Source organism: Fodinicola feengrottensis (assembly GCF_010993775.1).
In the GTDB taxonomy this organism is placed as follows: domain Bacteria; phylum Actinomycetota; class Actinomycetes; order Mycobacteriales; family HKI-0501; genus Fodinicola; species Fodinicola feengrottensis.
This window is the reverse complement of sequence record NZ_WOTO01000030.1, coordinates 53,949-107,896: the sequence shown is the minus strand read 5'-3', so window position 1 is coordinate 107,896 and position 53,948 is coordinate 53,949. Positions and strand designations below refer to the sequence as shown.

The window sequence follows — 53,948 nt, the reverse complement described above, 5'->3', positions numbered from 1 at the left end:
GACGCCCAGGTCGTGCTCGGGTTCGTCGACGTGTCCGATCCGGATCCGGAGCTCGCGGACGACGTGACCGCGCTCGCGGCCAGCCTTTTCACCTTGTACGAAGGACGATATCTGCTCGTCACGACCCGTGGAATTCTGGAGGAAACGACGTCGGGTTTCCAGCAGCTGCCGTTGTTGACCTCGCTCAGCCAGCGACACATGTGGGCGCATGTGGGCCTCGGCGTCGGCCGTTCGGCCGCCGAAGCCGAGGCGCTGGCCCGGCGCGCTCTCGCGCGTTGTCGCACCGCCGGGCCGTTTTCGGCCTTCGTGTCGCTGGGAAACGGCGGCGACCTGATGCTCGCCGGTGCCGGTCATTCCGAAGCGACGCCCGACGAACCGATTTCGGTCGCGGTCGCGGCGCGGCGATCGGCTGTCGCGCGGAAATCTCGACCGACTCAAAGCGATGCTCGACCAGCACGGCGACGACGGTGTGACCGCCGGCGACATCGCCGAAGCGCTGGACGTGGAGCCACGTTCGGCCCGCCGCACGCTCAAGCGACTGGAACGCGCCGGCGTCGCACAGCCGGTTGGCCGGGTCCTCGCCGGCACGTCCGGCCGGCCACCGGTCATCTATCGCGTACGCCTTAAGTAGCAGGTCCTGTTGGGTTTCGGCGCTGCCGTAATTGAGCCCATGCGAACCTCGAGTAGACGCTGATAAAGCTTGAACTTAATTACGGTCGTGCCATAATCGAAGAATGACGCTGGCGATCGATGGGGGCACGCCCGTACGGGAGGCGCCTTTCCCGTCTGTGATGGACGCTTCCGGACGGACCTTCGGCGCGGACGAGGCGGCCGCCGCCGCCCGAGCGGTCGCCTCCGGCGTGCTGTGGCGCGTGACCGGGACGGAGGTCGCCGCGCTGGAGCGCGCGATTCGCGGACTATGTCGGCGCCGCGCACGCCGTCGCGAGCACCTCAGGAACGGCGGCGCTGCATCTGGCCGTCGCCGCGGTCGACCCGGCCCCCGGCGACGAGGTCATCGTGCCGCCGATCACCGACTTCGGCACGGTCATCGCGGTCCTCGCGTGCAACGCGGTGCCGGTCTTCGCCGACGTGGATCCGCTGACCGGCTGCCTGACCGCCGAGTCGGTCGCGAAATGCCTTTCCGAGCGTACGCGTGCGGTCATCGCGGTCCATCTTTTTGGCGGAGCCGCGCCGATCGACGAGATCGTGGCGCTGTGCCGGTCGCGCGGCGTCGCGGTCATCGAGGACTGCGCGCAGGCCTATTTGACCGTCCCGGCGGGCGGCGACACGATCGCCGGCCGCCGCGGCGCCATCGGTTGTTTCAGCCTCCAGCAGTCCAAACACATCAGCGCCGGCGACGGCGGATTGACCGTCACGGACGATCCCGACCTCGCCCGGCGGATGCGGTTTGTTCGCCGACAAGGGCTGGCCGCGCGACACCGGGGAGCGTACGCACCTGTTCTTTGGCTTCAACTATCGGATGAACGAAATGGTCGGCGCGGTCGCCCGGGTCCAGCTCGGCCGGCTCGCCGAGGTGGTCGCGGCCCGGCGTTCGGTGGCCCGGCGGCTCGTCGCGGAGCTGGGTGAGCTCGCCGGGCTGCGGCTGCCAGCCGAGGTCGACCAGCACAGTTTCTGGTTGTTCCCGATGATTGTCGACCCGGATGTGCTCGGCGCGAGCAACGCGGGCTTCGGCAAGGCGCTCGCGGCCGAAGGAATTCCTGTGACGGCCGGCTATCTCGACCGTCCCGTCTACCTGACACCGGCGATGACCGAGCGGCGGACGTACGGCGGCTCGGCCTTCCCGCTGACCTGTCCCCCGGCCAGTCGCGAATTCACCTACCAGGCCGGCGACTGCCCAGTCGCCGAGGATCTGATCGGCCGCACTTTGCTTGTGCTGCAATGCAACGAGCGCTTCACCGACCAGGATGTCACCGACATCATCACGGCAGTGCGTAAGGTCCACGGGCATTATGCGAAATGACCCGATCGCGATCGACTGCGATGTCCTTTGCGGCACCTGGCCGGCTCGCGCCGAGCTGGATTTCGGCTGGCCTGCCGTGCGAGCCAGACTTGACACGGCCGGCATTGGCGAGGCGATGGTCTGCTCGGGCCGCGGCGCCTGGTTCGACGATGTCGAAGGCAACACCGAAACCCTCGCGCTGACCGGCGCTATCCCGGTCGGCACGATCAACCTGCGCAACGCATTGCGAGCCGCGGCGATCGTCCACCGACTCGCGAACGCTGGCGTACGGGCCGTCCGGCTTTTCGGGCCGTTGCAAGGTGGTGAACCGCATTTCCCGGGCTATCGGCACGTCGTCGACCAGATCCTCGACGCCGGAATGGTGCCGCTGGTCGAAGGCGATGTCCGGCACTGCTGGCAGGCCTTCGCCGACCGCGGCGCACGAGTCGTTTTCCTGGACGTCCATGCTTATCACGTCGCCGACTTCATCCTGCTCGCCACCCGCGAACCGGGATTCGTCGCCTCCACGCGACTGCTGAACGCGCCGGACTCGATCGAGATCGTCAACGACGAGGTCGGCGCGAGCCATCTCGTTTTCGGCTCCCGTACGCCCCTGCACGACACGTCGCCCGCGGTCCTGCGGATGCGCCGAGCCCGTCTGGGCGATGCGGACTGGGCCGCTGTCACCGGAGGCACGATGCGCTCGCTGCTGGAGAAATCGTGAAGAACCATCCGGTCATTGACGTTCACGCCCATTGGGGCCCATGGTTCTTCGCCATGGACATTGGCTCGGACTCGGAAAACCTGCGGGTCATGGACGAATGGGGCATCACACTGCAGGTCGTGTCGGCGTCCGAAGCCGTGACGTACGACGCGCCCGGCGGCAACGCGAAACTGGCCCGAGTCCTGGAAAAGCAGCCGCGGCTGCGTGGATATGTGGTCTGCAACCCCAACGACCTGGCCACCTGCGAAGCCGACCTGCGGCGTTTTCTCCCGCTCGCTCGACTCGTTCGTCGGGGTGAAGATCCACACCGGCTATCCACGCCGGGAGATCACCTCCCCACAGATGCGGGATCTTTTCGCCCTGATGAACAACTTCGACGCGGTCGTCCTGATCCACAGCTGGGGTCCGGACGTGCTGGATCTGGCGCGGTTGGTGGACACCAACCCGCGGCTGCGGGTCATCGCCGCCCACATGGGCGCCGACCGTTGGGATCTCGCCGCCCAGGCGGCGCGCGACCGCGACCGGCTCTACCTGGAGCCGTCCGGTTCGGTCACCGATGCCGGCCAGGTTGCATATGTGGCCGCGCGCGTACGTCCGGAGCAGCTGCTTTTCGGTACGGACGCGACGCTGATCGATCCCGCCGTGTCGTTTGGCCTGGTGCAGGACGCCGGCCTGACGCCGGCAGTTGCCGAGGCGATGTACTGGCGCAACGCGGCGGAGCTTTTCGGGCTGGGCGGCGCGGTTCAGGCCGTCTCGTCGTAGGCGGCATGGACCTTCGCCCGCTCTTGCGCGGCGAGGCGCCCACCATGCGGATCGTAGGCGGACCTCGACGGGAGGATGCCTTCGCGCTCGGCGACCCACAGCATCCGCTGCACGTATCCGTCCATTGGCGCCCGAAAAGTCGCGTCGGCGAGCCGTTCCAGCCGTTCAGAGGCGGCCAGAAACCCAGCCGCGTCTTTGGCGAACCACGTTCGCATCAGCTGCCTGGAGACGTGCGTCGCCGCGGCGGCGATGCCGACGAGCGCGGCGTCAGCGCCCCACATCAATGACGGGCCGAACATCCGGTCCTCACCGGTGATGGCGAGTCCACCGCCGGCATGGATCGCGGCGATCGCGTCCTGGCAGGCCATCGCGTCGTAAAGCGTGGCCAGCTTGACACCGGCGACCTCGGGCCTTGCCACCAGCTCGATCAGCAGTCCGGGATCGTACGGGACACCGCGCCGGCCTCTGGATAAAGCAGGAATCCAATGACGGGAAGACCCACGCTGGCCGAAACCTCGACGTGCATGCGGATCGTACGCGCGGATCTGGTCCGCACGGCCCGCAAACTCGGCGCCGGAAAGACCATCAGCGCATCGGCGCCGCCGGCGGCCGCGTCCTCGGCGAGCCGCTGGACGCTCACAAGCTCATCGGCGAAATCGCCGACAGCATCGGGCCGTGGACCGACGGCGGCGAGCAGCGGGCCGTCCGTACTGGCGCGAAAAGCTGCCAACACCGCCTTTCGCTCCACATCGGACAGTTCCAACCCACGTGCCGTGTGTGCCCATACACAAACGCCATCGACGCCAGCCCCGATTGCTGCCGCATAGTTTTCCAAATCCTGCTGGACAATCCGGCCGTCTTGGTCACGCGGCGTCGCGGGCGCGGCGATCAGCCGGCCGCGCAGGGCCGACGCAAACGCTGCCGAATCCACGCGCACCTCCAGCCATCGAAAACTCCTGCGCATCTTCGCATGCGCTGCCGTACGGGCGAAACGTCCAGGCTGGGGACGGACCGACGCGCCGTCCCCAGCCTGCCGGTCAGGATGGCCAGTTGTCCTGGTGGACCTGGTGGTCACTGGCGAGCCAATACCAGTGGTGCATTTTCCCGGCCGGGTCAGTGCCGAAAACGTGCTGTTCAGCGCCCTGGAAATTGAAGCCCGCCGGATCGCCGACCACCGTGTCGGGTGTTCCGATGGCGGCGGTCGTCCAGTCGTCGGAGCCGATCGTGCCGTCCTGGTGCACGATGAGGTGTGCGAGGTGATTGTTTGCGAGGTTGCGGTAGAAAATGTCCCGCTCGGTGCCGTAGACGAACTCGAGCGGATTGCCAGCTGCCGAGACGCCGGTCAGCGCCGTGAGGTCACGCCAGCCGGACGCGCCGGCGACCTGGTCGTACGACCACATTTGCAGGTGGTCGTTCTTGTCACGGATGACGACGTCCTGGACATTCTCCCCGAAATCCGCGCCGTACGGCCGCGCGTCAGCGGTGAACTGGCCACCAAGATCGCGATATTGCAGGTGCGCCGCGCCAACCGGCCCCGGATCGCTCGGCTGCCACCACCACTGATGCAGCGCCCCATCCGTACCGACGGCGAAGACGTTCTGCGTCTTGCCCCACGCGTACGCGATCGGGCTGCCGGCGATGTCGCCTTTCCAGTTGTCGGTGGAAACCGCGTTGGTGCTGCCATCGAAAAAGAAGTGATGCAGCTGGTGGTCGGTGCCCATGGCGAAGACGTGTTGTGGCTGGTTGCCGTACGCGAATCCGGCCAGGTTTGCGGTGATCGCGGCGGTCGCGCCGCTTTTGGCCGTCCAGTCGTCATGTGACCAGACATTGGTTGTCGGGTCGTACGAGACGTGCTGGACGTGCCCGTCGGTGCCGATCGCGAAGACGTGGATCTGGTTGCTGGCCACAAAAGCGACCGGTGTGCCGGTGACAGGCGCGTTGGTCGCCAGGGCCGCTTCCTGGACCGCAGTGTAGCCGGCTTTCCAGTAACGGCGCCGAAGTTGACCGTCAACGACGAAGAAAACCTGCTGCGAGCCCAGGTAGACCAGCGCTGGCGCCCCGGTCATCGAGCTCGCACCGAGGTCGCCGGCGGTCGGCGTCTGGACCACCCCCGGCGAGCGACCGATCGCGGCGAACAGCGCCCGCGCGGTCGCGATGGTCGTCGTCGGCTTCGCCGTCGCCCAGCCACGCTCGGCCAGCGGACGGTCCAGAGTCAGCAAGTCCTGCTCCAGTGCGGCTGGCGCTTCGTGCATCGCGCCGTGCCAGGTCTCCAGCTTGATCCCGTCCAGGTTCGGGCTGTCCGCCGCAATCGTTAGGTTGCCGTTGAAAACCCGTGGATCGAAGGTGGTCCAGAGGTCGGCATCGGTCGCGTTCAACGCGCCAGGCTGGTGCTCGTTGAAGTAGAGATGGTTCTGGTTGGCGTTGATGAGATGGTGGCCCTGGTTGATGAGCTGCTGGGGGGTCAGGCCGTAGTTGATCCAGTGGTCGATGACGACGTCCGGGTTGACCTGCACCGCCTGGGTGGGCACCAGGTCGTCGTTCCACATCCACATCTGCTTGCCGTGACTTTTCGCCATTGCGTCGATCTGGTTGAACAGGTCGTCGTAGAACGCGCCGGCCGGGTTGGTCTCGTTCGGATATTTCGCTTTCGCCGCCGCGTAAAGATCCGGCGCGTTCGCCGCGCTCACCTTGTCGTTGCGCAAGTAGTATTCGGGATATTCGTCACCACCGGCATGCCAGTAAGGCGCCGTTTGCAGGCTCATGTAGTGCTCGATCTGGTCGGTCGCCCATTTCACCGCGTCCGGCTTGGTGATGTCCAAGGTGGTCGGCGACGAGATGAGCTTGCCGGTGGTGTCGGCGACCCGCAGCTGGAACTGCGCCGGCACGGTCGGCGTCTTCGGCGGCGCGTTGTAATGCGTGGTGTTGAACCAGCCGACGAAGCTCACGTGATACTGGTTCGCGACCTGCTGGATCTGAAGGATCTGCGCGTCGGTAAGCCCGGACAACGCCGAGCCGGTGGTGAGGGTGTTCAGCTTCACGTACGACATGTCCCGCACCAGGTTCACGAACCAGCCGGCCGGAAAGCTGTCCAGGCTCAACGAAATCCCGCGCACCTGGTAGCGCGGCCAGTCCGCGATCGTGGTCGCCGGCAACGTACGTTTCTGCCGCAGCATCTGCAGAACCGTACGGGTGCCCCAGAAAGCGCCGGTCGGGGTCGGCGCGCTGATCGCCAGCGCCGGTCCGATCGAGATGCCATAGCCTTCGGTCCCGAGCCGGCTGTCGGTGTTTCCCAGCGTGATCGAGATGTCGCCCGGTTGAGCGGTCGACGGTGCGCCAGTGACCACGGCCGGTGTGCTGCCGTCCAGCAGTCCGCCGAGGTCGGCGGCGAAAGTACGCGCGTCGGCCGCCAGTGAGCTGGTGGCGGTGTCGTTCACGACCACGCGGCCCGTTTCCGGTCCAGGCAAAGCCATTGCCGGTGGCCGCGGTCGCGGACTGCAGGCTTGGCACCGTCTGCGGCAGGCTCGTATCGGCGGCCTGGGCCGCGCTCAGGCCCGAACCAACCATTGCGACGACGACACCGACCAACAACACTTTCCCCATCCAGCTGGCGAGTCTTCGTGCTGACATGCCTTTCCTCCCAAGCTCAACGATGGTGGATGCCGGCGATATCAAAGCGCGGCGAATGCGGCGTCGACAGCCCCTAAGGTCTCGTCGACCTGCGCGGGTGAGTGCGCTGTCGACAGGAACCACAGCCCACGTGGCACGGTGTTGACACCTCGTTCCAGCAGCAGCTCGTGCAACCGCGCCATCCGCGGCCGGTCGCAGGCGGCGAAGTCACGGTAGTCACGTACGTCCGACTTTTCGGTGAGGTAGACCTGAAAGACCGACCCGGGACCGGACACGAGCACTGGTACGCCATGTCGTTCGCCGGCCGCTCGAATGCCGGCCATCAACGCCTGGCCGGCCTGATGCATAGCCGGATAAACAGCCTCTCGCCGTTCGTCCAATATGGACAGTACGGCGGCGGCCGCGGCCATCGCGACCGGCTGCGAGTTGAAAGTGCCGGCATGCGCGACCCGGCCGTCGGCGATCGCGGCCATCACCTCTTCGCGGCCGGCGATCGCGGACACCGGCATGCCGCCGGCAATCGCCTTGCCGAAGGTGGCGAGGTCAGGCGTCACCCCGAAAAACTCCTGCGCGCCGCCGGCGGCCAGCCGGAAACCGGTGATGATCTCGTCGAAAACCAGCAGCGCGCCCTGCGCCGTACACAACTCCCGCAGCCCTTCCAGGAATCCGGGCACCGGCATGATCGCGCCGGTGTTGCACAGCAGCGGCTCACAGATCACCGCCGCTATCTGCCCGGAAAACCGCTCGAAGCAGTCGCGTACGAGCCCCAGGTCGTTGTACGGCAACACAATGAGATCGGCCGCGGAATGCGGGGTGAGGGAGGCCGCCGAGCCAGGCACCGCGTTGGGCTGAGAGGCCTGCCCCGCCAATGCCAGATCGGGATGCACGCTGTACAGCACCGGGTCGAGCCAACCGTGATAGTTTCCTTCGAATTTCACGATTTTCGGCCGGCCGGTCAGGCCGCGCGCCAACCGCAGCGCACCATGCACGGCCTCGGACCCGACCGTGTTGAAGCGGACCAGCTCCGCACCGGGCACCATCGCGCAGATCCGCTCGGCGACCTCGGCCTCCCACTCGTGCTGGGCCGCGTACGCGACACCGCGAGCGACCTGCTCGCTGACGGCTTTGACCACCGCGGGAGCCGCGTGGCCGAGAATGTTCGGGCCCTGCCCAAGGACGTAGTCGATCAGCCGGTTGCCGTCCACATCCCAGAGCTCGGCGCCGGACGCGTGGTCCACGAACATCGGCGTGCCGGCCGCGCGCCGGGCGTCGCTGGAGACGCCGCCGGCGACGCTGCGGCGGGCGCGCGCGTACATCTGCTCGGGACGGGTACGGGTCGGCATGTGCTTGGCTCCTTCGCGAAAAACTCAGCCGGACAGGGTTTCCGGCGGGATCTGTCCGGCAGCAGCCGGAACTGCAGCCTCGGCCGGCCGCCGGCGGGGGACGGCTGGGCCGGCAGCGGCCAGGCCAGGCCCGCTTCCACCAGCTGCCGCAGCATCCGGCGGCCGGTCCGGTCGGTGACCCGCAACGCCGCGCTCACGTCCTCCACGTCGACGACCAGCGGCTGGTCGGCCCCGGGATGGACGGCGATGATCCGTTCCAAGACGTGCGCCGCACGCGACTGGTCGCCCGCTGGCGCGGCGTTCATGTGCGGAGCAGACGCGGAGAGCACGACCTGTGTCTCGCCACCGTCCACGTAAATAGCCACCTCACCACGCCGTTCCAAGGCCGCGTCCAGTCCCGCGTACGCATTGGCCTCGGCGTCGCGCGCGGTGTGCCCGACGCCGATGCCGACGACCGCGAGCGGGAGGCCGAGCTGTTGCCGCGCGGACGTGACGAACGGCGCGTGTTGCAGATGCGAGGTCAGCGCGTCGAGCCCGCCATAGGTCGTGATGAGCCCGAACTGCCCATCGCCGCGGCAGGTCACGGTCGCGCCGACCTTGCGTGCCTCCTCCAGCAGCATCCGATGCACGGACAGCGACGCCTCCTGCTGCCAGTAGCCGCTGTTGCTGGCCCGCGAGCCCTCGCTGATCATCTGCACCGCCAGCATGGCGATCTGCTGGCCTTCGAGCCGGGTCCCGCGGCCAAGCAGCACCGCGGTCTCCAACGCCTCGCGTACGGTCGCGGGCGTCGGCCGGATCCGCATCACCGGGAAACCTTCGGCGCGCAACTGCTGCTCGACGGACAGGATCGTGGTCAGTGCCATCGTGACCGTGCCGGACTTCAGCAGTGGCCGGTGGAAGTCGCCGAACTCCTGCGCGGAGGCCGGATCGGAGTACGGCAGGCAGTGCACGCCCGTCGACGGGACCTCGATCTCCGCGTACGCCGCCTCCCAGACCGACTCGCGGCTGAGCGAGTCAATGCTGATCCGGGTCAGGTCGAGCCCGTCGTGGACCCGCCCACGCAACAACGTCGAATAGAGCGCAGCGCCACTGAGCCGCACATAAGACGCTGGTACGGACACATAGCCAGCCTCTCGGGCCAGGTCGTAGTGCATTGGCCCGGGAAAGACCGCCGCGTCGATCCGGTCGGCCAGCCGTTCATAGCGATCGCGGGCTTCGGCCAGGTCGTTGTGTCCGCCCGGCAGGAAACGTACGGCGCGGCGCGGGTTGCGCGCGAGGATCGCCTTGCCAGCCACGACCATCGCGCGTACGGACGAACGCGGTCCAAAAAGGCCTACCGCCATGTCCGGCGTCCGTTCGCCGGCCACCCGCTGCTCTCGGTCCTCAGTCACGAGCCTCTCCCGTCGCCACCAACGTCTGGTTCCGGCTCGCCGGCCAGCCGAACAGGCGTGCCGCGTTGCCGCCGAGCACCGCGGTGGCCGCCGCCGCGCGGCCGTCAGCCCGGCACCCACCACCCGCCCAAGCGACATTCGCTGGTCGATGAACGGAAAGTCGGAGCCGAACAGCACCCGGCTGGCGCCCCCACCTGCTCGACCAGCCAGCGTACGAGCGGACCGGTCATCGACGAACCGCAGACCTCCAGGTAGGCCGCCGGATGGCGGCGGACGACCGGGACGGACGCGGCCATGCCCGCGGGGCTCACGCCGCTGTGCCCGAGGATCAGCCGGACACCGGGGTGGCGCACCAGCACCGCGTCGACCACCTCCGGGTCGTCGTACGGCGACGTGTGCCAGGTGTGGGTCAGGACCGGCAGTCCACGGTCGGCGGCGTATTCCCCCACAGCGGCTCGTACGCGGCACCGGTCAACGGGTATTCATGCAGGTCAGGATGCACTTTGACGCCGACGAACCGAGGCTCGCCGGCCAGCCTCCGCAGCTCGCGCTCAGGCCGCTGCCACGGGTTGACCACCGCATAGCCGGCGATCCGGTCGGGAAAAACCGGTCGGCGGCCCGCAACGTCTCGGAGTTGCCGCTGTGCGCGTCGTACTGGATCGCACGATGCGACGACAGGACCGCCACGCGTACGCCCGTACGGCGCATAACGTCGACCATCGCGCTGGCGTCGGAGTCGGGAACGAAGAACAGGGCTGTACGGCCCGAGATGCGCGATGGACGCATGGACGTCGATGACGTCGACTCCGGTCAGCGGTTGGCCGGCTCGCATCGCGGCCAGCAGCGGATCGGTCATGTCAACCCCTGGAACAGCCGTACGGCGTTGCCGTGTCCAACCAGCTGGCGGTCCGCGTCGCTCAGCCCGGACCAGCTCAACCGGGCCACCGCCTCGGCCGGATCGCGGACGGGCGTACCGGTCCCGAACAGCAGCCGCTCGGCGCCCCACTGCCGGACGAACCACTCCACGCCCTGGTGGCTGGCGAAGTTGACCATGTCGGCGTGCAGGTTGGGCCGGCGGCCGAAGACCGCCGCGAGCCGGCGCAGGGTCCGGTAACCGAGCGCGGACACGATCACCGCAAGCCCTGGCCAGCGCCCGGCCAGCGCGTCCAGTGCCGGCCAGCCGATCTCCGGAAGACCGACTGTCAGCGGCAGCCGCTGCGCGACCAGCCGCTCATAGAGCGGATCCATCGCGGCATCAAGAGGGTCGAAGTCGTGGGTCGCCGGATACATCCGAACCGCGATCGCGCCTTCGAGGTCGACGGTCTCGCCCGGCGTCGGCGGCAGCGCGGTCATGCACGGATGCAGCCCGGACGTGCCGGCGACCGCCAGCGCTTCGGCGTTGCCGTGGGCGGGGGTCGTGCCAGACCGACGCGGTCGAACCGACGACTGCCTGCCCGATGCCGAGCCGGCGCATCTGCTCGGCGAGTTCGTCGACGTTCTGGCCACGCACGTACGCGCGCGGATAAGCGCCGACGGACGCGTGCACATCGATCAGCTCAGTCATGAGACGTCTCCGCGGGGCGGCGGACGACTCCGGACGGCGTGACGGTGTCCGTCCCCGTACGGATGCACGACCCGGACCTCGTCGCCAGCCGCGCTGAACGCCCAGGTCCCGGCCGCGGCGGGCACGATCACAGTCAGAAATTCCCCGCGAGGACGGCTGACGGTCAGCGTGTGCAGCGGCCCGAAGTCCGCCGTCCTGGTCAGCGGGTCAGGAATGCGGGATCGGCCTTCGGAAAAGGTGACAGTCGCGTCCTCGGCATCGGCGACCCACACTCGTACGTCCCCGGCGCGCCAGTCGTGCCACGGCCGCGGCGCGTGCAGCAGCAGGTCGTACTGGCCGCCGCCCTCTATCTCGTCGCGTACGACGAGATAGGCCGGATCGGTTCGTACGAGCACAAACCGCCGCCGATGCACGACGCCGTTTCCGCCTCGCCGGCCGGCGGCGAGGACCGTGGCCTCGGGCGACTCAACAAAGGTCTCGACCACCGCATCCCGGTCCGCGCCCACGTCCTGGCCGTCGACGACGACCGTGTTGTGACCGCGCGCGGACTGGAACCACGACTGGTAGTCGGGCACGTCGTAGTCGGGCGGCCCGCCTGCCTCCCACAACAACGGGCGGCCCCAGCCGTCCATCACGAAGTCGAGAACGGCGCGATGGGAATGCGACTCCAGCTCATGCTGGACGTACGGACCGCAGTTGACAACGACACGTACGTCGTCGTGCGCGCGCAGAACCGCATAGCCACTTTCCGCTAACAGCACGGAATCCTCGCCTCGATGCGGCTCGTTCCAGACCACGCCGGAGTCCTGCGGCGCCGGAACCCACCCCGCGGAGGTGGTGAGTTCGCGCAGCCACTCCTGCATCGCCACGACCTTCGGATGGTCGCCGAGACCCGTGTGCAGGTAGCGCTGGTCGACGGCGACCGCGAGTGTGGTGGCTGTCAGGCACATGTGGTGATATCCGGGCGATCGCTCAAAATGACCGCCATCGGCAGAGAAGTCCTGCTCGAGATGTTCGACCAACCGTGCACGGCCGCGCTCGACCCACTGGTTTGCCTCGGCGAGCCGCGGATAAACCGCGCCGACGTGCATCAGCTGGGTGGCCGACACGAGCTGCCAGTTGCCGTGCCGGAAGGCGTCGTGTTCGTCGTACGCCCACCTGGCGCCACCGACGATCGTTGCGAGGACCTGGCCCCAACATTCGTCGGAGAGCGGCATCAGGCTGTCCAGGGCGGGCAGCAACATCGCTGCCCGTGACCAGGTGCCCAGCGAATACCAGATCAGGTCCAGCCCCGGCCACTCCCCGACCAAGCCGTCGCGTCTTTCGTACCAGCTGGTGAAAAGGTCCTCGAACGACCGGGCGTAGGACTCGTCGCCAGTCCTCGCCCACGCCCGTACGGCAGGCTCCAGCCAGCGCAGGTAATGGAATCCGTAGCGGACGGACCGGCCAAGCCCGGCGCCGGTGACGTCCGGCGGAGCCGTACGCAGCAGGTCGGCCGCGGCCAAGGCCACGTCGTCCGCCGGCGCGGCCGGCCAGAGCGCCTCGTTTTTTTTCGTCTTGGCGACCCATAAACGCAGCGAGGCCAGATCGGTTGTTCCGGCGGGCTCGCCAAAAGCGCGTCGATCAGCTCGGCCGGCCCGATCCCGGTGATGCGGTCGTCGATGTGCCGCGGCTTTTCGGGAGCCGTCATCGCACGTCCATCGGCTGGCGGGTCCGGATCGACTCGACTCGTGCGCGGCCTCCAGGACCGCGGTCACGTCCCGCGAACTCTCGACCGTGATCAGTGGTTGCGCGCCGGTCAGGCAACAGTCGACGAAATGCCGGATCGCGTCGCGATACGCACCGGCCGGAATGCCGTGCATGACGCGCTGCAACAGGTTTCGCGGATAAGCGTACGCCTTTTCGGTGGCAAGGACGACGTTTTCCTTCTGCCGGTCGATCTGTACGACGCCTTGTTCGCAGGCCAGCGTGACGTACGAGTCGACCATCGTCGGGAAGGTTTCCGGATAAATCCAGGCGGATTCGAAGGTCGCGGTCGCGCCACCGGAATATTCGGCCTATCTGGATCGCATCCGGCGTGTCCACACCGAGGTCGCACAGACGACCGTACCGTGCGGTCGCGTACACGCGGACGACCCGGTCGTCGATGAGCCAGTTCATCAGATCGATGTCATGGCTGGAAAGAAACCACGCGCAGGTCGTCTTGTCGGCCCAGCTCAACATCTTCGTGGGGGACATATATCGTGTCGTCCTTGCGCGCATAGCCGACCACGGCCGCGCCGAGGTCCGCGACCAACTCCTTCGCCTGCGCGTACGCCGGCACCCAGCGGTGGTTGAAAAGGCACATCGCGACCACCCCCGCGGACCGAATCGCGGCGACCGCGCGGTCGGCCTCCTCGACCGAGGTGGTGAACGGTTTTTCCACCAGGATGTGCTTTCCAGCCTCGGCCGCTCGCACCATCATGTCGCCGTGCAAGTGGTCTGGCGTGGTCAGGACGACCGCGTCGACGTCGTCCGCGGCCAGCAGGTCGTCCAGGTTCTCGGCCACTCGCGCCGGCGGCGTTTTCTGGGCCGCGGCGAGAGACTGCGCGGCATCTCGCGTTCGGCTGGTGACGGCCGTGACGACCACGTCCCGCTCGCCGGACAGCGCGAGCGCGTTGCCACGGCCCATGATTCCGGCGCCGACGATCCCCATCCGCAGTTGGTCGCTCATCAGGTGGTCTTGGCCAGTGCGGAGTTCCATTGCGCCGCCGCGTCCGTCAGCGCCTGCGTCGCCGTCTTCGAACCGGTCATGTAGGCGCGTACCTGCTCGTCGAAAAGGTCGCGCAGATTCTCGTCGTTGCTCGATCCGAGCGAGGCGTCGACAATCTTCGGGAACGTCTGGACCAACACCTTTCGCGCCTGGTCGGCCGGTGTGTTGCCGGTGATGTTCGTGAAATACGGGTCTTGGAGCGTCGCCAGCGCGGACGGGTAAATCGACGTGATCTTGCAGAAGGTGAGCTCGTTGGTCGCCGAGGTGACGAACTTCAGCCACTGCGCGGCGGCGGCTTTGTGCTGCGAGGCGGCCGGAATGCCGAAAACCTGCTGGCCCGTCAGCAGCTGCGCGTGCCGGCCGGCCCGGTCACCGCCGGCCCGATCACGCTGTCGGCGTACACGTCCGGCGAGTTCTTCTGCAGCCCGATCAGATCGGTGGAGGTGGCGGACGGCAGGAAGGCGATCAGCTTGTTCGACAGGTTCTGCGCGTACGAGCGGGGGTCCTTGCCGAGCACGCCCGGCGCGATCGCACCGCTGGTCAGAAACTTCTTGTACTTGGCCAAAATCGCCGCGGCCTGAGGTGTGTTGAACGCGGCCTTCTTGCGATCGGGCGAGATCAGCTGGACCCCCTCACTTTGCATGGTGAAGCTGTAAGCCATCACGTTCGTGCCGTAGCCACCGGTGGTGTCCTTGACCTTCTGCGCGAGCGCCAGCGCGGCGTCCCAGCTGGTCGGCGGCTTCGCTGGGTCGAAGCCGGCCTTGGTCAGCACCGACCGGCGGTAAATGCCAAGGCCCGCGCCGCCGTTTGTACCACGGAATCGCGATCTGCCGGCCGCTCTGGTCTTTCAGCGGGGACGCCAGCGCTGGAGCGTAAGCGCTGAGGTCCTGCGGGCTGAAGAACTGGCTCAGGTCGGTCATGTTGCTGGCGAACAGTCCGGTCGTGAAGGACGTGAAGTTGACCGCGTCGGGCACCTTGTTGCCGGCGATCGCGGCGAGCAACTTGGTCGTGATGTCCTGCCCGGGCACGTCGACCCACTTGATCTTCACGCCCGGATGCGCCGACTGATAAGTGCTGATCAGGCGGTTGACGTACGCCGAGTAGTTCTTCTGCACGTTGATCGTCCACCACTCGACCTGGCCGGAGTACTGCGCACCGGCGGCACCGGCACCGCCCGCACCGGCCTGCTGGCCGCTGATGCATCCGGACAGCAGCAAGACCGCCGCCAGCAGGGCGGCGCCGAGGGCCGCGAGCCTGCGCAAGCGCGTACACACCATCAGAACTCCTCGATCTGCGATGTCCGAAACCACTACTTCGGACACAAGTGAATGTGGCCTTTCTTGGCCCGTACGTCAACCCTGTTCGGTGGATTGTTTTGCCTTTGAGCATGGATAGGCCTTGACAGGCCGTCGGACGACGGCCACCCTTGCGACATCTGATCCGGAAACAAGGTTTTAGGACATCTGATGGCAGCGGCTGGACTTATCCCGCGCGTACGCCGGCGCTCGCTCGGCCCGCGGCACGTCGTGGGCCAGCGGCGCTGGACGCCCTATTTGTTCATGCTGCCCGGCTTGGTGCTGTTCGCGCTGATGTTCGGCTGGCCGGCCTTCATCTCGCTGCAGATGTCGGTTTCGTCGTACCGGATCGTGACGCCGGTCAGTTTTGTCGGACTGCAGAACTTCGTCGGGTTGGCCGGCGACCCACAGTTCCATCACGCCATCGCCAACACCTTCCTGTTCATGGCGATGTTCCTGCCGTTCGCGGTCGTCCTGCCGCTTTTCCTCGCGATGCTGGTCAACCGGCCGCTGCGCGGCATCCACGCCTTTCGCGCTGCCTATTACCTGCCAGTCGTCACCAGCATGGTCGCGGTCGCCGTCGCGTGGCGCTATCTGCTCAGCCAGGAAGGGGTTCTGAACTGGCTGCTCTCGTTGGTAGGCCTCGGCCCGATCGATTTCCTGCTCGACACGCACTGGGCGCTGCCGGCGCTCGCGATCGTGGAAGGCTGGAAGAACATGGGCCTGTTCATGGTCATCTACCTGGCCGCTTTGCAAGGCGTGCCGCGCGAGCAACTGGAGGCGGCGACCGTGGACGGCGCCGGCGCGGCGCGGCGACTGTGGCACATCGTGCTGCCCGCGATCCTGCCGTACGTCACGGTGACTCTCACGCTCGGCATGCTGGAGTCGACTCGGTCGTTCGAGTCGATCTACGTGCTGACCAGAGGCGGACCGCAGGACAGTACGCTGACGCTCGGCTATTACATCTGGCACATCGCCTTCGAAAAATATGATGTCGGCTATGCGAGCGCGGCCGGTCTGGTGCTGTGGTTGATCATGATCGCGCTGGCGCTGGCCAACCAGCGCCTCACTCGGCGGCGAGACGCCTGATGGCTGTCACGACACCCGTACGCGCGCCGGAAAAGCCCCAGCCAGCGGCGAAAACTCCGGTCCGCCGGCGTCGCCGGCAGCTGGGAACGTACGTCGTGCTGGTCCTGGTCGCCTGCGTTTTTGTTGGACCGTTCCTGCTTTTGCTTGCCACCGCACTGAAACCCAGCAGCCAACCAGTCTTCTCGTTCCCGCCGGACCTCATCCCGCGACCACCGGTGGTCGACTGGTTCGTCGAAGCGTGGACGACGATTCCGTACAGCCGCTTCCTGCTCAACTCCGTGCTCTACGTCGGCGTGACCGTGCCGCTCTATCTCATCGTCTCGGCAATGACCGCCTACCCGTTGGCCCGGATCAGTTTTCGCGGCCGCCAGTTCTTTTTCGTGCTTTTCCTTTCCACCATGTTCCTGCCTGGCGAGCTGATGCTGATCCCGCGTTTCCTGGTGATGCGCGAACTCGGCCTACTCGACAGCTATGCGGCGGTGATCCTGCCGGCAATCCTGTCCTCGCTCGGCGTTTTCCTGCTTCGTCAGACCTTCGCGGCGATCCCGGACGAAGTCATCGAAGCCGCTCGCATGGACGGCGCGAGCGAATGGCGAATTTTCCTTTCCGTCGCGTGTCCGATCGCCCGGCCGACCATCGCCGTGCTGGCGATCCTGGGTTTCATCTCGGTCTGGAACAGCTTCCTCTGGCCGTTGGTCGCGCTGGACGACCAGTCGAAGTTTCCGATCGCGCTGGGCATCGCCTATCTCTCCGGCGTCAGCGGCGCCGACGTACGAGGGCTCGCCGCCGGGACCGTGCTGTCCCTGATCCCGGTGATCGCGGTCTTCGTTTTCCTGCAACGCCACATCCTGTCCAGCATGGCCGGCGCGGTCAAAGGGTGACGGCCTCCCAGAAAGCCGACTGTTACCAAGGAGGGGAACCACAGATGGATCAGAGTTTCGGGATCTCCCGGCGTGGCTTGCTCGCCGGCGCGGCCGGGCTCGGCGTCGGGGGCTGGGGGTTGGCCTCGGCAGCGCTTCGCCGGCGGCCGCCGCCACGTACGACTACACCTCCCGCACGAGTTTCGACACCTTTCTCGCGGATTTTGAAAGCTCCGGAGCTAAAGGTCAGGCCACCGACAACAACGAGTTCGGCTACCTGGCCTGGGGGCAGGCATACGTCCTGCTAGGTCTCGTGCGAATGTACGAGGCCACCAAGGGACACCGGCTATTTGGACCACCTGATCCGCAACATCGATCAGGTCCTTGACCAACGTGACCAGGTGCGCGGGGTGACCGACCACCGCGGGATCTCCGGACCGGTGTGGCGGGCGGCGACTCAGTACAACGCCGCCCGCGCCACGCTGATGGACAAGAACGGCAATCCGCTGCTCGACGTACGCACGGCCCAGCGTGCGGTGAACAATCTGGCGAGCATCGAGGTGGTGCACAACGGCGAGACCGACACCTCGCCCTTCACCTTGATCTTTCGGGACAAGACAAACGCGGCGACCACGTTCAGCAACGTCAATTTCGACACCGGCAGCGCCAACTACGTCTTCAAGGTGATTTACAACCAGTACAACGACAACACCCGGATAAGCGTCCGAGACGTACGCCCGAGCCACGCTACCGCGGTCGGCCTGCCGGTTGCCGCAAAGACCACCCTCCAACCCGCCAACTACGTTTATCCCGTCCACACCGGACAGATCTGCCACCCGATCGCCAGTTTCGTCAGGATTGTCAACGCCGACCCGACACTCAAAGCCAATACCCAGTACAAAGCCAAGGCCGACAGCTATCTGGCGGCGGTCCAGGCAGCGGTCGCATTCCATGACTACGAATACTGGGTCAACGCCGACGGTTTCGGCGCTTACCAGTGGCTGAAGGAAACCCCGGTGCCGGCGGACGGCAGCAACATGCCCCTCAACCAGTGCAACACCTTGGGCTCAACTTACGCGGAGCTCTATCGGATCACCGGATCGAGCGCTTATGCACTGCGCATGAAACAACTCAAGCTCTGCTTCCGCTCGGCCATGACCCAGGTCGGCACCGGAAGCAGTATCCGGTATTACTGGCCGTACTGGGGTCCGCGTGCGGCCGCGTACAACGGCTGGACCGCGACTGGTTTCACCGCCAAGGACATCTCCAGCTTCACCCAGACCAAGCCAGCGGAAAAACAAATCGAGGACATCAGCCACGCCGCGCTGAACCTCGAATTCGCGATTGACACCTTCCGTACCGGCCTGCCCGCACCCGACTCCGCCTTCTCGCTCGCCGACATGCAGCGACTGGCCAACACCTACCTGCTCTATATCAAGTCCGGCGCCACCACCGCCCACCTGAACATCAACGGCACCGGCACGGCCGGCGCCGGCTTCATCGACCAGATTCCCCGGTGGATCGGTATCGCCGAATGGAATCCGGCCGTCTACACGCATGCGCTCGCGGTCACCCAGGCGCAGGCGTTCCAGCCCGACCAGGGCTCACACGTCCTCGGTTTCGCCTACTGTGTTTACGGCACCATCAAATTCGGGAAGAGTTCATGAGATTCGTACGACTGGGTGAGCCCGGACGAGAACGCGACGCCGTACTGATCGACGATCAGTACGCGGCGTGGCTTTCGCCTGGGGACGGCGATCTGCGATCGCGCGCGGCGGCCGCGTCGGGTCGAGTCGCGCTCGCCGACCATCGGATCGGCGCACCGCTGCGGCCGGGGAAGATCGTCTGTGTGGGACTGAACTACGCGGATCATGCCGCTGAGGGCGGCCAGCAGGCACCGGAAGAACCGATCTTGTTCATGAAAGCGCCGGACACCGTGGTCGGGCCGTACGACGACGTGGTTATTCCCATGGGCGGTGAAAAAAACCGACTGGGAGGTCGAGCTCGGGATTGTCATCGGCAGTCAGGCGACCAACGTGTCCAGTGCGGCCGCGGCTGCGGCACACATCGCCGGCTATGTGCTCTGCAACGACGTGTCCGAGCGCCATTTCCAGGCTGAGCGCGGTGGTCAGTGGGACAAAGGCAAAAACTGTGCCACCTTCTGCCCGCTCGGGCCATGGTTTGTCACGGCCGACGAGATCGCCGACCCGCAGGACATCGCGCTGGGCCTGGAGGTCAACGCGAAGCCGTACCAGAAGTCCACCACCGCACAGATGATCTTCTCGGCCACCTATCTGGTCTGGTATGTCTCGCGGTTCATGACGCTCTACCCCGGCGACGTGATCAGCAGTGGCACACCCGCCGGCGTCGGCGCCGGGCAGAGTCCACCGGTCTTCCTCCGGCCTGGCGATGTCATGCGTGCCTGGGCCAGCGGCCTCGGCGAACAACGTTCTCGGCTGGTTTCCGTGTCTTCGTAACGTATGAAGGCGAAAGCCGCCGCACCGGCTCGACGCGCGAGTCCCGCCAACCGAAAAGGAAATCGTCACCACATGACCCCGCATGACCGCATCGCCAGCGCGGCGGCCGAGGACCTGCGCCACCTGAACTCCCAGGTCCTGCCGTGGTGGTTTCGACAACGGCAGCGACGACACCCGCGGCGGCGTTTTCACCTGCTTCAGCAACGACGGCGAGCTGGTCTCCACCGACAAGTACACGTGGAGCCAGGGTCGCTGGGCCTCGGTGACCGGTGCCATCGCGGTTTCCGCCAAGGCCGGCATGCCTTTGTACGGCGGCGAAAAGGCGGCGGAGCGATCGGCCCGTACGGCCGATTTCCTCCAGGCCAACGCGATCCTGCCGGACGGCAGCACCAGCTATCAGCTGACCGCGGACGGCGCGCCAGTGAAGCAGCCGGACGGCTCGCTGCACAGCAGCGTCTACGCCGACCTGTTCGTCGTCCTCGGCCTCGCCGGTGCCGCGCTCGGCAACGCCGGCGACTCCCGCTGTCCACAGTGGACCGCGACGGCCAGCCGCGTGCTGGACTCGGCCGCCAGCGCGTACGGGCCGGTGCCATTCGTACCGAGCCCTATCCGGTGCCCGAAGGTATGACCAGCCTCGCCGTCGGCATGATGATGCTGAGCGCCGCGACGGCGCTTTTCCGCGCTACCCAAGACGCTACCGCCAAAGACGTGATGCTTTTCTGGGCGGACGAACTGGTTCGCGGCGCGGCCGACGATATTCCAGCGGAATTCGAACCTGTCACCGCGGCCCGCCCGGTCGACACCCTGATGACTCGACACCGGACGCCGGGGCATGTGCTGGAAATGCTGTGGTTTCTCGTCGACGCCGCCGACGCGCTGCCCGAACTTCACGACCGGCTCGGCGACTGGGTCGTCGACCGCGCCCTCAGCTCGCTCCGGCTGGGGGGGGGACGAGATCGACGGTGGGCTTTTCCGGTTCGTCGACCGCGACGGCGGGCCCCCGACCGGCGACCGGATGGGCGTCGCGTACGAGGACCTGGTGGATCGTACGTGGTCGACGAAACTTTGGTGGCCCCACGCCGAATCGCTCTATGCGACCGCGTTGCTCGTGGACCGGTACGCGTCCGACGAGCTGCTGGCCTGGCATGACCGGATCCGCGACTACACGTATGCGACTTTCCCAGCACCGCAGGGCCGGGAATGGATCCAGGTCCGGGACCGCCGCGGCGCGCCACTCAATCAGGTCGTCGGCCTGCCAGTCAAGGACCCGTTCCACGTCCCGCGTGCGTTGTTGTTGACCGCACGGCTGGGAAAACAGGGTTCGTGATCTCAGCCAGCACTGTTGGATAAAGCGGCGGCGAAGGGCGGCCGACTAGATCTCGCCAAGGTGGATGCGTACGAGGTTGTTCCCGCGGATCGTGTAGAGCGAATCCGAGGCCTCGTCGTACGCCGGTGCCGGCTCGTTGAACCAGACTCCCGCGAGCCCACTGACCAGCGTCTTCGGGCCGTTGACAGCGAGCCGGAAGACGGTGTCCCGGGTCGCGCCGTAAAGCTGTCCGCCGCGCTCGAAGAACATTCCGCCGCTCTGGTCGGCGGTGGCGTACGTTCTGAGGACCTTTCGCCGAACGGGGTCGGCGACGAATATCGTTCCGCTGTTCGTAAGACCATAGAGCAGCGGGCCTCCCATGATGAGGTCGTCATAGCCCAGAGCGCCGGGAATGGCATTCCAGAGCCAAAGTACGGTCCGCGTCCGCAGGTCGAAAGCGGCCAGCGACGCCTCCGTCGCGACTGGGTCGATGCCGTCCGTGTACGTGTTGCCGCCGAGATAGACGACCGGTCCAGCGACGCCGATCGCGCTGACGGCCTGGTGCGGAATTACCTCGTTATAGCGCTCAACGGCGTTGGTGCGCAGATCGAACAGCGAGAACGCGCCGCCCGACTTCCCGTAGTCGATCAGCGTGCCAATCCCAAGCTCGCGCCCGCCGGGCATCAGCCGCATCGCCATTGGCCGGTTCTGTTCGCCGCCGATGGCGGCTTTGCGGTCGACCGTGCCGCTCGTCGTCGGGTCGTACGTGTCGACGAACGCGCCTGGATAGATCGCCATGTAGAGCCTGCCGTCGACGGGCAGCGCCTTCTTGGCTTCGCCGCCATCGCGGACACGGGTCAGCTTGCCCGTACGCAGGTCGTGCACGCCAAGGCTGAAATTGCCGGCGACACATGCCTGCGCGACCTTCTCGTCGTGCAGCACGGCGACGGATTGAACAGGTTCCGGTCCTGCCGGAATACCAGCGGTGACCAGATCGGTGATCGTGTGCGTGCCGGTCGCCGGGTCGATGGACCACATCTCCCCGCTGCCCGCGACGCCGACCACGCGCCCGCCGACGGAGAAGACACCGCGCGTCTCGTCGTTGGCGATCGGGTCGCCGAGCTCGGTGAGCGTGCCCGCGGCGATGTCGTAGTCGTAGACCGATCCGGACGCACGGGTCGTCAGCAGCACGTGGCCACCGTTGATCGCGACCGAGTCGACGACGCCCTGGCCGGTGTCGACGACCTTGTACTGGCTCTCGTCGCGCCGGTTGATGATCAGCAGGCGGCCGGTCGGTTGCGTCCCGGCGACGAGGTGGTCAGCGTTCGCCGCGAGGTCGTAGACGAAGGTCTCCTCGCGGACCTCCGGTGGGCTGATGTCGGTTTTCTGGCCAGTGCTCGGGTCATACGCGACGATGTGCGCCGACGCCCCGCCCGTGCCGGCGTAAATGGTTCCGTCGGGGGCCGCCGCAACCGCCCCCGACATACAGCTGACCAGCGACGACGGCGCCGAGATTGCGCGCCTGTCCGGTGTCCGGACTGACCGCGAAAAGCTCGCCGCCCGGATACGTCCCGGCGTACAAGGTGCCGTCCGGAGCAGTGGCCAGATCCCAGATGTACTGCTCGCCCGGCAACTGGACGACGCGGCTCGCGGTGTTGGTCGCGGGGTCGTACCGGTCAATGTCGGCGGTCGGATACATCCCCGTATAGACCTTTCCGCCGGACATCGCCGCCGCCCAGCCACCAGTCCCGGCCGGAAGCGGAGCCGACGCCACCACGCGACCGGTCGCCACGTCATAGCGCGCCACGACGGCCGGCGTCACGCCCCGCGTGACCAGGTAAATACTGCCGCCATCCTGCGTCGCGCCAGTGATCGGCGACGACAGGACGCCGGTGCCGAGGTCGTCGATCCGAGGTCTGGACGACTTCCCCGGCAGTGGCCCTGAAGCAGGCGCGGCGCCAGCTGCGATCGCCGACGCCGACGCCGTGAACCCGACAACGAGCATCAGGAACATCCGCGCACCTTCTTTTTCGGTCAGGACCGTAATGGAGTCGAACGTTAGTAAACGCACCCGTACGACTCGAGTCAACAGCCGAAGCAGCTGCACCCAACACGCGCTCGCGAAAACAGCTGGCAGGCGATCAAGTTCCCGCAGAACCGTGGAGGACTTCCTACGCGGCGATGTCACCGCCGAAGAGATCGCCGCCGCTCTCATTGGCATCTTCACCGGCGGAGTCAGCTGCGCGGTGCATTGCATTGCAAAATCCACGAGAATCTCTTCGTCGTGTTGCGTGGTTCAGCACATCCGTCGCGTACGTCCGCCCAAGCATTCCATCGTGCTCGAAAGGCTTGTGAGGATCCGATCCGCAATGTCACCGTCTACAGCCATGAGTGAACGTTGGGTACTGGCGTTCGACGCCACATGTGGCACATGCACCAAAATCTCGACGGCGGTTAGCCAGGCGTGCGGCGGCAGGCTGAAAATCCTGCCGCTGTCGCGCGACGACGTCCGCGGATGGCGGCAGGAGGCACTCGGCGAGAATCCGCCCTGGGCACCGACGCTCATCCAGCTGACGGACGGACGGCCGCGTGCGTGGACCGGCACGAGGATGACAGCGCGGCTCGCGCGTTTGCTCGGACCACGCTCGTCGATGCGCGTCGTGCGGGCGCTTGGGCAGCTCCGCCATGAAACGCTGACTCCGCGTCCGTCAACCGCGGTGGGGCGCCGACAGCTGCTGAAGTTCGGCGCCGCCGGGATCGCGGTGGCGGTGGAATGATCCTCACCGGCCGTACGCCGGCGTTTGCCGAACAGGCCAACACCTCCGCGCAGGCCTGGGTCGCGGCGCATCGCCACAACCTGCCGGCCGAGTACGACGAGGTCATTTCGTACTCGATGGCCTACCGCAAGGCGATTTACCAGGCATTGCCCGCAAGCGCACGCAGCCGGCTGTGGGTCACTCAAATCGACCGTTATCGCGCCTCCCACCCGAGTCTGACCGCCGAGCAGTCCGGCGTACTCGATCGTGTTCGCACCATCGCCGCGACAGAGAAATACTTCTCGAACGACCGAACCTCCGCGACGCCCGACACGGTGGTCAAGAATGTTGAAGCGGATGCCGAACGCGTCCTTGGCCGGGACCAGACGCGCACGCTGCTCGCGACCCTTGGTCCTGCGCCCGCTTACGCACGGGTGCAACCGCACAGCCCATCCGAACCCGATTGCAACTGCAGCGTTGACAGTCCTTACTGCGGCCCTTCACCCAACTACTGCTCCCCAGCCGGTGACGTGTACGACTGCCACGTGCATGCAGCGGACTGCGGGTTCCTTTTGCTCTACTACTGCGACGGCACGTGCATAGATCCAGTCTGAGAGCCGCCGGTTCCCAGCAGGATGCGCGCCTGGCTGGAAACCTCCGTCCATAGCAGAATCCTTTGCGCGGGTGGGAAGCGCAGGTGGCCGGACGCAGTCGACCAGCTCGTTGACGTCGTACTAGCCGCCGCCATCGGTATAACGAATTGACCTGAATTAGTGTCAAAGTCCGGGTGGCGCGGAAGTTTGTCGAATCAGTAAAAGATCGATAAAGCTGCGCACCTGGACCCTAGGATCGCCGCATGGGGCTAAAAACACTGTTGCGAACGACCATGGTGCTCACGCTTGCTTTCACAGGTGTGGCAGCGGCCGGCGCGAGTACGGCGCAGGCAGCGCAGAACAACGGCCAGCAGTTGCTGTACTTCAACCACACGTACGGGGTGCTGGACCGCACCACCGCCGACGCCATTGAGCATTCGACCTACCTGCGTGATTTCGCCAGCTTTGAGGTGCGTACGACGACCGGCAGTCAGGGATCGTGGACTGGCCGTTACGTGTACGGCAAGAACACCTACCTCGAGCTGTTCGGTACCGGTGACCTACCGGCGCCGGACAACCAGTTCGGCTCGGCCGGAATGGGTGTCTCGGTCGAACGGACCGGGCAGCTGGCCACGGTCGTCGACCGGCTGCGTGCGGACGGCATCGCGAACCCGCTGACCTTTACCCAAACCCGCGACTTCGGCGACGGCACTGCGCCGGTGCCGTGGTTTGACGCGGTGTTCACCACTGACCAGTACGACAAGTTCGGCGCCTGGGGAATGGAATACAGACCGGAGTATTTCGCCGACCCGCGCGCCAACAAGACCGAGCCCGCCGAATTTCCCGGCGACATCAGCCGCGAGCGTTACCTGTCTGACGACTACAAGAACCACCTGATGCGCGACGTCACCCGCGTCCATCTGGCCGTCACCGCGCGCGATCTGGCCAATACGACGCCGCTGCTGAAAGCCGGCGGATTCACCATTCGTACGGTTGCCGGTGGTGTGATCGCCTACTGCGGCGGAACCACGCTGCAGTTCGACTCCGTCCCGGTTGGCCAGGCGGGCCTGCGCGGCGTCGAGTTCTCTCGCTCAACCGCTCGGTGGCCTCCGCACACCGGGAGCAGCTCGGCCGGTCCACCCTCGTCGTCGGCCCGGGCAGCCAGGCTTTCTGGACGTTCCCCAGCTCCGCGAGCTGACGCCGGCCCAGCTCGGCGAGCTGCGCGACGCCGCGCTCGGCGCCTCGCTCGGCGCCGAGCCGAACTCCTGAGTTGCGATCGGCTAGACGAGGCTGCGCAGTGCCGTGTCGTCTTTGCTCTCAGGTTGGGGAAAGTACACGTACAGCACGTGCCCCTGGGGTCCGGCGAGCGCGAAGGTTTCGAAGCTGAGGAGCAGGACGCCGATGCCGTCGACGCAGCAGCCGTTTGTCGCCTATCACGCGCTCGTACACGTCATGGGAGTCCCACAGCTCGCGGAAAGTCTCGCTGCGCTCGCGCATAGCCGCGACAAAAGGGTCGAGCTCCGCGCGGCGCGCGGCCGCGGTGGTACGCAGGCCAGCGACGGCCTGCCGGGTGATGTCCTCCCAGTCCGGGTAGACCTCCGGCGCGCGCGGATCGAGGAAGGTGAACTCGATCAGGTTGTGTCCCGGGCTCCACGCGGGGTTGACCCGAGCGGCCAGCGCGGTGCCGGGCAAGTACGTCGCGGTTGGGGGCGACGACGAAGGCCGGCAGGTCGGCCCAACGCTCCAGCAGGCGCAGCATCCCCGGTCGCACGGTGTGCTCGGGGACGGCGTGGGCGTCAGCTGGGGCCAGCGCTGGCGTCGCGAGGGACCACAGATACGCCCGTTCGGTGTCATCCAGGCGCAGCGCTCGGGCCACCGCTTCGAGGATCTCACGGGAGGGATGCCGGTCGCGGCCCTGCTCGATCCGGGTGTAGTAGGACGGGCTGACCCCTGCCAGCAACGCCAGCTCCTCGCGGCGCAGCCCGGTGACCCGCCGTCGCGTGGTGTCCACGACGCCGGCGGAAGCGGCGTCGATCTTCTCCCGGCGGGTACGCAGGAAGGAGCCGAGCTGGTTGTCCTCGCGTGTCATCCAGTACGACTTTACCGCTGCTCGCGGGCTTGATCCTGGTACGACGCCGCGGAAGCTGACCCTGCGAGAGCCACCCTCAACAGGGTGTGGCACGTCCGCGGAGCCGCTGGTGTCATGGAGGCATGGCAACCGAAACAGATAAATCGCCGGTGTGGTTGATCACCGGATGCTCCAGCGGCCTCGGCCGCTCGCTGGCCGAGTACGCGCTCGACCGGGGTGACCGGGTCGCGGTCACCGCACGCGATCGCGCGACCGTGACCGATCTCGCTGCCAGGTATGGAGACCGGGCACTGGCGCTGTCCCTCGACGTCACCGATCCCCCGTCGGTGACCGCGGCCGTCCAGGCGTGCGAGCAGACGTACGGATGCATCGACGTCCTGGTGAACAACGCCGGATACGGCTACCTGGCCGCCATTGAAGAGGGCGAGGACACCGCCGTTCGTGCCTTGTACGAGACCAATGTGCACGGCGTGGTGACGGTCCTCAAAGCGGTGCTGCCCGGCATGCGGGCCCGCCGCTCGGGGCGAATCGTCAACGTCTCCTCCTTCGGCGGCTTGGCGGCCTTCGCCGCGACCGGCTACTACCACGCCACGAAGTTCGCGCTGGAAGGTCTGTCGGAGTCGCTGGCCGCGGAGGTCGCGCCGCTGGGCATCGCGGTCACGATCGTGGAGCCGGGCGGTCTGCGTACGCAGTGGGCAGGGAAGTCGATGCAGCAGTCCCCCACCCGTCTGGACGACTATGAGCAGACCGCGGGCAAGCGCCGCGACTCCACGCTGGCTGTGTCCGGCCATCAGCCCGGTGACCCCGTGCGGGCCGCCGCGGCGATCGCCACCGTCGTGGACGCCGACGTACCGCCTCTGCGGTTGCTGCTCGGTTCCGACGCTCTCGCCGGCGCCCGCGCCCGCCTGGACCGGACGCGACGCGAGACCGACGCGAACGAGGCGTTGACCCGCAGCGCGGACGCTGAGCCGCTGGCGGCGGCCGGCTAGGCGGAACGGGTTACCGATCCACGGACAGATCGGTGAGCAGCTCGTCGAGTCGCCGCCAACTGGGCGAGCTGGCCGGCTCGGACGTGCGGAGCATCCGGACGATGATCGGGTCGACCTGTACTGGGTGGTCCGGACCGGGCGGCTGGTTGAGCAGCCAGCGACTCGTACGGTCGGCCAGCGCCGGCAGCCGCGGGTCGTCGGCCGGCCAGTCGTACGCCGCGTCGTACGCACGGTAGATCTCGCGGAACTCGGGATCGGCCATCGCGGTCAGCTTCTCGGCGACCCAGCTGGCGGCGTCGTCCGGCGAGACGGTGTGCATCAGAATCCAGAGATCGCGTTCGGTCCGTACGCCACGCTCGCTGAGGCCGAGTTCCTCCAGCTGTCGCAGGTAGTCGGCGATTTCGGCCGACACGAACAGCTCGTCGCCGGCCCGCAGGCGCAGCACCCGTTGCCTGCTGAGTTCCATCCGCCGGATCTGTGCACGCAACGCGCTCTCGATGTCGGCGATGGCCGCGGCGAACTGCTCCTCGTCCGCGGCCAGCAGCTCCTTCACCCGGGACAGCGGCACCCCAGCCTCAGCGAGCGTGCGGATCTTGATCAGCGCGATCGCGTGCTCGGCGCGGTACCGCCGATAGCCCGAGGCGTCCCGCTCGGGCTCCGGCAGCAGGCCGCGCTCGTGGTAGTGGCGGACGGCCTTGACCGTACAGCCGGCGGATGCCGCGAGCTGGCCGATGGTGATCATGCGCCTCGCAGTCCCTCTCCCTCGTGTCGCCGCCCTACCATGCCACCGGCAGGCGCAGCACACCGTAAATGTCGGTTCCTTGGCGCAGCGGCACCGCGTCGGCCGGTACGGCCAGGTGCAGGTCCGGGAACCTGGTGAACAGCGCAGGCAACGCCACCTGCAGCTCGGTACGCGCCAGCTGCTGGCCCAGGCATTGGTGGATGCCGTGGCCGAACGCCAGCTGGCCGGTCGCCTGCCGGCGTACGTCCAGCCGGTCCGGATCCGCGTACTTGTCCGGGTCGCGGTTGGCGGCGGCAAGCGAGATCGCGACTGTCTCACCGGCTCGGATGAGCTCGCCGTCCAGCTCGACGTCGGCGATCGCGTACCGGGCGCCCGTGTGCGCGATGGTCAGGTAGCGCAGCAGCTCCTCGACCGTGCTCGCGGCCAGCTCGGGCTCCGCTCGCAGCGCCGCCGCCTGGTCGGGATGGCGCAGCAGCGCGTACGTGCCGAGCGAGAGCATGTTCATCGTCGTGTCGAAACCCGCGCCCAGCAGGAACGTCGCCACCCCGGCCAGCTCGGTGTCGGTCAGGTCGCTCGCCGTCAGCTCGCTCGCTCAGCATGTCGTCGGTCGGGACGGCCCGCTTGGCCACCACCAGCCCGGCCAGGTAGTCGATCAGGGTCTGGTACGCCGCGTATTGTTCCTCCATCGTCGTATCGACCCCGGACAGGACGCCGATGTGGCTCTGGAACGACGCCCGGTCGGCGTACGGGACGCCGAGCAGCTCACAGATCATCAGCGCCGGCACCGGCTGCGCGTACGCCGCCACCAGATCCGTCGGTGAACCGTGCTGCTCCATCGCGTCGAGGTGGTCTGTGCAGATCTCGACGAGCCGGTCGGTGAGCTGGCGCATCCGCCGTACGGTGAACCGCCCGACCAGCAGCCGGCGGAACCGCGTGTGCTCAGGCGCGTCCATCGCGGTCAGTGTCCCGGGCGGCGCCGGCGGCGGCGTCCCGATGTCGGCGAGTGGATAGTGGCCAAGCTCGTGGCGGGAACTGAACCGTGGGTCCGCCAGCACCGCGCGCACCTGCGCGTGTCCGGTCACCAGCCAGCCCAGATGGGCCGTCGGGGAACAGCATCCGGCGTACCGGCCGCTCCCGCAGCTCGGCCAGTCCGGCGGGTGGGTCGAACGGGCATCGGGGCGACCGTTCGGTCGGCAGTTTCACCGCGTCCATCGGAAATCCTGTCTGTGTCAGCTGTCGGAAGTACGGCGTCGGCCGTACTCCCGACATGCTCGAACCCTGCCCCAGGGGCAAGGTCAAGCCAACACAGAACAACCGCCTCAGGTCCAGGTTCCCACGCCGCTGCAGACCTCTTGTCCGGACACACCATTGTCTGACGGCGGCGTGGCCTGCCCGCATATCTCAAGCGTATTCTGAGGCGTTCCGCCACCGCTTGCATCCGGAGTCCATTGTACGTTCTTGGACGCACCAGTTCCCGCGATGAGGTTATAGTTGCGGTCATACAGGCCGACCCAACCAGCCGGGAAGCCTGTCACCTGCCCGTGGAACCAACCGTTCTGGTTGTCCTGCCACATATTGATCGTCAAATAATAACCGACATTCGCGATCTTCACCGCCGATACGCCAGTCCACACCCGCGTATAAGTGTCAGCGGGTCGGAGCTGTGCCGCGGCAGCACCATTTGGTCCGACGGCCACCAGTCCCACTGCCAGCGCCAGTGAGATAAAACCAACCATAAGCTTTCTCATCAAGACACCTTCCATCCAGGATTGGACTAAGCAACCTGCTCGGCGTACAGCGCCCACGGCGCGTTATTGGGATTGGTGTCCTGCACACAGAACCAACTATTGTTATAGCCGTTGTAGTGAGCGACCCCGTACTGATTGCACAAATCCAAGGTCGAGAACCCGCGAACGTATGCGAAGTTGTCGGGCGAAAAAGCGGATACCGGCATTACCGCAGCAGCAGCGGCCTCCGTCGCACCGAAAACCGAAGCGCCCGCCAGGACTCCTACACAGATGCATTTCATCAGCGTCGTCTTCACGTACTCATCCATTCCCTAGTCTCTTGGCCAGGCATATACCTCATACTTGACCGGCCTGGTGGTAGCGATTACTCGCTATATCAATCCGTGCCTGGCTTACCGCGCATCGAATTGTTCGAGGTCCGTCGGTCATTACGGCTGTGCGATCAGTTACGCCAGCAGGTGACCCCGCCGACCGGAGTGACGCCACCGGGAACCTGCTGCCAAAACTGCTCACACACCAGGTCGTTGGTGTACGTCTGACCCGGTCCCGGGTAAAGCGGCGTCCAGGCGCCTGCCGGCCAGAGCTGGGTCGGCGAGTCGTAGTGGTATCCACGCGGTCCGGTGAAGTGGAAGTGGCCCTTGAATCCGTCGTTGAGCAGCTTTGCCTTTAACCGAGGGGACGTAGTCCGTGCAGGCGTTGATGTCCACGTAAATCTCGGTCGAATCGCCCGTCTGGGTGCCGGCCAGGCACCAGTTCGGACTCGCGACCCCAGCGTTGGCGGGGGCGACGAACCCGAACCCGACCGACGTCACGGCGACTCCCACCGCAACAGCAACAAAAGAAAGAAACGCTTGAACTTCACGTTTGCGAACCTTTCGGAGGTGGTTGGGCCGACGCTTTGTCTACCGCACTCTGGTTGTTCGGAATCGGGGCGTGAGCGTCGAACGACAAACCCCGAACAACCGATCCGCGCGGGGCCCGGGGCGGGCACGGCAGACGGCCCAGGCAGGTCCGATGAGGAATTGTCATGTTCCGGGGGGCGAGCAGTGCCCGGCAATCTGCCAGTGGAGCTTGGCCGTGGCCTCGTCGTTGTCCAGTTCGGCAGCTTCGTGACTGGTCACTTCAGCAACATCACTGACCTGCTTCAACCAGGTACGCAGCGACTGCTGCACGGTGTGACAAGTCGTGGATAGAGCGTATATATGGCGCCTAGTTACGGCCTGCAGACTCAAAAAGCTGGGCACTACTAAGCCGGCGGTGTCGTACTGGACAAACGTCGTGGAGTGGGCGAGGGGCGTGACGGATGTGAGTCCGGTGGCGCCCTGCAGGATGTACCGGCAGGGAGCTGGGTTCGGCTTTGTTTCGCCTGGCTTTTTCGTCGAGAGTGGGGTTTTGTCCCACTCTCGACGTCGAGAGTGGGGTTTTGTTCGGCACTCGACAGGTGCGGCGCCGTGGAGCGGTCAGTCGATAGCGCGCGAAGGCCTCGGCGGCTCGGTGCCGTTGGCGCTGGTCACCGGCCTGATGCTGCAGTGGCTGGTGGATCCGGCCACGGCCCCCGTCCAGCGAACAGGTAGCCGCCGAGCTCACCGCCCTGCGCGGCCGTACGTGACCCTGCCGGCTCCGTCAGGCAATGATGACGGTCTTGCCGATCAGCCGGCCCTGCTCGACGGCTTCGTGTGCGGTGGCGATGTCGTCCAGGGCGTACCGGGCGGCGATCGGATGGGTGAGGACGTCCCGCTCCAGCAGCCGCGTGACGTCGTCGACGGCCGCGCTCAGCTCCGCCTCCGGCATGACGAAAACCAGCACCAGCCGGATGGTCACCCCCCGGCGCATCAGCGAATAGAACGGCAGGCCCGGTTCGGGCGTGGCATCGGAGGCATAGCTCGCGATCACCCCGTTGGTGGCGATCACGGCCGAGGTGAGGGGCAGGTTCGCGCCGAAGGCGACGTCGACGACCCGGTCGACGCCGCCGCTGGCCAGGTCGAGGATCGCGGTGGCGGCGTCGGGCTCGCGGTAGTCCACAACGTGGTGGGCGCCGGCTTCGCGCGCGGCGGCTTGCTTGCGCGGCGTACTCGCCGTCGCGATGACCGTGGCGCCGCCGTGCCTGGCCAGCTCGATCGCGTAGTGCGCGACGCTGCCGGCTCCCCCCGTGACCAGAACAGTGCGACCGTCCACGGGCCCGTCCGCGAACACGCACCGGTGCGCCGTCAGGGCCGGTACGCCCAGGCACGCGCCGGCTTCGAAGGACGTGTTGGCCGGCAGGCCGATCGCCTGAGCCGCTGGTACGACCACGAGTTCGGCGGACGTGCCGTACGACTGCCGATGGTTGGCCGAGTGGATCCACACCCGCTCGCCGATCCGCCCGGCCGGTACGCCCGGACCGACCCGGTCGACCACCCCGGCGCCGTCGTCACCGGGCACGACCCTGGGCGTACGCATCGCCCGATTGCCGGCGCCGGAGCGCCGTTTCACGTCGGCGGGGTTGATCCCGGCCGCCGCGACGCGTACGCACAGTTGCCCGGAACCCGGCTCCGGGTCGGGAAGTTCGCCGACGACGAGCACGTCACCGGCCGGCCCGTTCCGCTCATACCAGGCCGCTTTCACGACTGTGGCAGGAAATCAGACAGCGCGGCGGCGACCCGCTCGGGCTGTTCGAGCGTCTGCATGTGCGGGGTGCCGGGCAGTTCCTGGTACGTCGCGCCTGGGATGCGGCGGGCGATGCCGCTCATGATCTCCGGTGTGGTGGAGACGTCCCGTTCGCCGGCCAACACCAGGGTCGGCCCGCCGAAGTCGGCCAGTTTTCCTTGTACGTCAAGGCTGATGAACGACCGCCAAGCCGCTGCCCAGTCCCGCGGGTTCCCGCGCAGCACCCGCTCGCGGGCGTACCGGACGCCCCAGCCGCCGACCGCCAGCGCCTCGGGGGTGAACCAGCGGGTCAGCGACGGTACGACCTGCGCGCGCATGCCGTCGGTCTCGCCGGACCGGGCGCGACTTTCGAAGGCGTCGAAGGGATAGTCGGTGGTGGAGAGCAACGCGAGCGACGCCACCCCGGTCCGGCCGCCGGACCGCGGCGGCCTGGACGATGCCACCACCGTAGGACAGACCGACCAGGTGTGCGCGCTCGATCTTCAGCGCGTCGAGCACCCCGAACAGGTCGTTGGCGGTGTCGGCCATGGTGAACGGGGTCGGCGAGCCGGCGGCCCAACCGTGACCGCGCACGTCGTACGCGTACACCCGGCGGCCGTCGGCGAGCTGGTCCAGGACCGGCTCCCACATCCGCCAGTCCAGGCCGAGCGCGTGCACCAGGACGACGGCCGGTCCACTGTCGCCGCGCTCGGCGACCACCGTCTCGTGGTCGCGCAGCTGTACGCGACGCAGTTCGGCCGGTCGCGCTATGCCGGCCTCGGCCAGCACCTCGTCGACGACCCGCAGCGCGTTGAGCGCACGGGGAAATCCGGCGTAGACCGACACGTGTTCGCACAACGCGCGGAGCTCAGAAGCCACGATGCCGTGGTCCAGCGCGGCCCGTGTGTGTACGGCGAGCTGCGGCTCGGCTCCGCCCAGCGCGGCCAGCACCGCGACGGTCGCGAGTTCGCGTCCGGCCCGGTCGAACTCGGCCTGGGACAGGGTGCCGCCAAACGCTCCCTCGACCACCGCGTCGTACAGCTGGGGTGAGCGGCGCCGCACCTCGGCCAGCGTCTGCCCAGGTGAGCTGCCCATCAGGCCTTTGAATTCCGACTCACCACGTGCGTATCGATTCACTATCCGCTCCCAAGTCCGGTCTGTTGACTCCAGCCTGAGCAGCACGCAGTGAGATGTCCAAGAGCTTATAGAGCTGATGGTGAGTCGGAATGCTTATCAAGATGCTGGATGGCGAAATCGAGGAACGCGGTCAAAGCCGGCGCCGGCCGGCGTTCCGCGGACCAGGCCAGGGCCGGCGACCAGGTCGGCGCCGGCCGCAGCTGGATGACTTCGACCGGCGGGCCGGCCTCCTCCGCGACCGTTCGGGGCATGATCGCGACCGCCAGGCCGGCGTTGGCGACCATCCGGGCGGTGCCGTACTCGCGGGCCTCGAAGCGGATCTGTGGCCTGGCGCCGGCCGCCGCGAGGGCCGCCACGATCGACTCCCGTACGGCCGAGCCGGGGCTGTAAAGCAGCAGGTCCACGCCGTCGAGGTCGGCGATGCGTACCTGCTGCCGGCCAGCCAGCGGACCATTCGCGCCGGTGACCAGGACGAGTGGCTCGCGGCCGAGCGGGTGATAGGCCAACCGGATGTCGTCCGGGCTCGGCGGCGCACCCAGTGTCGCCGCGTCGAGCTGGCCGGCGTGCAGGTCGCAGACCATGGCGCTGGTGCTCTCCTCCCGCAGCTCGACCACGATCAGCGGATACTGCTCACCGAACCTGGCGAGCATCCGGGTCAGTGCCGCGGCCAAGCCGCGGGCGGTGCCCAGGCGCACCCGGCCGCGGGTGCCGCCGGCCCAGCCGGACATCTCCTCGTCCACGGCGGTCAGGTCGGACAGGATCCGCTCAGCGTGCGTCAGCAGCGCCCGGCCGGCGGCGGTGATCTCGACCCGATGGTTGTCCCGCTCGAACAGCGTGACCCCCAGCTGCCGCTCCAGCTTGCGGATCTGCTGCGACAGCGCCGGCTGCGCGATCCGCAGCTGCGCGGCGGCGCGAGTGAAGTGCAATTCTCGCGCCACCGCACGGAAATACTCCAGCTGCTGCGAACTGATCATTGCTGGATGATCTCACCACCAGCTCCATCATGTCTTAGACATATCGCAGCCCGTCGGGAAAGCTCACCGTCGAGGAACGCATCCGCGAAACCCAGCCGGCCCAGCAAGCGTGAAGCTCTCGGCAAGTCCGCCCATAGCGTCCCAAGCAATCGAACGACAACCCCTCGCTCAAGGAGAGCATCATGGCCGCGACCTACACCTTCGACATCTTCTCCAGCCTCGACGGCTTCGGCTCATTCAACGGCGGCAACTGGGGCGGCTACTGGGGCAAACAAGGCCCGGAGTTCCTCGAACACCGTCTCGCCTTGTACGGCCAGAAGCAGCGGATGGTGTTCGGGGCCAACACCTATCGGCAGTTCATGAGACTCCTTGGCCCCAGCACCAAAATGCTCGACCCAGTGAACACCCGAATGAGAAACCTACCGACAACGGTAATCTCAACCACCCTCACAGGACCCCTCGACTGGCCAGACGCCACCCTCGTGAACGGCGACGCCGTCGACATCGTCGCCAAACTCAAAGAACAGTCCGAGGTGCCGTTGCGCTCAAACGGCAGCCTGTCGATGAACTGGGCACTGATGGCCGCCGGGCTAGTCGACCGCATCCAGTTGACCGTTTCCCCGTGATCACCGGGCAAACCGGAACCGAACCAATTCCACGGCGCAGCCGACTTCGACCTCGAATTACTCGAAAGCCGCACACTCGACGGCCACACCCAAGAGCTCACCTACCGGCCAACCGTGCACATCTGAGTTCACATAGCCACCTTCATCTTCCGGAAACGTGACCGTTGGTGCGGTGCTCGGGTACGAAATCACCGAGCACCCAACTGGTTCACCGCGTACGAGGCGATGGCCTACGGCTTGGCCGACGAGGTGATCGGCGTTCCGGTCGGGGCCTCGGAGTCCGGCACCCCTGCGTAGTCGGGCAGTTCGACGCCGTTGATCGCACGCTCGATCAGCTCCATGTCCCACTCGGGCTCCGTACCCGGCTCAGTGGCCGGACCGGGGAGGAGGCTGCGCACGTGCAACCGACCGATCTCCTGGTTGGCCTCGACGAACGAGCGCATCCGCCGCTCATAGCCGGCGAACCCGGCCGCCGGGTCCCACTCGGCGCAGGCCAGCTCTCCGGCCAGCAGGTACGCGCCGACCAGGGCCAGTCCGGTGCCTCCCCCCGACATCGGCGACGAGCTGAACGCCGCGTCTCCGAGCAACCCCACCCGTCCGCTCGACCAGCGGTCCATCACCACCTGCGCGACCTGGTCAAGATAGAAGTCCGGAGTGTCGTCCAGATGCGCGAGGATGCGCGGAGTCAACCAGCCAAAATCGGCCATCTGCTCGCGCAACAGGCCCTTCTGCGCCTCAACGTCACGGTAGTCAACATCGAAATCGGCCGCGGGGAAAGAAAGCATCGCCATCGCACGGCTGGCGTCCGGAAGCGGCCGCAGGCCGGCGGAGCGCCCGGACTCCTGGTAGTCGAGCAGCCAGCGACCCAGCTCGAACTCGTTGGGCACACTGTAGAAAGCCAACACCAGCCCGAGATGGCGGATAAACCGCTCACGCGGCCCGAAAACCATCGCTCGCAGCGACGAGTGCAGCCCATCCGCGCCGACCACCAGATCAAAGCGCCGCCGGTCACCGCCCGCGAAGACCACGTCGACCCCGTCGGCGTCCTGGCTAAGCTCGGCGATCCGGTCGTCGAAGACGTACTCGACACCATCCCGAGTGTCGTCGTAGATCACCCGGGACAGGTCCCCGCGCAAGATCTCGACCTCCGAGATATATCCGTCGCCGCCGTCGTCCTCCGCGCGGAAGGTCTCCAGCACGTTCCCGTCCACGTCCACTGTGTACGCGCCAGCGGTGTCGGTGCGCGCCGCGCGTACCGCCGCGTCCAGCCCCATCCGCCGAATGACCTCCTTGGCCACCCCGCGCGCGTCCACCGCCTGCCCACCCGGACGCAGTCCAGGGGCCCGCTCGACCACGGTCACCTCGGCTCCGCGCCGACGCAGCCAATGGGCCAGCGCTGGCCCCGCGATACTCGCTCCCGCCACCAACACCTTGGTACCGCTCACTGCCGCGCCTCCTTTTCTCGTGCACCCTCGACACCCTGGCCAGAGGTTGGCGTCAGATCGCCCTGCTTGCGGACTTTACTTGTCCGCTGGTACGTAACAGAGTTCGAGGATTCCGGACGACGAGAAGGTCGTGCATTTCACCAGGCGCAGCCGTACGGCCGCGGCCAACTCGGGGAACAGGGGCGCGCCTTTGCCGGTGACGGCGGGGAGCACCCACAGTCGGTATTCGTCGACCACGCCGAGCTTGATCAGCGAGTGCTGGAACTGGGTGCCGCCGGCGGCGACGAGATCCTTGCCGGGCTCGGCCTTGAGCTTGGCGATCTCCTCGGCCGTGTCACCGCCCGCGATCCGGGTCTCGGGCCAGTCATCAGCGGTTTTGAGGGTCCGGGAGAACACCACCTTGGGGATCTCGTTCATCGCCTTGGCGGACGGGTGAACAGAGGCGGGCCAGTAACCAGCCATAGCCTCGTACGTGTTCCGGCCCATCAAGAAGGCCCCAGCCTCCCACAGTCGGGCAACGAAATACTCCTCCTGCTCGAGGTCGTCAATTCCCATCATGACGTCCCGGATCCCATTGTCCCCGTCAGCACTTTTACCATCAAGCGAAACATAAAATCCCAGAATCAACTTACGCATCCAGTCCTCCAACTGATTGTTCCCGCGCTGGGACGATCCAGTGCGGGCCGGCGCCCCTTTTGTGAGCGCTCAGGTGATTCCAAGGGGCTTTGATCACGTACATCTGGTCGTCGCGCCGCTTGTACGACCCCTTCACGACAACGTCCGACCTATTCCTGCGGAATGCCATCGGTACGCCCGCGGAAATCCGTCTGTACCGATAAACGCGAATCGCGGCGTAATGTGCGAGTTGATCACCTCCTGGGAAATCGGCTTAGGGAGCTCGTCGAGGACTTTCGGGCGCTCCATCACGTTGATCCCTTCGGCAATGAATACGCTGGGGCAAGTCTGCATCGCCGACCGGCCAGCGTCGTCACCAGATCTGATGAAAACCGAGGAAGTCGAGCAATGATCAGCTCTGTGCTGATCGGTCGCGGCAGCGAGCGAGCCAGCATCGACGCCGCGTACCAGCGGGCGCGGCGGGGGGGGGCGGTCACCGTGCTGGTGTCCGGCGAAGCCGGCATCGGCAAGTCACGGCTGGTGACCACCGCGACCGCCGACCTGCCCGGCGAGCCGCTCCTGCTGGCCGGCGGTTGCCTGGAGGTCGGCGCGAACGCCGCGCCCTACGTCCCGTTCGTGGCAATCCTGCGCGACCTGGTACGTCAGCTCGGCCGGGCCGGCGTCGACGCGTTGCTGCCGCTCGACGGGTCCGCGCTGGCCGCCTGGCTGCCCGGCCTGACGCCCGCGCCAGCCGGCCGTACGCGCCTGCTCGAGGAGCTGTTGACGCTGGTCAGCAGGGCTGCCGCCCGCCGCCCAGTGGTGTTGGTGGTCGAGGACCTGCACTGGGCGGACGCGTCCAGCCGAGAGGTCTTCGTCTATCTGGCCCGCAACCTGACCGACCGGCCGGTCCTGCTGCTGGCCACCGTGCCCGGCGAACTGGCCTCCGGCCACCCCGGCCGCCAGGTGCTGGCCGAGCTCGGTCGGCGCGGCGACGTCGTACGAGTGGATCTGCCACCACTGGGCCGGCCGCACGTCGCCGAGTTGCTGGCGGCGATCGGCGGGCGTACGCCGGATCCCGTACGCAGCAGCCTCATCCATCGGCGCAGCGGCGGCAATCCGCTGTTCGTCGAGGCGCTCCATGCCACCGAGGACTTCGAAGGCAACCTGAGAACACTGCTGCTCGACCGCGTCGCCGCCCTGCCTGCGCAGGCACAATCCCTGCTGCCGGTCATCGCGGTCGCCGGCACGACCGTGTCCGAAGAGCAACTGCTGACCGTCGGCGAGCTGCCGGAAGTCGATCTGCACAGCGCGTTGCGAACGCTGGTCGACCACGAGCAGCTCGTCGTACGGGACGACGGCTACGCCATTCGGCACGACCTGATCCGCGAGGCGGTCTATAAGGCGCTGCTGCCGCACGACGACCGGCGGCGGCTGCACCGGCGGTACGCGCGGACTGTCGCCGATCCGGCGGCGCTGGCCGAGCACTGGACCGCGGCCGGCGAGCCGGCGCTGGCGCTGCCCGCCGCTTTGCTGGCAGCGGACCTGGCGCGCCAGCAGTACGCGTACGACGAAGAGCTCAACCTGCTCGAACGCGCGCTCGACCTGTGGCCGCGAGTTCCCGGCGCCGAGCAGCTGACCAGGACCGACCAGGTATCGGTCCACGAACGCGCCACCGCCGCGAGTTTTTCGGCCGGCAACTCGGCCGCCGGCATGGCGCACGGCACCGCGGCCATCGCGGGCCTGGACCCCACGGCCGAACCGGTCCGGGTGGCGCGGCTGCTGGAGCTGCGCGGGCGGCTACGCAACCGGATCGACTCGGGTGGCCGGGCGGACGTGGAGGCCGCCGTCGCATTGGTGCCGCGGGGTGTGGCCGATGACGTACGCGGTGAGTTGCTCGCCGCGTTGGCGTTCGTCGCGGCCATCGACGCTATTTCGGCACCTGCCGGCGCGCCGCGACCGAGGCACTGCGGCTGGGGAGCGGTCGGGGACCCGCCTTGCTGGCACTTGGATACGCCGAAAACGCGGATGGCAACGTCCAGCGCGCGTCCGAGCTTTACGTGCAAAGCCGCCAAGAGGCCGAAGCCGCGGGTGACCACCACACGTACCTCACCAGCATGCAATGGCAGACGACCTCGATGGGTGTGGCCGGCGACTTCGAGGCGGTGGCCGAGCTGGCGCGGGCCGGTCAGCGGGCCGCGGAGCGGTTCGGCCAGGGTCGCTCACGAGGAAGCATGCTGGCCGCATGCCGGACCTGGGCCTTGGCACAGCTTGGTCGGTGGGACGAGGCCATCGAGGTGGCGGAAGAGGCGCTCGCCGATGATCCGCCACCTCTGTACGCCGCCGCACTGAGGTCTGAGCCGCGATGATCGCACTCCGGCGCGGCGACCAGGACCGCTTCGCGGACCTTGCCGGCCGGCTGGAGGACTTCGCGAACCGCCATCCCGGCTCCCCGGAGATCGCCAGAACAGTCGGCTATGTCGCCATTTCCGGTCCGCTGGAGCGAGGCGATCTGGACCTGGCAGACCAGCTCGTCGGGAATTTCCTCGCCGCGCCACCAGATGACTGGCCGCTGTCCCCCGACCGCCTGTGGGTCGTACTGGCCGCGGCGCGCACGCAGCGAGCACGGCTGGCCACCCAACCGCGGAACCGGCAGGTGGTCGCCGAGGTCGCGGCACGGCTTCAGGCTCTTCGGTCACTGCTTGCCGGGGCTTTCGGGATCTCAGTGCTACCCGCGCTCCCAGCCGCGCAGCTGGTGACTTTCCAAGCATTGGCGGGAAAAGGGTCACTCAAAGAGTGGGATGCGGCGGCTGCGGCCTGGCGTGACCTCGGCCATCGGTACGAGCTGGCGTCGGCACTGACCGCCGGAGCCGCGGTCGCTCTGGCGGTCAGCAGTCGATCCAGTGCCCGGCTGCGGCTGCGCGAGGCGCATGATCGCCGCCGATCTGCGGGCCGCGCCGCTGCTGTCACGGATCGATGATCTCGCCGTACGCGCACGGCTGGACGAACAGCGGGAGCCGGCCGGCGCGGACTTCGGGCTGACCCGCCGCGAGCTGCAGGTCCTGCGCGTACTCGCGAAAGGCCATTCCAACGCGAGCATCGCCGTCGAGCTGTTCATCTCCACCAACACGGTGGCGAGCCACGTGCAGCGCATCCTGACCAAACTCGGCGTCGGTACGCGTACCGAGGCGGCCGCCCTGGCGCACCGCCACGCACTGCTGGCGAATACTCCGAACAGCCCGGGCAAAAACTAGCCCACCGCGGGTTCGAGGCCTCCAAGTATTCGGTAACCACCACTGAGCCACACCGCACTCCGCGATCGTCACCGTGACCTGCCGACTTCCCGATCCGGTGGTGTCCACTGTGGACCCTGATGCCCAGCTGGCTCTTTCCGTTAGGGAGAGGGCATTCCTGGATGGATGAGCCCCGGTCTCGTAGGCGAAAATGACAGCGTGCACGCGGTCCGGGTAGTCCGAGCTTGGTGAAGATGCGGCTGACGTGAGCCTTCACCGTTCCCTCGGTGAGGAACAGCTTCGCGCCGATGGCGGCGTTGGATAATCCGTACGCGATCAGTTCGAGGACTTCTCGTTCACGGTTGGTGAGGGCTGCCACCGCGGCGGCGGCTGGCGGGGTCGCTGGCCGGCATCGCGTCGACGAACCGCTCGAGCAGCCGGCGGGTGGTGGTGGGGGCGATCACCGCCTCGCCGGCGGCGATCACCCGGACCGCGTGGATGAGTTCGCTGGCCATGGTGTCCTTGAGCAGGAACCCGCTGGCGCCAGCCCGCAAGCCCGCGTACACGTACCGGTCGAGGTCGAAAGTGGTCAGGATGATCACCTTCGGCGGCTCGGGCCGGGCCAGGATGCGGCGGGTGGTCTCGACTCCGTCGAGACCGGGCATCCGGATGTCCATCAGCACGATGTCCGGTGCGGTTCTCGCGACGGTGCTGATCGCCTCGATCCCGTCCGCGGCCTCACCCACCACCTCGAGGTCTTCGGTGTTGGCGAGAATCAACCGGAAGCCGGTACGTACCAGCTCCTGGTCGTCGACCAGCACCACGCGGGTGGTCATGGGACCACCGTGGTGGGCAGCCGAACCCACACTCGATAGCCACCGTCGGGCTTGGGTCCGACCTCGAGATCCCCGCCGAGCAGCGCCGCGCGTTCCCGCATCCCGCGTACGCCATGGCCTGGCTCGATCGGCTCGGTCGGGCCGGTGCCGTGATCGGTGACCTCGAGGAGAATCTGGCTGTCCTCATATCTGAGGCGAACCGCAGCGCACGGATCGGGGCCGGCGTGTTTGACCACGTTGGTGAGTGCCTCCTGGGCGATGCGATAAGCGGATACGTCGATTGTTGGCGGGAGTGCGCGTACGACCCCCGTCGACGCTGAAGTCGACCGGCATGCCGGTGTCCCGGATCCGGTCGATGAGCGAGGGAAGCTGGCGGGTGCCAGGCTGCGGCCGCCAGTCGACCGAGCGATCCGGCGAGTCCTGCAGGACATCAAGGAGCCGGCGCATCTCGGCCAGCGACTGCCGCCCGGTGTCCACGATCGCATCCAGCGCCAGCCGCGTGTCCGGGCTTTCGCTGTCCAGCGCCGCGGCCCCCCCCCCTGCGCCTGGACGACCATGACCGACAGACTGTGTGCGACGACATCGTGCAGTTCCCGGGAGATCCGGGCGCGTTCAGCGGCGACCGCCAGCGCGGCCAGCCGCACCTGGTCCCGTTCGCCGTCCGCGGCGTGCCGCAGCGCCTCCTCCAAATACGCACGGCGATGCCTGGGCGCCTGCCCCGCCAGCCAGCCGAGGCAGAGGATCAGCACCAACACGTCGAACCCACCCCAGCTGGTGGGTACATGCGTACCGTGCGGATCCAGCTGCAGGTTCTTGTAGACAGGTTTGGCGAAGGACACCTGCTGGGAACTGAAACGCCTTGGCCGCCGGACTGACGGCGTCCACATAGGACGACCAACCGAACAGGGCCAGCAGGGCGACCGCGGTGGCCGCCAGCGAGACCGTAATCCGGTGCTGGTCGACCACCGCGAACAGCGCGATCAACACGGCGGCGTCGGCAGGCAGCACCCCCATCCCCACGACATGTGGTAAATCGCCATCGCCACGGTGGACCAGAAGACGAGCACCGGATAACTCCGGCGGCACGGCAACGCGGCGAGCGCGACGGCGGTGGCGATCCACCACCCCCCAGCACGGCCGGCACCCGATCGGCACCAAACAGCACCAGCGCTTTGTCACCCAGGAAACTCACATTCGCCAGGGCCAGCGAGCCGCCGGCGAGGACCACCGCAAGGGCAGCGTCGACGACGAGCGGCCGCCGCACCGTACGCACCGCGTCCATGGCCAACCTCCAGCGCAGGTGATCAGTGTCCCGAGTGTGCGCCGCGGGACACTAGCGAACCACGACCACCACGGCCTGCAGTGATCCAGGCTTGGCCTGCCAGCCCTTGACGACCACGTTCTCGCCGACCGCGAGGGTCGCCGGTTTTCCAGCTGTCGTCACGATGGAGGTCTTGGGCGTCAGCAGCGCGGTGGCGCTCCCGGTCGCGGTCGCGGTCCGCAGCACGACCGCCTGCCCGCCCTTCACAGTCTTGAGAGCGGTCACGACGCCGTTGGCGTTCAGCGGCGCGCCAGGCGGCTTTGGCTTGCTGCCCTTCTCCACGTGACTGGAGTTCGGGGCCGTCGCGTAGGCAGTGGTCGCGATTGCGCCACCGCCGAGGATGCCGACCGCCACCACGGCGACCGCCACCAGTGCCCATCTAGGTGTTCTCATCTGGCTGACACTTCCTTCCGAATACTCGACCGGACCAGTCGCCCGATCGCCAGGTCTACTCTCCGGCAGCGGGTCCTCAACCGGCATCTGTCTCAGGACAGTGATCCCAAGTGGATACCGGCCGACGATCCGGGTCTGAGACCACTGCGGCGAGGGGCCGCCGTTCTGCGGGCGGTGGCGCCGGCTGGCATGGTGGATTCACGCTCAGGGACCGCGGCGGGCACCACCGGCGAGGCCGGGCATCGGAGGCGCAGTGACGACCGAGGTAGCCAGAACAAGTACGGTCACCGCCAGGGTCCGGGTCATGGTGGCCGCCGCCGCCGGGATCGTGGCAGGCGCGCTGTGCACCACCGCTTTTGGCTGGCGGTACGCAATCCTGGTGGGTTGGATGTGCGCCGCCGCCGTTTTCGTGGGTTGGGTCTGGATCACCATCTGGCCGATGGACGGCCCGAGCACCCGCAAACACGCGATTGCCGAGGATCCCGGGCGTACGCTCACCGATCTTCTGGTGGTCGGCGCGGCACTGGCCAGCCTGGCCGCGGTCGGCCTGCTGCTGCTGGCCACCTCGACCGGCAGCCAGAAAGACATCCAAGCCGGCCTGAGTGTCTGCAGCGTCGCGCTGTCCTGGTTGAGTGTGCACACCGTTTTCACCACCCGCTACGCCCGAATCCACTACTCCGACCACGCACACGGCGTTGACTTCAATGAGGACGACGACGCTCGTTACAGCGATTTCGCCTACCTGGCGTTCACCATCGGGATGACCTTCCAAGTCTCGGACACCGATCTGACGACCAAGAACATCCGCCGGACCGCCCTCCGCCACGCGTTAATCTCGTATGTCCTGGGTGCCGTGGTCATCGCAGCCACCATCAATCTCGTCGTAGGACTAGCCAACAACTGAGACCCGCCGTCGCGACCCGGAAACCGCCCCTAACCAGGAAGGTGATTCCTTGGCGACCTCGCGTCACCACGGAAATGGTCTCGCCAATCTTTCCGCACTCAGGAAGACATCCCCGCGGCCCGTTAGCGAGGCAGATCGAGAATAGTTACGCTGTCGCAGCTCTCCGCCAGACGACGGTACCGTTCAATGCGTCCCCGCCGCGGCATCATCCGATCGGGAGGGTGAGTTCCATGCGAAATGCCCTCGCCGCGTGTTTGGACGCCGAAAGCACGGCCATAGTGAATAGGTACCAGGGGCGCGGCTGACATGCCTTCAAACGCCAGACCAGGCGGATGGCGCGATGGTGGCAGTATTGGTGAGCGGCCACACCCTGGGCTATTGCCGCTCCGGCACACTCGTTCCGGCCGCCTTACTGTCCGTCCCCTTCGGCTGAAATTCAGCCTTTCCAGGGCGAGTCGCGGCCCGGACCATGGCGGGTTGCAGGGCCGCGAGCAGCAGGCAGGCAAGCGCCATCGCGGTCCACAAGCCGACCGGCCCGGCATGCTGAAGCAGTTGCGTTCCCAAAATCGGGGCGGCGATACCCGCGATGCCCCAACTGGTGCCGTAGACCGCCAAGTATCGCCCTTTGCCGCCGGGCGGGGCCAGACCAGCTACGAGTGCGTAGGCGCGGCCAACGAGGAGCAGATCGCCCACGCTCCACACCACGGTTGCCGCCAGGTATGCGGGCAGGCCGCGAGCGAACCCGTATCCGGCAAGTCCCAGTGCCAACAATCCATAGCCGACAACGAAGGCGGCGGGCGCGGACATTGTGGAGAGCAGGCGCCAACGCATCAGCGGTTGTCCCGCGGCGATAGTCAGTGCGGAGGTGGTGAACAACAAGCCCGCGTCTGAAGGACTCATTCCGGCCCGGTCCAAGGCGAGCGGGAGCGTGATCATGATCTGGAGGTAGATGATCGCGAACAACGTTCCGGCGGCGAGCATGCGGAGCAAGACGCGATCGCGCCACGGAGCAATCACAGGCTCCGGATCGGTTGTCTTCACTGCTGCCGCGCGACGGTCCGCGGGTAGTACGAGGCGCACGGTGAGGGCGCAGAGCAGGCACGTGAGGGCGTCGATGACGAACAGCCACCGTAGGTCCCAGCGGCCCACGAATGCCGCCAGCAGGCCCGCACCCATACCCGCTGCGGCCAGCGCCACGTTCAGCAGGCCGTACGCACGGACCTGCTCATTCGGTGCCACGACGTCGGCGATCATCGCCTGACTTGGCGGTTGATAGATCTCGAAGACCAGGCCCAACAGCACCGCACAGCAGATGACCATCACCAGGCCATTCGCGGCGGCGAGGCCCAGTTGTGCCACCGCGCACCCCGCCCAGACCAACCACGATCGTCCGGCGTCGGCCGATTCGGTCGGCCAGCCGCCCGCCGACCAGCCGAGAAGGGATCGTGGCGAGACCGAAGGCGGCACTGACGCATCCGGCGACAGTTGCGCTGGCCCCGAACCTCGTGGTGATGAGCACGGTAAGAAACGACAGGGAAAACGCGCCCAGCCGGTTCACTGCTCGCGCCACGATCAGCAGCCGCACCGCACGTGGCAACTCTTGCACGAACCCTCCCGGTCGTCACCAGCGAACCTGCTATCGTCGGTGACGCATAGACACTAAAGGGCGAAGGAGTGACCAGTCAAGTGATGTTCGATGGTCACGTAGCGGCGCTCCTCGAGGTGGCCGTCTCGCTCGTAAACGCGCTGACCGACGGAGCCCGGCAAGGCCGTGCGTACACCGCCCCACAGGGTGACCAACTCCCCCAAGCCGTTCGCGACACGCTGCCGCCCGCCCGTGACCGCGCCGCGGTCGAGCCGAGGCACGCTGTCTATCTCGCGCACGCGAGCCGCCAGATGCGAGCGGTCTTCGACGCCGTGGACAGTGGCCACACCGACCGGGCCGCTGAACTCGTGAACGTCCTGATGCGCACCACCGGCGCTCGCCCTCAACTCGACCGCGTCGACAACGAGCCCTGGCAACTTCACTTCCACGGCACCGACGACAGCTTCTCGGTGGGATGGACCGCGGGATGCGCCGCCGCCCTCGCCCTGGCCATCGGCAGCGATCTCGCTGGCCGCCTCGGAGTCTGCACAGCACCGCACTGCGACCGCGTCTACGTCGACAATTCCCGTAACGCCGTACGTCACTTCTGCTCTCCGACGCATGCCGCGGCCGAGTCAAGGCAGCAGCCTTCCGCGCCCGTAAGACCACACAGGACTGACAGTTTGATCCGTAGCCGCACAGTGTTGTTGACCACGGAACAATCCCGCACTCTCACGAGAGAAGTGCGGGATTGTCAACAACGAAGACGCAGTGCGCGATGTTCTGTTAGGCGGTTTAGTTGTCCGAGATAATGGTCAGAGAGAGAATATCCACCAGGGGCATCTTGCTATAATCACCTTTGGTGAACGCTCTGATTCTGCAGGTTTTTGTGCTCGGGTCCAGATAGGTGAAGGATCCCGAGTTGTTGCCCGCCTGAAAGTAGTCAACATCCGCGATATTCAGCGGGAGCGAGCCCGCGTACGCGAAACAGTACGAGTCGCCATCGGAAGTCGGAACGTCGAACTGGAAGTAGTCAATACCGGATTTACAGTTCATCGCCACAATGTTCGGGCTGGCTGCGGCCGCCTGCGCGTTGCTCGACACGAACAACGAACCGATCATGGTCACGGCGATCGCACTCGCGGCCAGGCAGCCACGTTCCATCTCTTCGACATTTTCGTCTCTCCTGTTCGGTGCCTAGCGGGCCCAGATACGGAACGAGCGGACATGGTCGTTACATACATCGCCAACGTAGGGAATAGGGCCGCCGTCAGCCGGCGACTCCTGGCTGAAACACGGGGATCCTTGGCGGTTGATCGTCGTGTAGATTTCCGCCGCAGTGCAGCGGTCATAACCGCGCATGGACGAGATGCCATTCAGCCAGGCGTTGTTCTCCGCGACATCATCGAACGAATACCCGGTAGCATCACAGGTGCCATTTCCGTGTGTGTCATAGTACGTGAACGAGCCGCCGAGATAGTTCTGGTCGGCGAATACAGTGACCAACGCGGTGTCCGCCGCACTGTCCGGCACCGCCAGCGCGGATTTTCCTGCCGCCGAACAACTCCGCGAGACAACCTTCATCGCTGACCGGCCCGGCGTGACGCGGTCCAAAAACACCGCGCACACAATGCTGTCCGGCCGAAGAAATCGGAGAAATTCTCCCCGTTGGCGGACTGCTTGCCGTTGCGGGGGCAGCCGTCACAGTCAACGCGGCAGCCATACACACTGCCGCGAAAACCAAGCTCACCACCCCAGATCGGGCTCTCATTGCTCTTGATTCTCCTTTTTCCGGATTTCGGCGACACTTTCCGCGCCGAGAGCAAACCTACCCAAAGTCGACCAAAAATCAATCTACATATGTCATCTTTTTCCTGGCTTTTGGTACGCTCAGGAAAGCGAAAGCTCGCGGGTTTCGAACGCAATAGCGCCAGGTCGCTTTCCCGTGCGGATCTTGACAACCACCGGGAAGCCCGAAAGAGCGGATCAGAGCGAGCGATTCGGTCCGGTGGATCCGGTCGTACGCAGAGCAGTGTCGGCGGTGTCGAGAATAGCGGTGAAGGCCCGAATGAGAAGCGGCCGGACCAAAAGCCGGGTGATGGTGGCGGCGAACGGCAACCGGACCTCGGCAGTGGTCGACCACCGCACGCAGGTGCCGCCGGGAACCTCGGTGAACGTCATCCGGCCGCCTTCATGGCGCGATGGCGGGATGCTTCGCTCGACGACATAGTCGAAACCACGCGGCCGGTGGTACGCCGTGATGCGCTCACGGAACCAGCCGATCACCCACGTGTGCAACCGGATCGCACCGACGCCGTACGGCGCACCGCTGCCGGCCCGGGCCAACCGTGCGCGCAGCACCCATCGGCTGCGGGTGTAGTTGGTGGTCGTCGCCAGCCAGTCGAAGACTTCCTCGACCGGTGCCGCTACCACCCGCTCGACGGTCACCTCTTCCACTCGTCGTCCTTTCCGCGGGTGATCTGCCGGACAAGCGCGGCGGTTCGCAGCTTTTCGGGGTTGCGTACGGCATAAAGCGCGCGAATTGCCGCGTCCTCGATTTCAAAGAGCAGCACGTAATCAAGACCCGTGCCGGCGGAAACCTCCACCGCTGGCAACGCGTTGTATCTCGTCACCGCCACTCGTACGCCCGCGGCCGACTTTCCGGCAATCCCCGCGACATACCGCGCGACCTCGGTACGTCCGGTGATCGGCCGGCGGGCGGCGGAGACCCGGCCACCACCGTCGGAAATATGCACGACTTCTGGTGCCATCAACTCCATCAACGCCTCGACGTCACCGGTACGAGCCGCGCGCAGGAAACGGTCGACGATCCGCGTCGCCGTGTCCGGGCTGAGGTCGAACCGCCGTCGCCGGGCCTGGACGTGCTCGCGAGCACGGTGCGCGATCTGCCGGACGGTGGGCTCGGCTTTTCCCACCAGCTCGCCAATCTCCCGGTGCGAATAGCCAAACACCTCGTACAGGACGAACACGGCTCGTTCACTCGGACTCAGTGTCTCCAGAACCAGCAGCATCGCCATCGACACCGACTCGGCCAGCAACGAGTCCGCGCTCGCGTCCGGCGCGGTCCGGATCGGCTCCGGCAGCCAGCTGCCGACGTAGGCCTCACGCCGTCGCCGTGCCGTCCGTCCGCAGCTCATTGATCGCCTGCCTGGTCACCGTCCGCACCAGGTAGGCACGCGGGTTGGTCACCGTCGAGGAATCGATGTGGCACCAGCGCAAATAGCTGTCCTGCAACACGTCCTCGGCATCGGCCACGCTGCCGAGAATCTCGTACGCGACGGTGAACAACAACGCTCGGTAGTCGCCGAAGATCTCCTCAGGTCCCACTCCACCCACCACCTCCGTCCTTACAGACACCGCCCAGGACAGAAAGGTGACATCGACGGCTACTGCGCGATGCCGTCCCGGCCGTGGGTGTTCAGAGTGTGACTGTTCAGCCGCCATTTGGCGTCATTCACGCCGACCAGATTCCCAGCGAGCGGAGCAAAGCGACCGCGAAGACGGTCACGATCCACGTCCAGAACAGGGTGAATCCGATGAAACCGGCAGTGTAGAGCCGCGAGGTCCGCCAGATCCGGGGCGGGAAAACGACGAACTGCGTCAGCCAGCGCATTCCCCAGAAGAGCGTCTCTCGCGGCCAGGATGGCAGTGGACAGTCGACTGGGCGTCAGCAGCTCAGCAGTGAGCACCAGCGGAGCGAATCCCAGAATCACGCAGGTGAGACCGATGTAATAGGTCTGGCTGTGAATCATCTGCCGGGTGAGCGGTCTCGCCGCTGCCAGGTCGGCGGACCAGCCGAGCAGCCGCGGCCAGCCGAAGTTGACTGCTCCCAGGATGATCGTGGCCACGCCCACCAGTTGCAGGTGGAAACTGAGGCTGAAAATCATCGTACGAATCCCGTCACTCGGACCGACGGTGTCATGGCACCTACAGTCACCCACTTAAGCGATCGCTTAAACCCGTCCACGAGCAGCACCGTAGCAAGATTTAAGCGATCGCTCAAGGTACGGTGATCACGCACACAGACCGGTCAAGCGTTGATGAGTTCGTCGGCGACCCAATGCGCGACGCCGACCGGGTACGGGTTGGACAGGCCAAGAACGACGTGCGTGAAACCGGCGTCGACCGCCTCGCCTATCGCTTTTCGAGTGACGGTTGGTTCGTCGTACGAGACGGGCAAGAAGACCGAGCGGGTGATCGAGGCGGGGCGCGGCCGATCTCCGCGCAGTAGCGGTCCAGGAGTGCGCTGCGGTTGACGAGGTCGTCCAGGTCACCGCCCGGGATGTTCCACACGTCGGCGTGTTCGGCGGCGACCCGCAGCGTCGCTGACGAACGGCCGCCAATGACGATTGGCGGGTGCGGGCTCTGGACCGGCTTGGGGTTGCCGTACGCGCCCTTGACCTGCACGTACGTACCGTCGAAATCGAACGGCCGCGGTTCGGTCCACAGTCGCCGAATCACCGTACAGGCCTCGGCAAGGCTCTCCACGGAGTGCGCGAAGTCATGGAACGGGAGCCCATGCCCTTCGTACTCGCGCCGCGCCAACGGGTGACTGGGCCTGGAGCCGGCGCCGATGCCGAAGTTGAGTCGTCCGCCGGACACGATGTCCACACAGTCGTCGTCGCCATCTTGGCCAGCATCGCCGGCGGCCGGAACCGGTTGCTGCTCACCAGCAGGCCGAGCCGCAGGCGCTGGGTCTGGGCGGCCAGGGCCGACAGCAACGTCCAGCCCTCGTAGATGGGGCCGTCCGGATCGCCGCCGATCGGCATGAGGTGGTCGAACAACCACGCGTGCTCGATCTCCGCAATCCCGTCGGCCTCCTGCCAGACGCGGAGAATGTCCTGGTAGTCGACCTGCATGGGTGCGGTCATGAGCCCAAAACTGGGGTGAGACATGTGTCGTACTTCCTCTCGTGGCCGCTCATCTGCCATCATGGTCAAGCGGAACGTTGTCCCGTTTAACGATACGGGACAGTGTCCCGTTTATCTAGGACGAGTCACAGGGAAGTGCAATGAAGGACATGGGCCGGCCCAAGAGGGGCGGACGCGCGGCGGAACGAGGCGGCTTTGCTTGATGCGGCGGCCGCGGTTTTCGTCACGTCCGGTGTGGAGGCGCCGGTACGGGACATCGCGGCCAAAGCCCAGGTGGGTACGGCCACGATCTACCGCCACTTCCCCACCCGCGCCGATTTGATCATCGCCGTCTACCGGCATCAAGTGCAGGCCTGCGCCCAAGCCGGCCCAGCTTTGTTGGCCAGCAACGAAACCGCGTACGCGGCACTGCGGCAATGGATTGACCTGTTCGTTGACTTCCTGGTCACCAAACACGGGCTCGCCGCTGTCCTGCGATCCGACAACGCCGGCTTCGACACGTTGCACGCGTACTTCCTCGACCGCCTTGTTCCGGTGTGCGCCCACCTGCTCGACGCGGCGGCCGACGCCGGCGAGATCCGCTCCGACGTACGAGCCCTGCAACTCATGCGCGGCGTCGGGAACCTCTGCGTCGGCGGCGATCACGACTACGACCCGCGTCAACTGGTCGAGCTCCTCATCGAAGGACTGCGGCAACCCTGAATCCACCGAAGTACCCGCCAGGTATCTTGCACTTCATGCAAAGTAACATCGGACATCTACTTGCACATACTGCAAGCATGGTTAGAGTGGGATGCGTAGTTCGCGAATATTTCGCAGACCGCCAGGAGGTGTCCAGCGATGAGGATCGTTGCCGATCGCGAGCGTTGTATCGGCGCCGGCCAGTGTGTACGGGTCGCGCCGGAGCTCTTCGACCAGGACGAATCCGAGGGGATTGTCGTGGTACTGCGCGAAAATCCGCCGCCTGAGCTAGCCGAGGCCGCCACTGAGGCCGCCCAGCTCTGCCCCAGCCAGGCCATTGCGATCGCCGCGGCCCTCAGCCAGGGAACGGCTTCCTGATGACGGAAAGCACCGCCGTCGCGTTCCCGTTCGCGGCACCGGGGCACCTGCAGCCGCCGGCCGAGTTCGCGGCGCTGCGGGAGGGCCAGCCGGTACGCCGGGTGGCGCTGCCGTACGGCGGCGAGGGTTGGCTGGTCACCCGCTATGCAGACGTGAAGACCGTGCTGGCGGATCCGCGGTTCTCGCGGGCCGCGGCGGTCGGCGCGGGACGTGCCGCGCAGCACACCGGTGCCGGCCCAGCCGGACAACCTGCTGTCGATGGACCCGCCCGAGCATTCCCGGCTGCGCCGGCTGGTGGCCAGCACTTTCACCATGAAGAACATCGAAAGCTGGCGTCCGCGTACCGAGCAGGTGGTGGCTGACCTGATCGATGGCATGCGCGCGAAGGGCGCGCCGGTGGACCTGGTCGACAATTTCTCGCTGCCGCTGCCGGTCACGGTGATTTGCGAGCTGCTGGGAGTGCCGGCGAAAGACCGGCATTTCTTTCAGCATTTCTCCCGGGTCATTCTCAGTACCACCGGCGCCACCGGCGAACAAGTCCAAGCCGCCCGCGCCGAGCTGGAAAACTATCTGGCCCACCACATCGCCGAACATCGCGAACAACCCCGCACCGACCTGCTGTCGCAACTCGTCGCTGCCCGCGACGACCAGGACCGCCTCACCGAGGCCGGGCTGGTCAACCTGGGCGTCACAATTTTGGTGGCTGGCCACGAAACCACCGCAAACCAGATCTCGAACTTCGTTTACACACTGCTGGACACCGGTCTCTGGGGCACGCTCGCCGCCCACCCGGAACGGCTCAACACCGCGATCGAGGAACTGCTGCGATATGTGCCACTGGGCAACGGCGGTGGCCTGGCGCGGATAGCCACCGAGGACGTGGAAGTCGGCGGCACGCTCGTGCGCGCGCGGGGAAGCGGTGATGGCCGCGATGGCTTCGGCGAACCGCGACGACACCGCCTTTGAGAACGCCGACGTCCTCGACCTGGAGCGTACGCGCAATCCGCACGTCGCCTTCGGTTTCGGGGTCCACCACTGTCTCGGCGCTCAACTGGCCCGAATGGAACTGCGGGTCGGCCTCGGCGCGTTGCTGACCGCATTTCCCCACCTGGCAGTGCATGAACAGCCCAGCTGGCGGGTCGGCACCTTGATCAACGGCCCGAGCGAGCTGTCGCTTTCCTGGTAGCCCTCCCCTGCGAACAAAGGACTGGCACATCGTGAGCTCAGCAGTAAACTCGTCCACCTTGCCGGCATATCCGTGGCAGCGTCAGGGTTTCGACCCGCCGATGGAGTTCCAGTCCTTCGCGCCAGTCAACCCCGTCCGGCTGCCCAGCGGCGACACCGGATGGGCGGTCACCGGCCACCGGCAGGCCCGCGCACTGCTCGCCGACCCGCGACTGAGCGCGGACCGACTGAAGGCCCAGGTTCCAGCTGGGCGGATGAACGACCCGGACGCGACCGTCCCGCCGGGCATGTTCATTCTTCAGGACCCGCCGGAGCACACACATTACCGTAGGATGCTCACCGGTCAGTTCACCGTACGACGTATGCAAAAACTCGAACCGCGAGTGGAGCAGATCGTCGCCGAGCAACTGGACGCCCTCGCGGCCGCTGGCTCACCGGCCGACCTGGTCACCCATTTCGCGCTTCCGGTGCCGTCGCTGGTTATCTGCGAACTGCTCGGTGTTCACTACGAAGACCGACCGCGAACATTTCCAGCAGCTCACCAAAACCATGCTCGCCATCGACACCACGAAAGAAGCGGGCCAGAGTGCTTCCGCGGAAATCCAAGCATTTCTCGCTGGTTTGGTAGCGCAGAAGCGGACACGACCCGACGACGCGATCATTTCCGGCCTGATCCAGGACACCGACCTCACTGACGAGGAGCTGACCAATATCTCGGTGCTTCTCCTGATCGCCGGACACGAGACCACCGCCAACATGCTCTCGCTCGGTACCTTCGCCCTGCTGCAGAATCCGGAGCAGTTGCGTTTGCTGCGAGAAAAACCCGAGTTGATGCCCGGCGCGGTGGAAGAACTTCTGCGCTATCTCAGCATTGTCGGGAGCCTCGGCCTCTCGCGCCTCGCGATCGGGGACATCACCATCGGCGAGGTGACGATCCGCGCAGGCCAGACCGTACTCATTTCACTGCCAGCGGCGAACCGCGATCCCGCGCTGACCGAGAATCCCAACGATCTCGATGTCAGCCGGCCGCGAGCGAGCCACGTCGCCTTCGGCC

64 protein-coding genes and 9 pseudogenes (1 of these 73 only partly in view) are annotated in these 53,948 nt (G+C 66.5%); 31 read left to right on the top strand and 42 right to left on the bottom strand.

The genetic code is table 11. The features are described from left to right. Positions 1-354, bottom strand: a 354-nt coding sequence (locus tag GNX96_RS26260; protein ID WP_163570168.1) for a hypothetical protein, incomplete at its 3' end; no start/stop codon positions are given. Positions 355-442: 88 nt separating this feature from the next. Here GNX96_RS26260 and GNX96_RS26255 point away from each other — a divergent pair. From GNX96_RS26255 to GNX96_RS26240, 5 genes and pseudogenes are all read left to right on the top strand, one after another. Then, positions 443-631: a helix-turn-helix domain-containing protein gene (locus GNX96_RS26255; protein WP_163570167.1), complete on the top strand. Its 189-nt coding sequence runs from the start codon at positions 443-445 to the stop codon at positions 629-631. 308 nt (positions 632-939) lie between these two features. Further along, positions 940-1,380 (top strand): annotated as a pseudogene (locus GNX96_RS55320) (DegT/DnrJ/EryC1/StrS family aminotransferase); the annotation flags it as partial. A 28-nt stretch (positions 1,381-1,408) separates the two neighbouring features. Then, positions 1,409-1,981 carry a DegT/DnrJ/EryC1/StrS family aminotransferase gene (locus GNX96_RS55315; protein WP_279581528.1) on the top strand — a complete coding sequence of 191 codons (573 nt, stop codon included), beginning with the start codon at positions 1,409-1,411 and terminating at the stop codon, positions 1,979-1,981. Then, positions 1,971-2,684: a hypothetical protein gene (locus GNX96_RS26245; protein WP_163570166.1), complete on the top strand. Its 714-nt coding sequence runs from the start codon at positions 1,971-1,973 to the stop codon at positions 2,682-2,684. Before GNX96_RS55315 ends, GNX96_RS26245 begins: the two co-directional genes overlap by 11 nt. A 210-nt stretch (positions 2,685-2,894) precedes the next feature. After that, a complete protein-coding gene (locus tag GNX96_RS26240) occupies positions 2,895-3,446 on the top strand; it encodes an amidohydrolase family protein (protein WP_279581527.1) in 552 nt (183 codons plus the stop codon). On the opposite strand, the gene GNX96_RS55310 is transcribed toward GNX96_RS26240, so the two are convergent. From GNX96_RS55310 to GNX96_RS26185, 12 genes and pseudogenes are all read right to left on the bottom strand, one after another. Continuing rightward, positions 3,428-3,865 (bottom strand): hypothetical protein, encoded by a 438-nt coding sequence (locus tag GNX96_RS55310; protein ID WP_279581526.1) that lies wholly within the window; start codon positions 3,863-3,865, stop codon positions 3,428-3,430. The genes GNX96_RS26240 and GNX96_RS55310 overlap by 19 nt on opposite strands. Positions 3,866-3,873: 8 nt before the next feature. After that, positions 3,874-4,377: a beta/alpha barrel domain-containing protein gene (locus tag GNX96_RS55305; protein ID WP_279581525.1), complete on the bottom strand. Its 504-nt coding sequence runs from the start codon at positions 4,375-4,377 to the stop codon at positions 3,874-3,876. 106 nt (positions 4,378-4,483) lie between these two features. Beyond that, the gene (locus GNX96_RS26230) at positions 4,484-6,916 is read right to left on the bottom strand and encodes a glycoside hydrolase family 20 zincin-like fold domain-containing protein (RefSeq protein WP_390624153.1); all 2,433 of its coding nucleotides are present in this window, start codon (positions 6,914-6,916) and stop codon (positions 4,484-4,486) included. 198 nt (positions 6,917-7,114) lie between these two features. Continuing rightward, the gene (locus GNX96_RS26225; protein ID WP_279581524.1) at positions 7,115-8,389 is read right to left on the bottom strand and encodes an aspartate aminotransferase family protein; all 1,275 of its coding nucleotides are present in this window, start codon (positions 8,387-8,389) and stop codon (positions 7,115-7,117) included. Between the two features lie 1,522 nt (positions 8,390-9,911). Next, positions 9,912-10,256, bottom strand: coding sequence for an amidohydrolase family protein (locus GNX96_RS26220; protein ID WP_163570159.1), 345 nt, complete (start codon positions 10,254-10,256; stop codon positions 9,912-9,914). Beyond that, a complete protein-coding gene (locus tag GNX96_RS26215; protein WP_163570157.1) occupies positions 10,217-10,663 on the bottom strand; it encodes an amidohydrolase family protein in 447 nt (148 codons plus the stop codon). Before GNX96_RS26215 ends, GNX96_RS26220 begins: the two co-directional genes overlap by 40 nt. Beyond that, on the bottom strand, positions 10,660-11,355 hold the full coding sequence (locus GNX96_RS26210) for an amidohydrolase family protein (RefSeq protein WP_163570156.1): 696 nt from the start codon (positions 11,353-11,355) through the stop codon (positions 10,660-10,662). Before GNX96_RS26210 ends, GNX96_RS26215 begins: the two co-directional genes overlap by 4 nt. 12 nt (positions 11,356-11,367) lie before the next feature. Then, positions 11,368-13,359, bottom strand: a complete 1,992-nt coding sequence (locus GNX96_RS55300; protein ID WP_279581523.1) for a heparinase II/III domain-containing protein — start codon at positions 13,357-13,359, stop codon at positions 11,368-11,370. Positions 13,360-13,541: 182 nt separating this feature from the next. Continuing rightward, positions 13,542-14,084, bottom strand: a complete 543-nt coding sequence (locus GNX96_RS55295; protein ID WP_279581522.1) for a Gfo/Idh/MocA family protein — start codon at positions 14,082-14,084, stop codon at positions 13,542-13,544. Continuing rightward, a complete protein-coding gene (locus GNX96_RS26195) occupies positions 14,084-14,263 on the bottom strand; it encodes a hypothetical protein (protein ID WP_279581521.1) in 180 nt (59 codons plus the stop codon). Before GNX96_RS26195 ends, GNX96_RS55295 begins: the two co-directional genes overlap by 1 nt. 200 nt (positions 14,264-14,463) lie before the next feature. Then, positions 14,464-14,895, bottom strand: a complete 432-nt coding sequence (locus GNX96_RS26190; protein WP_163570153.1) for an extracellular solute-binding protein — start codon at positions 14,893-14,895, stop codon at positions 14,464-14,466. 49 nt (positions 14,896-14,944) lie between these two features. Continuing rightward, positions 14,945-15,400 (bottom strand): annotated as a pseudogene (locus GNX96_RS26185) (extracellular solute-binding protein); the annotation flags it as partial. 189 nt (positions 15,401-15,589) lie between these two features. Between GNX96_RS26185 and GNX96_RS26180 the strand changes: the two are divergent. From GNX96_RS26180 to GNX96_RS26155, 7 genes are all read left to right on the top strand, one after another. After that, positions 15,590-16,507 carry a carbohydrate ABC transporter permease gene (locus GNX96_RS26180; RefSeq protein WP_163570149.1) on the top strand — a complete coding sequence of 306 codons (918 nt, stop codon included), beginning with the start codon at positions 15,590-15,592 and terminating at the stop codon, positions 16,505-16,507. Next, complete coding sequence (locus tag GNX96_RS26175) at positions 16,507-17,388, top strand: carbohydrate ABC transporter permease (RefSeq protein ID WP_163570147.1); 882 nt, start codon at positions 16,507-16,509, stop codon at positions 17,386-17,388. Before GNX96_RS26180 ends, GNX96_RS26175 begins: the two co-directional genes overlap by 1 nt. 329 nt (positions 17,389-17,717) lie before the next feature. Beyond that, positions 17,718-19,034: a hypothetical protein gene (locus tag GNX96_RS26170; RefSeq protein ID WP_163570145.1), complete on the top strand. Its 1,317-nt coding sequence runs from the start codon at positions 17,718-17,720 to the stop codon at positions 19,032-19,034. Continuing rightward, positions 19,031-19,486: a fumarylacetoacetate hydrolase family protein gene (locus GNX96_RS64880; RefSeq protein WP_279581520.1), complete on the top strand. Its 456-nt coding sequence runs from the start codon at positions 19,031-19,033 to the stop codon at positions 19,484-19,486. The genes GNX96_RS26170 and GNX96_RS64880 overlap by 4 nt, the downstream gene beginning before the upstream one ends. Then, complete coding sequence (locus GNX96_RS55285; protein ID WP_390624152.1) at positions 19,404-19,844, top strand: fumarylacetoacetate hydrolase family protein; 441 nt, start codon at positions 19,404-19,406, stop codon at positions 19,842-19,844. The genes GNX96_RS64880 and GNX96_RS55285 overlap by 83 nt, the downstream gene beginning before the upstream one ends. Positions 19,845-20,106: 262 nt before the next feature. After that, on the top strand, positions 20,107-20,472 hold the full coding sequence (locus tag GNX96_RS26160; protein ID WP_163570144.1) for a hypothetical protein: 366 nt from the start codon (positions 20,107-20,109) through the stop codon (positions 20,470-20,472). 204 nt (positions 20,473-20,676) lie between these two features. After that, entirely contained in the window at positions 20,677-21,171 is a 495-nt protein-coding gene (locus tag GNX96_RS26155; RefSeq protein WP_163570143.1) for an AGE family epimerase/isomerase, read from the top strand. Positions 21,172-21,216: 45 nt separating this feature from the next. Here GNX96_RS26155 and GNX96_RS26150 read toward each other — a convergent pair whose 3' ends face one another. Both GNX96_RS26150 and GNX96_RS26145 read right to left on the bottom strand, forming a co-directional pair. Then, a complete protein-coding gene (locus GNX96_RS26150; protein WP_163570142.1) occupies positions 21,217-22,635 on the bottom strand; it encodes a hypothetical protein in 1,419 nt (472 codons plus the stop codon). Continuing rightward, the gene (locus tag GNX96_RS26145; RefSeq protein WP_163570140.1) at positions 22,553-23,257 is read right to left on the bottom strand and encodes a PQQ-like beta-propeller repeat protein; all 705 of its coding nucleotides are present in this window, start codon (positions 23,255-23,257) and stop codon (positions 22,553-22,555) included. Before GNX96_RS26145 ends, GNX96_RS26150 begins: the two co-directional genes overlap by 83 nt. A gap of 52 nt (positions 23,258-23,309) precedes the next feature. On the opposite strand from GNX96_RS26145, the gene GNX96_RS26140 reads away from it, so the two are divergent. From GNX96_RS26140 to GNX96_RS64875, 3 genes and pseudogenes are all read left to right on the top strand, one after another. After that, positions 23,310-23,927 (top strand): hypothetical protein, encoded by a 618-nt coding sequence (locus tag GNX96_RS26140; protein ID WP_163570138.1) that lies wholly within the window; start codon positions 23,310-23,312, stop codon positions 23,925-23,927. Beyond that, complete coding sequence (locus tag GNX96_RS26135) at positions 23,924-24,520, top strand: bacteriocin fulvocin C-related protein (protein ID WP_163570136.1); 597 nt, start codon at positions 23,924-23,926, stop codon at positions 24,518-24,520. Before GNX96_RS26140 ends, GNX96_RS26135 begins: the two co-directional genes overlap by 4 nt. A gap of 242 nt (positions 24,521-24,762) precedes the next feature. Beyond that, a pseudogene (locus GNX96_RS64875) lies at positions 24,763-25,575 on the top strand (DUF5829 family protein); the annotation flags it as partial. Between the two features lie 241 nt (positions 25,576-25,816). On the opposite strand, the gene GNX96_RS64870 reads toward GNX96_RS64875, so the two are convergent. Then, positions 25,817-26,353 carry an MmyB family transcriptional regulator gene (locus GNX96_RS64870; RefSeq protein ID WP_390624158.1) on the bottom strand — a complete coding sequence of 179 codons (537 nt, stop codon included), beginning with the start codon at positions 26,351-26,353 and terminating at the stop codon, positions 25,817-25,819. Further along, positions 26,343-26,588 (bottom strand): annotated as a pseudogene (locus GNX96_RS64865) (helix-turn-helix domain-containing protein); the annotation flags it as partial. The pseudogene GNX96_RS64865 and the gene GNX96_RS64870, both read right to left, overlap by 11 nt. Before the next feature lie 122 nt (positions 26,589-26,710). Here GNX96_RS64865 and GNX96_RS26120 point away from each other — a divergent pair. Next, positions 26,711-27,577, top strand: coding sequence for an oxidoreductase (locus GNX96_RS26120; RefSeq protein WP_163570135.1), 867 nt, complete (start codon positions 26,711-26,713; stop codon positions 27,575-27,577). 10 nt (positions 27,578-27,587) lie between these two features. On the opposite strand, the gene GNX96_RS26115 is transcribed toward GNX96_RS26120, so the two are convergent. Further along, positions 27,588-28,319 carry a MerR family transcriptional regulator gene (locus tag GNX96_RS26115; protein ID WP_163570133.1) on the bottom strand — a complete coding sequence of 244 codons (732 nt, stop codon included), beginning with the start codon at positions 28,317-28,319 and terminating at the stop codon, positions 27,588-27,590. Positions 28,320-28,353: 34 nt separating this feature from the next. Further along, positions 28,354-28,863 (bottom strand): cytochrome P450, encoded by a 510-nt coding sequence (locus tag GNX96_RS61470; RefSeq protein WP_313885788.1) that lies wholly within the window; start codon positions 28,861-28,863, stop codon positions 28,354-28,356. Here GNX96_RS61470 and GNX96_RS61465 point away from each other — a divergent pair. Next, positions 28,829-29,140: a hypothetical protein gene (locus GNX96_RS61465; protein WP_313885787.1), complete on the top strand. Its 312-nt coding sequence runs from the start codon at positions 28,829-28,831 to the stop codon at positions 29,138-29,140. The genes GNX96_RS61470 and GNX96_RS61465 overlap by 35 nt on opposite strands. Positions 29,141-29,258: 118 nt before the next feature. On the opposite strand, the gene GNX96_RS61460 is transcribed toward GNX96_RS61465, so the two are convergent. The 7 genes and pseudogenes from GNX96_RS61460 to GNX96_RS26075 form a co-directional block, all read right to left on the bottom strand. Then, positions 29,259-29,531: a hypothetical protein gene (locus tag GNX96_RS61460; protein ID WP_313885786.1), complete on the bottom strand. Its 273-nt coding sequence runs from the start codon at positions 29,529-29,531 to the stop codon at positions 29,259-29,261. A gap of 107 nt (positions 29,532-29,638) precedes the next feature. Further along, the gene (locus GNX96_RS26105; protein WP_163570131.1) at positions 29,639-30,067 is read right to left on the bottom strand and encodes a hypothetical protein; all 429 of its coding nucleotides are present in this window, start codon (positions 30,065-30,067) and stop codon (positions 29,639-29,641) included. A 26-nt stretch (positions 30,068-30,093) separates the two neighbouring features. Next, complete coding sequence (locus GNX96_RS26100; RefSeq protein WP_279581517.1) at positions 30,094-30,375, bottom strand: hypothetical protein; 282 nt, start codon at positions 30,373-30,375, stop codon at positions 30,094-30,096. Between the two features lie 717 nt (positions 30,376-31,092). Further along, positions 31,093-31,239, bottom strand: coding sequence for a hypothetical protein (locus GNX96_RS26095; protein ID WP_163570127.1), 147 nt, complete (start codon positions 31,237-31,239; stop codon positions 31,093-31,095). A 451-nt stretch (positions 31,240-31,690) separates the two neighbouring features. Then, positions 31,691-32,671 carry an NADPH:quinone reductase gene (locus GNX96_RS26090; RefSeq protein WP_163570125.1) on the bottom strand — a complete coding sequence of 327 codons (981 nt, stop codon included), beginning with the start codon at positions 32,669-32,671 and terminating at the stop codon, positions 31,691-31,693. Next, positions 32,668-33,787: pseudogene (locus GNX96_RS26080) on the bottom strand (alpha/beta fold hydrolase). The gene GNX96_RS26090 and the pseudogene GNX96_RS26080 overlap by 4 nt, the downstream one beginning before the upstream one ends. A 107-nt stretch (positions 33,788-33,894) precedes the next feature. After that, complete coding sequence (locus tag GNX96_RS26075) at positions 33,895-34,803, bottom strand: LysR family transcriptional regulator (protein ID WP_163570119.1); 909 nt, start codon at positions 34,801-34,803, stop codon at positions 33,895-33,897. Between the two features lie 182 nt (positions 34,804-34,985). Here GNX96_RS26075 and GNX96_RS26070 point away from each other — a divergent pair. Continuing rightward, positions 34,986-35,555, top strand: a pseudogene (locus GNX96_RS26070) (dihydrofolate reductase family protein). Positions 35,556-35,659: 104 nt separating this feature from the next. Here GNX96_RS26070 and GNX96_RS26065 read toward each other — a convergent pair. Then, positions 35,660-36,874 carry an FAD-dependent monooxygenase gene (locus GNX96_RS26065; protein ID WP_279581514.1) on the bottom strand — a complete coding sequence of 405 codons (1,215 nt, stop codon included), beginning with the start codon at positions 36,872-36,874 and terminating at the stop codon, positions 35,660-35,662. 75 nt (positions 36,875-36,949) lie between these two features. Continuing rightward, the gene (locus GNX96_RS26060) at positions 36,950-37,510 is read right to left on the bottom strand and encodes a dihydrofolate reductase family protein (RefSeq protein ID WP_163570117.1); all 561 of its coding nucleotides are present in this window, start codon (positions 37,508-37,510) and stop codon (positions 36,950-36,952) included. A 387-nt stretch (positions 37,511-37,897) separates the two neighbouring features. On the opposite strand from GNX96_RS26060, the gene GNX96_RS26055 reads away from it, so the two are divergent. Genes GNX96_RS26055 through GNX96_RS26045 form a run of 3 tightly spaced genes read left to right on the top strand, consistent with a single transcriptional unit; the run spans position 37,898 to position 40,740 of the window. Continuing rightward, on the top strand, positions 37,898-39,838 hold the full coding sequence (locus GNX96_RS26055; RefSeq protein WP_163570115.1) for an ATP-binding protein: 1,941 nt from the start codon (positions 37,898-37,900) through the stop codon (positions 39,836-39,838). Between the two features lie 13 nt (positions 39,839-39,851). Further along, positions 39,852-40,466 (top strand): hypothetical protein, encoded by a 615-nt coding sequence (locus GNX96_RS26050; RefSeq protein WP_163570113.1) that lies wholly within the window; start codon positions 39,852-39,854, stop codon positions 40,464-40,466. Continuing rightward, a complete protein-coding gene (locus GNX96_RS26045; protein ID WP_163570176.1) occupies positions 40,417-40,740 on the top strand; it encodes a helix-turn-helix domain-containing protein in 324 nt (107 codons plus the stop codon). The genes GNX96_RS26050 and GNX96_RS26045 overlap by 50 nt, the downstream gene beginning before the upstream one ends. A gap of 274 nt (positions 40,741-41,014) precedes the next feature. Here the strand turns inward: GNX96_RS26045 and GNX96_RS64860 are convergent. The 3 genes and pseudogenes from GNX96_RS64860 to GNX96_RS26035 form a co-directional block, all read right to left on the bottom strand. Continuing rightward, positions 41,015-41,098 (bottom strand): annotated as a pseudogene (locus GNX96_RS64860) (LuxR C-terminal-related transcriptional regulator); the annotation flags it as partial. Beyond that, on the bottom strand, positions 41,076-41,555 hold the full coding sequence (locus tag GNX96_RS26040; RefSeq protein WP_390624151.1) for a response regulator: 480 nt from the start codon (positions 41,553-41,555) through the stop codon (positions 41,076-41,078). The gene GNX96_RS26040 and the pseudogene GNX96_RS64860, both read right to left, overlap by 23 nt. Next, entirely contained in the window at positions 41,552-42,394 is an 843-nt protein-coding gene (locus tag GNX96_RS26035) for a sensor histidine kinase (RefSeq protein WP_279581513.1), read from the bottom strand. The genes GNX96_RS26040 and GNX96_RS26035 overlap by 4 nt, the downstream gene beginning before the upstream one ends. Before the next feature lie 86 nt (positions 42,395-42,480). On the opposite strand from GNX96_RS26035, the gene GNX96_RS26030 reads away from it, so the two are divergent. Further along, on the top strand, positions 42,481-42,921 hold the full coding sequence (locus GNX96_RS26030) for a hypothetical protein (protein ID WP_163570110.1): 441 nt from the start codon (positions 42,481-42,483) through the stop codon (positions 42,919-42,921). On the opposite strand, the gene GNX96_RS26025 is transcribed toward GNX96_RS26030, so the two are convergent. Beyond that, a complete protein-coding gene (locus GNX96_RS26025; protein ID WP_163570108.1) occupies positions 42,889-43,269 on the bottom strand; it encodes a hypothetical protein in 381 nt (126 codons plus the stop codon). The two genes, GNX96_RS26030 and GNX96_RS26025, sit on opposite strands and share 33 nt — an antisense overlap. Positions 43,270-43,522: 253 nt before the next feature. Between GNX96_RS26025 and GNX96_RS26020 the strand changes: the two genes are divergently transcribed. Continuing rightward, positions 43,523-44,173, top strand: coding sequence for a DUF1345 domain-containing protein (locus GNX96_RS26020; protein WP_279581512.1), 651 nt, complete (start codon positions 43,523-43,525; stop codon positions 44,171-44,173). Positions 44,174-44,548: 375 nt separating this feature from the next. On the opposite strand, the gene GNX96_RS26015 is transcribed toward GNX96_RS26020, so the two are convergent. From GNX96_RS26015 to GNX96_RS55280, 3 genes and pseudogenes are all read right to left on the bottom strand, one after another. Next, positions 44,549-45,640 carry an MFS transporter gene (locus GNX96_RS26015; protein ID WP_279581511.1) on the bottom strand — a complete coding sequence of 364 codons (1,092 nt, stop codon included), beginning with the start codon at positions 45,638-45,640 and terminating at the stop codon, positions 44,549-44,551. After that, positions 45,636-45,692 (bottom strand): annotated as a pseudogene (locus GNX96_RS64855) (hypothetical protein); the annotation flags it as partial. The pseudogene GNX96_RS64855 and the gene GNX96_RS26015, both read right to left, overlap by 5 nt. Before the next feature lie 140 nt (positions 45,693-45,832). After that, positions 45,833-46,363, bottom strand: a complete 531-nt coding sequence (locus GNX96_RS55280; RefSeq protein ID WP_279581510.1) for a hypothetical protein — start codon at positions 46,361-46,363, stop codon at positions 45,833-45,835. Here GNX96_RS55280 and GNX96_RS64850 point away from each other — a divergent pair. Next, complete coding sequence (locus tag GNX96_RS64850) at positions 46,265-46,570, top strand: CGNR zinc finger domain-containing protein (protein ID WP_390624157.1); 306 nt, start codon at positions 46,265-46,267, stop codon at positions 46,568-46,570. The genes GNX96_RS55280 and GNX96_RS64850 overlap by 99 nt on opposite strands. Here the strand turns inward: GNX96_RS64850 and GNX96_RS26005 are convergent. From GNX96_RS26005 to GNX96_RS55270, 7 genes and pseudogenes are all read right to left on the bottom strand, one after another. Continuing rightward, on the bottom strand, positions 46,554-46,922 hold the full coding sequence (locus GNX96_RS26005) for a beta/gamma crystallin domain-containing protein (protein ID WP_163570106.1): 369 nt from the start codon (positions 46,920-46,922) through the stop codon (positions 46,554-46,556). The two genes, GNX96_RS64850 and GNX96_RS26005, sit on opposite strands and share 17 nt — an antisense overlap. 33 nt (positions 46,923-46,955) lie before the next feature. Further along, positions 46,956-47,342, bottom strand: coding sequence for a hypothetical protein (locus GNX96_RS26000; protein WP_163570104.1), 387 nt, complete (start codon positions 47,340-47,342; stop codon positions 46,956-46,958). Between the two features lie 402 nt (positions 47,343-47,744). Beyond that, the gene (locus tag GNX96_RS25995; protein WP_163570103.1) at positions 47,745-48,215 is read right to left on the bottom strand and encodes an SRPBCC family protein; all 471 of its coding nucleotides are present in this window, start codon (positions 48,213-48,215) and stop codon (positions 47,745-47,747) included. Beyond that, positions 48,203-49,106, bottom strand: a pseudogene (locus tag GNX96_RS25990) (RNA polymerase sigma-70 factor). Before GNX96_RS25990 ends, GNX96_RS25995 begins: the two are co-directional and overlap by 13 nt. A gap of 59 nt (positions 49,107-49,165) precedes the next feature. Next, positions 49,166-49,666, bottom strand: a complete 501-nt coding sequence (locus GNX96_RS25985; RefSeq protein WP_163570102.1) for a hypothetical protein — start codon at positions 49,664-49,666, stop codon at positions 49,166-49,168. 247 nt (positions 49,667-49,913) lie between these two features. Then, positions 49,914-50,354 carry an LLM class flavin-dependent oxidoreductase gene (locus tag GNX96_RS55275; RefSeq protein ID WP_279581532.1) on the bottom strand — a complete coding sequence of 147 codons (441 nt, stop codon included), beginning with the start codon at positions 50,352-50,354 and terminating at the stop codon, positions 49,914-49,916. Then, positions 50,237-50,650, bottom strand: coding sequence for an LLM class flavin-dependent oxidoreductase (locus GNX96_RS55270; protein WP_279581509.1), 414 nt, complete (start codon positions 50,648-50,650; stop codon positions 50,237-50,239). Before GNX96_RS55270 ends, GNX96_RS55275 begins: the two co-directional genes overlap by 118 nt. Before the next feature lie 195 nt (positions 50,651-50,845). Between GNX96_RS55270 and GNX96_RS25975 the strand changes: the two genes are divergently transcribed. The 7 genes from GNX96_RS25975 to GNX96_RS55245 all read left to right on the top strand — a co-directional run. Beyond that, a complete protein-coding gene (locus GNX96_RS25975; RefSeq protein WP_163570100.1) occupies positions 50,846-51,352 on the top strand; it encodes a TetR/AcrR family transcriptional regulator in 507 nt (168 codons plus the stop codon). A 138-nt stretch (positions 51,353-51,490) separates the two neighbouring features. Next, positions 51,491-51,709 (top strand): ferredoxin, encoded by a 219-nt coding sequence (locus tag GNX96_RS25970; RefSeq protein WP_163570098.1) that lies wholly within the window; start codon positions 51,491-51,493, stop codon positions 51,707-51,709. Continuing rightward, positions 51,709-52,071: a hypothetical protein gene (locus tag GNX96_RS55265; RefSeq protein ID WP_279581508.1), complete on the top strand. Its 363-nt coding sequence runs from the start codon at positions 51,709-51,711 to the stop codon at positions 52,069-52,071. Before GNX96_RS25970 ends, GNX96_RS55265 begins: the two co-directional genes overlap by 1 nt. Beyond that, positions 51,968-52,675 carry a cytochrome P450 gene (locus GNX96_RS55260; protein ID WP_279581507.1) on the top strand — a complete coding sequence of 236 codons (708 nt, stop codon included), beginning with the start codon at positions 51,968-51,970 and terminating at the stop codon, positions 52,673-52,675. Before GNX96_RS55265 ends, GNX96_RS55260 begins: the two co-directional genes overlap by 104 nt. Beyond that, entirely contained in the window at positions 52,641-52,895 is a 255-nt protein-coding gene (locus GNX96_RS55255; protein ID WP_279581506.1) for a cytochrome P450, read from the top strand. The genes GNX96_RS55260 and GNX96_RS55255 overlap by 35 nt, the downstream gene beginning before the upstream one ends. 31 nt (positions 52,896-52,926) lie before the next feature. Further along, complete coding sequence (locus GNX96_RS55250) at positions 52,927-53,589, top strand: cytochrome P450 family protein (protein ID WP_279581505.1); 663 nt, start codon at positions 52,927-52,929, stop codon at positions 53,587-53,589. Further along, on the top strand, positions 53,516-53,948 hold the 5' portion of the coding sequence (locus GNX96_RS55245; RefSeq protein ID WP_279581531.1) for a cytochrome P450. The gene runs 173 nt beyond the window's last position; only the first 433 of its 606 coding nucleotides appear in the window; it begins with the start codon at positions 53,516-53,518; its stop codon lies off the right edge, out of view. The genes GNX96_RS55250 and GNX96_RS55245 overlap by 74 nt, the downstream gene beginning before the upstream one ends.

Bases quoted from the DNA above. Each gene is read 5' to 3' on its own strand.
- GNX96_RS26255 (WP_163570167.1), top strand. From the start codon at position 443: ATGCTCGACCAGCACGGCGACGACGGTGTGACCGCCGGCGACATCGCC.
- GNX96_RS26245 (WP_163570166.1), top strand. From the start codon at position 1,971: ATGCGAAATGACCCGATCGCGATCGACTGCGATGTCCTTTGCGGCACC.
- GNX96_RS26240 (WP_279581527.1), top strand. From the start codon at position 2,895: ATGTGGTCTGCAACCCCAACGACCTGGCCACCTGCGAAGCCGACCTGC.
- GNX96_RS26230 (WP_390624153.1), bottom strand. From the start codon at position 6,916: ATGGCTTTGCCTGGACCGGAAACGGGCCGCGTGGTCGTGAACGACACC.
- GNX96_RS26225 (WP_279581524.1), bottom strand. From the start codon at position 8,389: ATGTACGCGCGCGCCCGCCGCAGCGTCGCCGGCGGCGTCTCCAGCGAC.
- GNX96_RS26215 (WP_163570157.1), bottom strand. From the start codon at position 10,663: ATGACCGATCCGCTGCTGGCCGCGATGCGAGCCGGCCAACCGCTGACC.
- GNX96_RS26210 (WP_163570156.1), bottom strand. From the start codon at position 11,355: ATGTGCACGCGTCCGTCGGCGCTTATCCGCGCGCGTACGTGCGTGGCC.
- GNX96_RS55300 (WP_279581523.1), bottom strand. From the start codon at position 13,359: ATGGTCGACTCGTACGTCACGCTGGCCTGCGAACAAGGCGTCGTACAG.
- GNX96_RS55295 (WP_279581522.1), bottom strand. From the start codon at position 14,084: ATGAGCGACCAACTGCGGATGGGGATCGTCGGCGCCGGAATCATGGGC.
- GNX96_RS26180 (WP_163570149.1), top strand. From the start codon at position 15,590: ATGGCAGCGGCTGGACTTATCCCGCGCGTACGCCGGCGCTCGCTCGGC.
- GNX96_RS26175 (WP_163570147.1), top strand. From the start codon at position 16,507: ATGGCTGTCACGACACCCGTACGCGCGCCGGAAAAGCCCCAGCCAGCG.
- GNX96_RS64880 (WP_279581520.1), top strand. From the start codon at position 19,031: ATGAGATTCGTACGACTGGGTGAGCCCGGACGAGAACGCGACGCCGTA.
- GNX96_RS26155 (WP_163570143.1), top strand. From the start codon at position 20,677: ATGTGCTGGAAATGCTGTGGTTTCTCGTCGACGCCGCCGACGCGCTGC.
- GNX96_RS26150 (WP_163570142.1), bottom strand. From the start codon at position 22,635: ATGTCGGGGGCGGTTGCGGCGGCCCCCGACGGAACCATTTACGCCGGC.
- GNX96_RS26135 (WP_163570136.1), top strand. From the start codon at position 23,924: ATGATCCTCACCGGCCGTACGCCGGCGTTTGCCGAACAGGCCAACACC.
- GNX96_RS64870 (WP_390624158.1), bottom strand. From the start codon at position 26,353: ATGACACCGAACGGGCGTATCTGTGGTCCCTCGCGACGCCAGCGCTGG.
- GNX96_RS26120 (WP_163570135.1), top strand. From the start codon at position 26,711: ATGGCAACCGAAACAGATAAATCGCCGGTGTGGTTGATCACCGGATGC.
- GNX96_RS26115 (WP_163570133.1), bottom strand. From the start codon at position 28,319: ATGATCACCATCGGCCAGCTCGCGGCATCCGCCGGCTGTACGGTCAAG.
- GNX96_RS61460 (WP_313885786.1), bottom strand. From the start codon at position 29,531: ATGGACGCGGTGAAACTGCCGACCGAACGGTCGCCCCGATGCCCGTTC.
- GNX96_RS26105 (WP_163570131.1), bottom strand. From the start codon at position 30,067: ATGAGAAAGCTTATGGTTGGTTTTATCTCACTGGCGCTGGCAGTGGGA.
- GNX96_RS26100 (WP_279581517.1), bottom strand. From the start codon at position 30,375: ATGGATGAGTACGTGAAGACGACGCTGATGAAATGCATCTGTGTAGGA.
- GNX96_RS26075 (WP_163570119.1), bottom strand. From the start codon at position 34,803: ATGATCAGTTCGCAGCAGCTGGAGTATTTCCGTGCGGTGGCGCGAGAA.
- GNX96_RS26060 (WP_163570117.1), bottom strand. From the start codon at position 37,510: ATGCGTAAGTTGATTCTGGGATTTTATGTTTCGCTTGATGGTAAAAGT.
- GNX96_RS26055 (WP_163570115.1), top strand. From the start codon at position 37,898: ATGATCAGCTCTGTGCTGATCGGTCGCGGCAGCGAGCGAGCCAGCATC.
- GNX96_RS26050 (WP_163570113.1), top strand. From the start codon at position 39,852: ATGATCGCACTCCGGCGCGGCGACCAGGACCGCTTCGCGGACCTTGCC.
- GNX96_RS26045 (WP_163570176.1), top strand. From the start codon at position 40,417: ATGATCGCCGCCGATCTGCGGGCCGCGCCGCTGCTGTCACGGATCGAT.
- GNX96_RS26040 (WP_390624151.1), bottom strand. From the start codon at position 41,555: ATGACCACCCGCGTGGTGCTGGTCGACGACCAGGAGCTGGTACGTACC.
- GNX96_RS26025 (WP_163570108.1), bottom strand. From the start codon at position 43,269: ATGAGAACACCTAGATGGGCACTGGTGGCGGTCGCCGTGGTGGCGGTC.
- GNX96_RS26005 (WP_163570106.1), bottom strand. From the start codon at position 46,922: ATGGAACGTGGCTGCCTGGCCGCGAGTGCGATCGCCGTGACCATGATC.
- GNX96_RS26000 (WP_163570104.1), bottom strand. From the start codon at position 47,342: ATGAAGGTTGTCTCGCGGAGTTGTTCGGCGGCAGGAAAATCCGCGCTG.
- GNX96_RS25985 (WP_163570102.1), bottom strand. From the start codon at position 49,666: ATGATTTTCAGCCTCAGTTTCCACCTGCAACTGGTGGGCGTGGCCACG.
- GNX96_RS55270 (WP_279581509.1), bottom strand. From the start codon at position 50,650: ATGACCGCACCCATGCAGGTCGACTACCAGGACATTCTCCGCGTCTGG.
- GNX96_RS25970 (WP_163570098.1), top strand. From the start codon at position 51,491: ATGAGGATCGTTGCCGATCGCGAGCGTTGTATCGGCGCCGGCCAGTGT.
- GNX96_RS55265 (WP_279581508.1), top strand. From the start codon at position 51,709: ATGACGGAAAGCACCGCCGTCGCGTTCCCGTTCGCGGCACCGGGGCAC.
- GNX96_RS55260 (WP_279581507.1), top strand. From the start codon at position 51,968: ATGGACCCGCCCGAGCATTCCCGGCTGCGCCGGCTGGTGGCCAGCACT.
- GNX96_RS55255 (WP_279581506.1), top strand. From the start codon at position 52,641: ATGGCTTCGGCGAACCGCGACGACACCGCCTTTGAGAACGCCGACGTC.